The following is a 47,889-nucleotide window of genomic DNA, read 5'->3' as shown; positions in this document are numbered from 1 at the left end:
GCTCTCTTTAACGGAGACCGAGGAACCCACTTCGGTGGGGGAGGAAAAAGGGACGGGTGGGGGAGAGATCTCCCCCGCGCCCGTGTGGGCGGGAAAGGAGTCTCCGGACTCGTCAACCACCCACGGGGCGCGGAGCGCCCTATGCTGACCCGCGTGGAGCCTGTCACGCTGGATCAGATCAGAGCAGCCCGTAAGCTGCTGGACCCCGTCATGCGCCGGACGCCGGTGATCGCGTCCCGGGCACTGTCGGAACGATGCGGGCACGTCGTGTCGCTGAAGTGCGAAAATCTGCAACGCACAGGATCTTTCAAACCTCGTGGTGCGTACAACCGGATCGCGAACCTGGCGGTCGCGGAACGCGCGTGCGGGGTCGTGGCGGCCAGCGCAGGCAATCACGCGCAGGGTGTGGCCTGGGCCGCCACCGAACTGGGCATCCCGTCCACCGTCTTCATGCCCACCGGCGCACCCCTGCCGAAACTCGTGGCCACCAAGGCGTACGGCGCGACCGTCCACCTCACCGGCGACACGGTGGACGACGCGCTCGTCGCCGCGAAGGCGTACGCGGACGAGACCGGCGCCGTCCTCATCCATCCCTTCGACCACGTCGACATCGTCGCCGGGCAGGGGACCGTCGGGCTCGAGATCCTCGAGCAGGAACCCGACGTCGGCACGATCGTCGTCCCGACCGGCGGCGGTGGTCTGATCGCGGGCATCGCCGCCGCGGTGAAGGCGACGCGGCCCGACGTACGGATCGTCGGGGTCCAGGCCGAGCAGGCGGCGGCCTGGCCGCGGTCGCTGGCCGAGGGTCGCCCGATACCGCTGGAGACCATGTCGACCATGGCCGACGGTATCGCGGTCGGCCGCCCCGGCGACGTGCCGTTCGCCCACGTCGGTTCCCAGGTCGACGCCATCGTCACCGTCAGTGAGGACGCGCTGTCGCGGGCGCTGCTCCTGTGCCTCGAGCGCGCGAAGCTCATCGTGGAGCCCGCGGGCGCGGCGGCGGTGGCCGCGTTGATCAGCTGCTCCACGGACGAGCTGGGGCTCACCGGGAAGGTGTGCGCGGTGCTGTCCGGCGGCAACATCGACCCGTTGCTGCTCACCCACGTCGTCAACCACGGTCTCCGGGCGGCCGGCCGGTATCTCGGTGTGCACGTGACCATTCCGGACCGACCGGGTGGTCTGGTCAGCCTACTGGGCGTGATCAGCGGCAACGGCGCCAGCGTCGTCGACGTCGTCCACTCCCGCACCGGCGGCGCGCTCGCACTCGACGAGGTGGAGGTGTTCCTCACCGTCGAGACCCGCGGTCCCGGACACCGCCAGGATCTCCTCGAGGCCCTGCGCGACGCCCGCTACTCGGTCCGTTTGCAGGAGTAGGCCGGACCTAGCTCGGCCAGCCGCCCAGGGTGATCACCCGGAACTCCTGATCGACCAGCCGGGCAGGCAACTCCAGGTTGGTGAGCCAGTCGATCGCGCCGCCGCCCATCCCGACCGCCGCCGTGCTCGACGCGTGCGCGGTGGTGCAGGACGCCGCAACCACCGACACGGTCCGCCACAACGAGACAGAGTCGGGGTGCAGGGGTTTAACGGTGCTGGCGGTCGCGACGGCCGCACCGGACGGGATCGACACCTGGCAGGTGGGATCGCCCGGCAGATCCTGGACCTGGACCTGCCAGCCGCCCGGCGGTGTGGCCCCGGCCGTGGCGATGTCGCCGCCGAGCGCGACCAGCACGCCGCACCCGAGCAACTCCGCTGTCGTCGACGCACAGTGGTCGGCGGAACTCGCCCGCGCGGTGGCCGTGAGGTCGAGTTCCACCCCGGCGGGAAGTGTGACCTCGGTGCCGTCGACGGTGATCGACCGCCACGAATGGGGTGCGGGCGCCGACACCGTGGGGTCGAGGGCGCCGTCCGTGGTGCGGGCTGCGGCGAGGGCGTCGGTGAGGAACCGCGCGAACATCGGAGTCACCGTGTTCGGGCCCTCGTCGAGCGCGCGGATCTCGGCGTCGGCGCGGTCGCGGTTGACGGCGGCGTCGGCGGCCGCGAGGTAACCGCGGATCAGGTTCGACGCCGAGCTCAGGGCGTCGGGGTCGGTGACGACGATCCGTGCGTGCACACCCCAGGTGGACCATTCGGTTGCGCTGCGTGCGCTGGTCATGTGGTGGTTCTCCGGTGGCGGGATCTCAGGAACCGCTGGACACGGCGTCCGGTGCGCCGAATCCGGCCGAGACGAGGGGCGCTGCCACCGTCGAATCGGGGGTCGCGGGATCAGCGGCCGCCGCCATACCGCCACCGGCGACCAGTCCGGCGATTCCGGCTGCCGCCAACACGCGGCGAACGGGAAGCAGGCGGGAAATCCGTCGGTCTTCACTCATGCCGACCAGCTTCCCCGACGAACCTTAGAACAACCTGGGAAGAATCTGGCTCTCCGCGCCGAGTGCGCAGTCGTGCCCGACAGCCACCGTAGTGACGGAGTCGTCACTACGATCGGATCCGTGATCGCGGACCATGACGAACTGCTCGATGCCGCTCTGGGTGTGCTGCGGGAGCGCGGCCCCCTGTCCGACCGGGAGCTGGCAGTCGCGCTTGCGGACTCGGGTTGGGGAGGCGTCGACGACCTGATCGACTACGTGGTGGAGTTCGACGCGCCGCTTCTCGGAACTCTCCCCGACGACCGATGGGTGGCGCTCGACGTTCTGCTCGCGGGACGCCTCCTCACGCACCGCCTCACCGCGGAGGAGATCGCGGCCGATGTCGTGGCGCCAGACGATTTCGGCGCACTTCCGCGCCTCGCATCCGGGGACCCCGACGTCGACGGCTTCGAGGTCGTGTTCCTCGAGGACGAGGCCGACGAATTCGCCGCGAGAGGGGGCGTCGGCGCGAACTGGCCGGACGAGGAAGTGCTCATGTTTCCCCGCGGCACACTCGCGCGGTGTTCTCCCGGGGATCTGGTGGCGGTGACCGCCACGCACGACGGAGTGCGCCTCGACGTCGTCGGCGAGCCGGTCGCGGACGCTCCCGAACTTGCGCTGCGGCTCACTCGTCGGCTGAACGAGACTTCGGTGATCGACCTCGAGGAGGAGGTCTGCCATCTCCTGGTCGACGATCCGGCGGCGTTCACCGTGCCGGCGCTGCCGTTGGCGGAAATAGTCGAGGCAGCCGACCTCGACAGGTCCGGGCAACTCGTCGCCCGTCGCGGATTCGATTTCGAGGCCTACGGCCGGGACCTGATGATCGGCGTGTACGCCGACGAGCTCGGGGTGAACATGGACGCGGCGGTGGCCGTCGCCACGCTGGTATCGCTGGTCACCGCGCTCGAGGAAGACGAGGACCAGGACATCCAGGCGAGGTTCTTCGACAGGCCGGAGCGCTACGCAGCCCTCGCCGATCCGGCTGTCATGGAAGTCGCCGCTCAGGAGTTGTTCGACGTGGACGTCGACCCCGAGGTGCTCCTGCTCGCAGCGCAGCGGCTGCTCGTGTCGGGACCGCGCGAAGTGAAAGCCGCTGCCGCGTGGATCGCCGGCCGGGCCACCGAGATGCAGGGCTTCCCGAAACAGGCCGAAGAACACTACGAACACGCGCTCGTCCTGGACGGAGCATTCGATCTCGCTCTCTTCGACCTTGCCCGTTTCGCCTCGGACCGCGGCGATGCCGTCCGCGGGCTGTCGTTGCTGAACCGGATGGCCGCCGGGGATGCGGAGCCGCTGCACGCGGTGCTCGAATACTTTCAGCCGACGCCGCGGCCGGGGCTGGGCCGCAACCATCCCTGCTGGTGCGGGTCGGGAAGGAAGTACAAGACGTGCCACCTCGGCAAGGGCGACCATGCGTTGTCCGAGCGGGCCGGGTGGCTGTACCAGAAAGCGAAGTTGCACGCGCAGGAACTCGGCTGGCGCGATCAGATCATCGACTACGCCGAAATCCGTTCCGAGAACTGGCCCGGCGACGCGGCGCTGTTCGAGGCGCTGGAGGACCCTCTGGTCACCGACGTCGCACTGTTCGAGGGCGGTGCGTTCGCCGACTTCGTCGAGTGCCGCGGCGACTTGCTGCCCCCGGACGAGTTCGCGCTCGCGCGACAGTGGCAGGAGGTCGAACGGTCGCTGCACGAGGTGGAGGAGGTCCGGCCGGGTGCGGGTCTGACATTGCGGGACCTGCGCACCGGCGACCGGCGCGACATCAGGGAAGTCACCGCGAGCCACCAGTTGCATCCCGGGAATCTGATCTGTGCCCGCGTCGTCCCGGCGGGGGACACGTGGCAGATCTTCGGCGGAATCGAACCGATCTCGCAGGACCGCCGCGCGTCGCTCCTCCGGGCGTTGGACGACGACACCACGGATGGGGGTGACCTGGTCGCGATCCTCAGCGAACGATTCGTGCCGGTCAGTGGGTGATGGAGGGGACGGGATTCGTCGGGTGCCGTTCTCCCGCAGGTCACGGTAGGAAACGGATCAATCCCGCAGAATCGCCTCGCATCTGCTGTGCCCCGTCGTAACGTGAACTCACTCGGTTAGGTGCACCGAGGAGGAGGAGCGCACGTATGTCAGTTGATGCAGCGGCGATCATCGTGGCGATCACCACCGCAGCGGGGGCCATCGTTCAGGGAGCGGACATACCGCAGCCGGTGAAAGATCAAGCAGCAGAAGCAATTCAGGTGGTCGAGCAGGCCTCACCCGACGTTCAGAAACAAGTAAACGACGCATTGTCGACCCTCCCCGAACCGGCGCGCGTGCAGGCCGAGCAGATGGTGGCGCAGGCCTCGGACGTCGTGAAGCAGGCAACCGACCCCTACATTCCGCCGCCACCCGCCGTCGAGGCGGCGCCGCCGCCCGCCCCCGTACCGCCACCGGCCCTGCCGGACGCCCCGCTCGACCAGCCCCCCGTGATGAGTGCCCCCGACGTCGGAACCGCGATCGGGGGCCTCGCCGCTCTGCCGGGGGTACCGGCCCTCATCAGCGGGCTCGGATCGCTGATCCCGTCCGTTCCCGCCGGATTTCCCGGGGTCTCGCTCGCGCCCGTCGGCGCCATCGCCGTCTTCGCACCGTGGATCCGCAAGGCCGGAGCGCTGTGCGAGGGCATCAAGCCGCCGACACTGGCGGCCCTGTACTCGGTCGAGAACGGGTTCCGCTACGGCGCGACGTCACCGGTGTCCCGGGCGGGTGCCCGCGGTCCCGGCCAGTTCATGCCCGAAGCCTGGGCGCGGTACGGCAAGGACGCGGACGGCGACGGCAAGGTCGACATCAACGGCGTCGCCGATCCGATGATGGCGTCCGGTCAGATGCTGTGCGACCTGTTCGGTCAGATCGACGGGTGGAAGAAGGAGGGCGTCGTCAAGGGAGACACCCTCGACCTCACGATCGCCGCCTACAATGCCGGTGCGGGTGCTGTCCGGACCGCCGGAGGCATGCCCGCCGGCAAGTTCGACTACGAGCACGAAACGCAGCCGTACGTCGCACGCATCCGATCGCTCGAGGAGTCGTTTGCGCGGATGCTGTCGCCGTTCTTCTACGGTGCGGCCGCCGGCGACACGAGCCGCGTCGTGGAGGCGGCCATGCGGTTCATCGGCCTGCCCTACGTGTGGGGCGGCGGCAACATCAACGGTCCGTCCGGCGGCGGGTTCGACTGCTCGGGGCTGACCTCGTTCGCCGTGTACGCCGCCACCGGCGTCAAACTGCCCCGCACGTCGGAAACGCAGTGGAATGTCGGTGTGGAGGTGCCGCTGTCGGAAGCCAGGCCCGGGGATCTGCTGTTCGGAAACTGGCAGTCGGGTGGGCCGGGTCACGTGGCGATCTACGTCGGAAACGGGCAGATGCTGCACGCCCCGACGACGGGCGACGTGGTGCGCATCGGACCGGTGTTCGCCGACATGAAGGCCCGCCGGGTCTTCTGATCACATCCGCCGGGCCCGATGCAGAAAACTCCGGCCCGGGCACTGGGCCCGGACCGGAGTTTTCGGCGGTTGATCCGAGATCAGCTGTGGTACGGCTCCGCGCTGACGAGCGTCACCTTCATGCTGCTGCCGTTGGGCAGCGTGTATTCGCGGGTCTCGCCGACCTTCGCCTCGAGCAGTGCGCCACCCAGCGGGGAGTTGGGCGAGTACACCTCGAGCTTGTTGTCGCGTGCACCCTCTTCGCGGGTGGCGATCAGGAACGTCTCGGTGTCCTTCTCGTCGCCGTCGTAGTAGACCTTCACCACGGAACCGGGCAGTGCGACACCCGACTGGGTGGGGGCCTCGCCGACCTTCGCGCTGTTCAGGAGTTCCTGGAGCTGACGGATGCGCGCCTCCTGCTGACCCTGCTCTTCACGGGCCGCGTGGTAGCCACCGTTCTCCTTCAGATCGCCCTCTTCGCGACGCTCGTTGATCTCGGCGGCGATGACCGGACGATTGGCAATGAGCTGGTCGAGTTCGCTCTTGAGCCTGTCATGTGACTCCTGGGTCAGCCAGGTCACCTGGGTCTCGGTCATCTCGATCACTCCCTCGTAGTTGGAGCCGCCGGGCTCCCTCGACAGACCACTGCAACAGCAGTGATCAACGGCTCGGCGGATTCGACGGCCGGGGCCGTTCGTCGTCCGCCTTGCCGCCAATGCAGCAATACACGGTTCCAAACGGAACCGTGTACCAGGCGATTCTAGCACGATCGGGGAGCGCAAACCCCGAATAACCCGAACGGTCGCTCGGCTGCGGGGGTGTCAGCCGCCGGTCAGGTAGGCCGGAACGTCCAGGCTGCAGCCGTAGATGTCGCCCATTGCAGGGGGGCGCGACGTGTAGACGGGAGCGGTGACTTTCACCGTCTGGCTGTCGCCGCCGGCGATGTACACCTCGCGCCTGCCGGTCTCGGAACCGTCCTTGGAGCGGGATCGGACGATGCACACTGCGGCGCGCGACGGATCCTCCCGGGTGACGGTGAACGTGATGTCGAGCTGTGAATCACTCACCAGATCGAACGACGTGGCTTCACTGTCGATCTCGGAGACGGCGAACTTGTCGTATGCGACGAGCGCCACGATCACGCCGCCGACGACGACCGCCGCGGAGAGCGCCCACACGAGCCAGCGCTTCGGGCGCGCGGGCTTTGCCGCGGCTGTGTATCGGCCCGGGGGAAGCGTTCTCGTCATCTCTCAACTCTCGTACCGCTCCGGTTCCACGTAACTCACAGCACTCGAGCGGGGGCACGGCTGCAAGCGGAACTCTCGGGTGGAACTATAGAGGACGTGCGTCGGTGCGCCGTCAGCGATGGCGGACGCGAGAGCGCGCGACACGGACAAGCCGGCAACGGCTACTGGCGAAGTTGAGGTGAACGAATACGTGAGCGGATTCCGGCTCATGGCCGTCCATGCGCATCCCGACGACGAGTCGAGCAAGGGTGCCGCGACAACGGCCCGTTACGCCGCAGAGGGCAACGAAGTGAAGGTCGTGACGTTGACCGGTGGTGAACGTGGCGACATCCTCAACCCCGCGATGGACGTGCCCGGGGTGCGTGACCGCATCCACGAGGTGCGCATCGAGGAAATGGCCGAGGCCGCGCGGATCCTGGGAGTCCAGCACCAGTGGCTGGGATTCGTGGACTCCGGCCTCCCGGAGGGCGACCCGAAGCCGCCGCTGCCGGAGGGCTGCTTCGCGCTCGTTCCGCTCGAGGAGTCGACCGAGGCCCTGGTGCGCGCCATCCGTGAGTTCCGTCCGCACGTCTTGACCACGTACGACGAGAACGGCGGGTACCCGCACCCCGATCACATCCGCTGCCACGAGGTGTCGATGGCCGCCTACGAGGCCGCCGCCGACCCGGAGCAGTTTCCGGACGCCGGTGCGCCGTGGAAGGTGCAGAAGGTCTATTACTCGCACGGCTTCATCCGAAAACGTCTCCTGCAGTTCCAGGAGGAGTACGAGCGCCGCGGCGAGGAATTCCCGATGGCCGAGTGGCTCAAGAAGTGGAAGACCGAGCAGGGTGACCTGATGGCGCGCGTCACCACCCAGATCACGTGCGGCGACTATTTCCCGCAGCGTGACGACGCGTTGCGTGCCCACGCGACGCAGATCGACCCGAACGGCTCGTTCTTCGCGGTTCCGCTCGAGATCCAGCAGAAGATCTGGCCGACCGAGGAATTCGAGCTCGCCAAGACGCGGGTCACCACCTCCATCCCGGAGAGCGATCTGTTCGCGGGCATCCACGAGGACGGCCAGCAGTGAATGCGCTGACGGTGAACATCGTGGCCGGCGCGGCAGACATCCTGGCGCAGACGCCGAGCACCCCGTCCGGTCCCGAGTTCGGCAAGGCTTCGCCCATCGGCCTCGTCGTCATTCTCGCGCTGCTCGCGGGTGTGGTGCTGCTGGTGCGTTCGATGAACAAGAAGCTCAAGAACCTGCCCGAGACGTTCGAGCCGGAACATCCCGAACCGGACCAGGAAGTGGACGAGGGCACCGACCGCGGCGCGATCCACGGCGGCGGCGCGGGCAAGACCGAACCGCCGAAGCCCACGGACACCCCGCCGAACCTGCAGAAGTAGTCGAACAGGAGCTGGACATGGACCCACGCGAACGCAACACGCTCGGTGGGTCCACCAGCCCCTATCTGCGGCAGCACGCCGACAACCCGGTGCACTGGCAGCAGTGGGGTCCCGAGGCGACCGAGTGGGCGCGGGAGCGGGATGTCCCGATCCTGCTGTCGATCGGATACTCGGCGTGCCACTGGTGCCACGTGATGGCGCACGAGTCCTTCGAGGACGAGGCGGTGGCGTCGCTGATGAACGAGCATTTCGTGTGCGTCAAGGTCGATCGCGAGGAGCGTCCCGACCTCGACGCCGTGTACATGAACGCCACGGTCGCGATGACCGGCCAGGGCGGCTGGCCGATGACGTGTTTCCTCACCCCGGACGGGGCCCCGTTCTACTGCGGCACCTACTACCCGGCGGAGCCGCGTGGCGGGATGCCGTCGTTCACCCAGCTGCTGGGGGCCATCGCGGACACGTGGCGGGACCGCCGCGGCGATGTCGACGACGCGGCCGCTTCGGTGGTCGCGGAACTGCGGCGCGGAGCCGGCGGCATCCCCGAACGTGATGTCCGGGTGACCGCGGCACTGCTGGACGCGGCCGCCCGGACCGTGCTGGGGGACGAGAACGCCGAACGCGGCGGGTTCGGGGGAGCCCCCAAGTTCCCGCCGTCCGCCCTGATGGAAGGCCTGCTGCGCACGTACGAGCGGTCCGGTGACGCGGACGTGCTCGGCGTCGTGGCGCGGACGGCGTCGGCGATGGCGCGCGGCGGCATCTACGACCAGCTCGGCGGCGGTTTCGCTCGCTATTCGGTCGACGCCGCGTGGGTGGTGCCGCACTTCGAGAAGATGCTCTACGACAACGCCCAGCTGCTGCGCGCCTACGCGCACCTGGGTAGGCGGACGGGTTCGGACCTGGCCGTCCGCGTCACCGAGGAGACCGTCGAGTTCCTGCTGCGCGATCTGCGCACCGAGAACGGGTCGTTCGCGTCCGCCCTCGACGCCGACACCGAGGGCGTCGAGGGACTCACGTACGTGTGGACCCCCGATCAGCTCGTCGAGGTTCTCGGACCGGATGACGGGCAGTGGGCGGCCCGGGTGTTCGCGGTGACCGCGGACGGGACGTTCGAGGCGGGCACGTCGGTACTGCAACTCCCGCGCGACCCGGACGACTGGGACCGTTGGCGCCGGATCCGGGGCACCCTGCTCGCCCGGCGTGCGGCGCGGCCGCAGCCGGGCTGCGACGACAAGGTGGTCACCGCCTGGAACGGCCTCGCGATCACCGCGCTGGCGGAGGCGGGTGCCGGACTCGGCAGACCGGAATGGGTGGACGCCGCCGCCGAGTGCGCGCGTGCGGTGCTGGACGTGCACGTCGTGGACGGTCGGCTGCGGCGGGCGTCCCTGGGAACGTCGGTGGGCGAGCCGGCGGGGGTGCTCGAGGACTACGCCTGCCTGGCGACCGGGCTGCTCGCGTTGTATCAGGCGACCGGCGGCGCCGAATGGCTGGCGCGCGCGCAGTCGCTGCTGGACCGCGCACTGATCCATTTCGCCGACGACGAGCGTCCCGGGAGCTGGTTCGACACGGCCGACGACGCCGAAACCCTCGTGACCCGTCCCCGCGACCCGGTCGACGGTGCGACGCCGTCCGGGGCGTCGTGCCTGGCCGAGGCGCTGCTCACCGCGGCCGCGGTGGCCGACGCGGACGCCTCGGGCCGGTACGCGGCCGCGGCCGCCGCATCCCTCGACCGCGTCGCGCTGCTCCTCGAGCGCGCACCGCGATCGGCCGGGCACTGGCTCGCCGTGGCAGAAGCCTCGGTGCGCGGCCCGATCCAGGTGGCGGTGGCCACCGACGGCGATTCCGCCCTGCTGCGGGAGGCGCGCAGGCTCGCTCCCGGCGGCGCCGTCGTCATCGGCGGCGAACCGGATTCGTCCCCGCTGCTCGCCGACCGGCCGCTGGTCGGCGGCGCGTCGGCGGCGTACGTGTGTCGTGGGTTCGTGTGCGACCGCCCCGTGTCGACGGCCGAGGACCTCGCCGCCGCGTTGAGCCGGTAGTCGGGCCTAGCGGAACACCACCAGCCACACGGCGATGTAGTGGCACAACGCTGCGATGACGGTGGCGGCGTGGAAGAACTCGTGATGCCCGAACGTGGTGGGCCACGGATTGGGCCACTTGGTGGCGTAGAGGATCGCCCCGACCGAGTACAGGATGCCGCCGATCAGCAGCAGCAGCATCGGCAGGACGCCGACCTCGCGCGTCAGTTCGGGTGCCACCGGGACGATGGCCCAGCCGAGCAGCAGGTACAGCGGCACCCCGACCCAGCGCGGTGCCGTCGGCCACAGCATTTTCAGCGCGACCCCGGCGACTGCCCCCGCCCACACGACGATCAGCAGCGTCCGGCCCGTGTCGGGCGGCAGCCCCAGCACCGCGAACGGGGTGTAGCTGCCGGCGATGAACAGGAAGATCATCGAATGGTCCGCGCGCTTCATCCACGTGCGGGCGGAGACGGTGTTCCAGTGGATGCGGTGGTAGGTGGCGCTGACCCCGAACACGCCGCACACCGTGAGGCTGTAGACCGCGGTGGCGAGCGCTGCTTCCGCGGACACCTGCGTGCCCGACAGCGTGACGAGGACGAGGCCGGCGATCACGGAGACGCCGAAGGCCCACAGGTGGATCCACCCTCGCAGTCGGGGCTTGACGGGCAGTTCGTCGAGGCCGAAAGCGGTCACTGAACACCTCTTCTCGCTGTGCGTGGCGCTAACCTACGCAACCGTAGGTTAGCTTGTGGTGAGAGCGTACCCGTCGGTAGCAGGAAGTCGTGCGCTGTGTGACGGCCGTCGCGGATCACCTACGGCTGCGGCGTAGTCTTGCGTGTCATGGTGATCTCCAGGTGAGTGCGCGAGGACTGCTGTACAGCATCTACGAGCGTCGACTACTGAAGCGGCTCGACGGTCTACAGCACCCCCGGCACATAGCCGTGATGTGCGACGGCAACCGGCGGTGGGCCAGGGAGAACGGCTTCGAGGACGTCAGCCACGGCCACCGCATGGGCGCCCTCAAGATCTCCGAGATGCTCGGCTGGTGTGACGCCGCGGGCATCGAGATGGCCACCATCTACCTGCTGTCCACCGAGAACCTGCGCCGCGACCCCGAGGAACTCGACACCCTGCTCGAGATCATCACCGACGTCGTCGAAGAGATCTCCGGACCGGACAAGAACTGGAGCGTCAAGATCGTCGGCGCCCTCGACCTCCTGCCCGCCGAACAGTCCCGTCGACTGCGGGACGCGGCCGCCGGAACCGAGGGGCGCACCGGCACCCACGTCAACGTCGCGATCGGATACGGCGGGCGCCAGGAGATCGCCGACGCCGTGCAGTCGCTGCTCAGCGAGAAACTCCTCGCCGGACTGGCGGGCGACGAACTCGTGAAATCGATCACCGTCGACGGCATCGACGGCCACCTCTACACCTCCGGCCAGCCCGACCCTGACCTCGTCATCCGCACGTCCGGGGAACAGCGGCTGTCGGGGTTCCTGCTGTGGCAGAGCGCGTACTCCGAGATCTGGTTCACGGAGGCGTACTGGCCCGAGTTCCGCCGCGTCGACTTCCTCCGGGCCCTGCGCGACTACGCCGCACGGCACCGGCGCTTCGGCGTCTGACGTGAGCGGCGAAGCGTGCCGGAACACGCTTTGCCGCTCACCTACAGCTTGCGCAGGCGCAGCCGGTTGATCGAATGATTGGCATCCTTGCGGAGCACGAGCGTCGCGCGCGGCCGCGTCGGCAGGATGTTCTCCACCAGATTCGGCCGGTTGATGTTGTGCCAGATCTCCTGCGCGGCAGACGTCGCGTCCCGATCCGACAATCCGGCGTAGTGGTGGAAATGCGCGTCGGGATCGGAGAACGACGTCTTCCGCAGCGCGAGAAATCGCTGGATGTACCAGTTCTCGATGTCCTCGATCCGGGCATCGACGTAGATCGAGAAGTCGAACAGGTCCGACACCATCAGCCGCGGACCGGTCTGCAGCACGTTGAGCCCCTCGATGATGAGGATGTCCGGCTGCCGGATCAGGTGATACTGGCCGGGGATGATGTCGTACGAGATGTGCGAATAGACCGGCGCGGCTACCTCTTCGGCCCCCGACTTCACCTCGGTGACGAACCGCAGCAGCTTGCGGCGGTCGTAACTCTCGGGAAAGCCCTTGCGGTGCATGATCCCGCGGCGGTTCAGCTCGGCCGTCGGATACAGGAACCCGTCCGTCGTCACCAGATCGACGCGCGGGTGGTGCTCCCACCGCGCGAGGAGGGCCTGGAGGACACGGGCCGTGGTGGACTTGCCGACCGCCACGCTGCCCGCCACACCGATCACGAACGGCACCTGCTGGTCGGGATGCTTTTCGCCGAGGAACGTCGCGGTCGCGGCGAACAGTCGCTGCCGGGCCGCGACCTGGAGGTGGATGAGACGCGACAGCGGCAGGTAGACCTCCGCGACCTCCTCGAGGTCGATCTGCTCGCCGAGGCCCCGCAGTCCGAACAGCTCTTCCTCGGTGAGGACGAGCGGCGTCGACTTACGCAGTGTGCGCCACTGCTTCCGGTCGAATTCGACGTACGGACTGGACTCGCTCGTCCGCGCCATCAGTTCCGCTCACACTCGGGTGCACGGGGGAGTGAGCGGTCCATGCCCAGAATCTCTGCCGTCGTCGTCGCGCTGGCGAGTAGCGGTTGCATAGTCGGATTGTGCTTGGTGCCACAGGCTGCGCTGTCGGCGGGTCAGGCAGACGTGTCTGCGACTAAGGTCGGACGGCATGGAATCCGATTCGTTCGTTCGCGAATACTTGCTGCTCGGGCTGGGTTTCGACCGGCTGGAGGAAGGATTCGTCGACGCGTACACCGGCGATCCCGCGCTGCGCAGGCAGGTGGAGAACGCGCCGAAGCCCGATCCGCGGGACCTCGCCCGCACCGCGGCGAACCTGCGCGCGGAGTTGCCGTCGGCAGGACTGTCCGAGGAGCGGACCCGGTTCCTCGACGTCCACCTGCGCGCCCTCGAATGCTCGGGGCGCAAGTTCGCCGGTGACGACGTCGGCTTCGTCGACGAGGTCGAGGCATATTTCGACGTCCGCATCGAACGCGGCGACGAGGAGCAGTACCGGGAGGCGCACCGCAAGATGGACGCCGTGCTGCCCGGCCCGGGACCGCTGGCCGAGCGCATCCGGATCCACCGCGCGAAGGACGCGATTCCCGCCGACCGGTTGCAGGAATGCGTCGACGCCTTCTCGAGCGCCCTGCGCGACCTGGTGCGGCAGCACTACGCGCTGCCCGAGTCCGAGGTGGTGGAGTACGAGGTGGTGGGCGACAAGCCGTGGTCCGGGTTCAACTACTACCTCGGCGACTACCGCTCGAAGGTCGCGATCAACTCCGACCTCGAGCAGCACATGGCGAACCTGCCGCGGCTGATCGCGCACGAGTCGTACCCCGGCCACCACACCGAGCACTGCCGGAAGGAGGCCGGACTCGTCGGCGCCGGACAACTCGAGCAGACGCTGTTCGTCGTCAACACCCCGCAGTGCCTGATGGCCGAGGGCCTCGCCGACCTCGCGCTCGACGCGATCGTCGGGTCCGACTGGGGGCTGTGGGCGCAGGAAATCTACGCCGACCTCGGTCTGCGATTCGACGGTGAGCAGGCGCAACGCTTGTCCGGGGCGTCCGGACAGCTGCTCGGGGTGCGGCAGGACGCGGCGATGATGCTGCACGACGAGGGTCGCAGCCACGACGACGTCGCGGCGTTCCTGCAGCGGTGGAGCCTGTCGACCCCCGAGCGGGCACGGCAGTCGCTGCGCTTCCTGTCCTCCCCGCTGTGGCGGGCGTACACCAGCACCTACGTGGAGGGGTACCGCCTGCTCGGGGGCTGGCTGGCCGAGGTGCCCGTCGGCGCAGAACGGTCGGAACGGTTCCGCCGGCTGCTCGACGAGCCGCTCGTTCCCAGCGTCCTGCGTGCCGGTGAGGGATACCTCACCGCGGGCGGTTAGGAAGTCCTCACGGGTAGTTCGTAGACTGGGAGCATTCGTTTCCGCATCCAGCTTGGAGATTCCTCGATGACCGCTGTGCCCGGTACCGACGTCAACACGGCCCCCCTCGCCGAACTCGACCCCGAAGTCGCCCAGGCCATGGCAGGTGAGCTGGCCCGTCAGCGCGACACGCTGGAGATGATCGCCTCGGAGAACTTCGTTCCCCGCGCCGTGCTCCAGGCGCAGGGCAGCGTCCTCACCAACAAGTACGCCGAAGGGTACCCGGGACGCCGCTACTACGGCGGCTGCGAGCACGTCGACGTCGTCGAGGACCTCGCCCGCACCCGCGCCAAGGAACTGTTCGGCGCCGACTTCGCGAACGTCCAGCCGCACTCCGGCGCGCAGGCCAACGCAGCGGTCCTGATGGCCCTGATGAACCCGGGCGAGAAGCTCCTCGGGCTCGACCTCGCGCACGGCGGCCACCTCACGCACGGCATGAAGCTGAACTTCTCCGGCAAGCTCTACGACGTCGAGTCGTACGGGGTCAGCAAGGAAGACCACCGCATCGACATGGACGAGGTCCGCAAGATCGCCGTCGCCGCGCAGCCGAAGGTCATCGTCGCCGGCTGGTCCGCGTACCCGCGGCACGAGGACTTCGCCGCGTTCCGGTCCATCGCCGACGAGGTCGGCGCGTACCTGTGGGTCGACATGGCGCACTTCGCGGGCCTGGTCGCGGCCGGGCTGCACCCGTCGCCCGTGCCGTACGCCGACGTCGTGTCCAGCACCGTCCACAAGACGCTCGGCGGCCCCCGCTCCGGCCTGATCCTGGCCAAGCAGGAGTGGGCGAAGAAGCTCAACTCCGCCGTGTTCCCCGGCCAGCAGGGCGGGCCGCTGATGCACGCCATCGCCGCGAAGGCCGTCTCGCTGAAGATTGCGGGCACCGACGAGTTCAAGGACCGTCAGCAGCGCACCCTCACCGGTGCGAAGATCCTCGCCGAGCGCCTGACCGGCTCGGATGTCGTGGACAAGGGCGTCAGCGTCCTCACCGGCGGCACCGACGTGCACCTCGTGCTCGTCGACCTGCGCAACTCGCAGCTCGACGGCCAGCAGGGTGAAGACCTCCTCCACGAGGTCGGCATCACCGTCAACCGCAACGCCGTGCCGTTCGACCCGCGCCCGCCGATGGTCACGTCCGGCCTCCGGATCGGCACCGCGGCGCTCGCGTCCCGCGGATTCGGCGACGAGCAGTTCACCGAGGTCGCCGACATCATCGGCACCGCGCTCGCCGGTGCGTCCGACGTCGAGACGCTGAAGGCCCGCGTCTCCAAGCTCGCCGCCGACTTCCCGCTGTACGAGGGCCTCGAGGACTGGCGCCTGATCTAGGCGGCTCCGCCGCCCGTGCGTGGTTGACGACTGCACAGACTCGTTAACCGCGCACGGGCGCGAAGCGCCTTCTCCGTGTAACCAGTTGTTCACCGACACGCCCGCCGCTCGGTCAGCCGATCGGCGTGTTTGGCAGTACCGTCGGGGGTAACAGGCAGCGGGGAAGTTGCTTGTACGGGAGGTCCTGATCGTGGCTGACACACTCAGTGCGAGGGGGCCGGCGCCCGGCCCTCGTGTGGTGACACACCAGGGACGGACCGGTCCAGCGAACCGAGTTTGCGTGGGTGCCGCGCAGACCTAGGAGCCAACGTGACTGCTTCACGCTCCGTCTCAGCCCGCGCCGGACAGTCGTCCGTCGCCCCCAGGAAATCTTCGGATTCTGCAGTGCGTACGTTCGTACTCGACACCTCCGTACTGCTGTCCGACCCCTGGGCCGTCACCAGGTTCGCCGAGCACCGCGTGGTGCTTCCCCTCGTCGTGATCAGCGAGCTCGAAGGGAAGCGGCATCACCACGAGTTGGGATGGTTCGCAAGAGAATCGCTGCGCATGCTCGACGACCTCCGTCTCGAGTACGGTCGACTCGACCAGCCCGTGCCGATCGGCACGGACGGCGGCACCCTGCAGGTCGAGTTGAATCACACCGACCCGTCGGTTCTGCCGGTCGGATTCCGCACGGACAGCAACGATTCGAGGATCCTGGCCTGCGCACTGAACCTCGAGGCCGAGGGCGGTGACGTCGTCCTGGTCAGCAAGGACATCCCGCTGCGGGTGAAGGCCGGTGCGGTGGGCCTTCCTGCCGACGAATACCACGCCCACGACGTCGTTCCGTCGGGTTGGACGGGAATGACCGAGTTGGACGTGGCGTCCTCCTCGATCGACGAACTGTTCTCCGAAGGCGTCGTCGACCTGGAGGAGGCCCGGGAACTTCCGTGCCACACGGGTATCCGGCTGCTGGGTGGTTCGTCGAGTGCGCTGGGCCGGGTGAACGCCGACAAGCGGGTGCAGTTGGTGCGGGGGGAGCGGGAGGCGTTCGGCCTGCACGGACGTTCGGCCGAGCAGCGGATCGCTCTCGACATCCTGCTCGACGACAGCGTGGGCATCGTGTCGCTGGGCGGCAAGGCGGGCACCGGCAAGTCGGCGCTGGCGTTGACGGCGGGGCTGGAGGCGGTGCTGGAGCGTCGCACTCAGCGGAAAGTCGTTGTCTTCCGGCCGCTCTACGCGGTGGGCGGCCAGGAACTCGGCTATCTGCCGGGCAGTGAGAGCGAGAAGATGGGCCCGTGGGCCCAGGCGGTCTTCGACACTCTCGACGGACTGGCCAGCACCGAGGTGATGGACGAGGTGATCAGCCGCGGCATGCTGGAAGTGCTGCCGCTCACGCATATTCGCGGACGGTCGCTGCACGATTCGTTCGTGATCGTGGACGAGGCGCAGTCGCTGGAACGCAACGTGCTGCTCACGGTGCTGTCCCGGTTGGGCACCGGGTCCCGGGTGATCCTCACGCACGACGTCGCGCAGCGTGACAACCTGAGGGTCGGACGTCACGACGGCGTGGCTGCGGTGATCGAAAAGCTCAAGGGGCATCCGCTGTTCGCGCACATCACGTTGACCCGCAGCGAGCGTTCGCCGATCGCGGCGCTCGTGACGGAGATGCTGGAGGAGTTCGGGCCGACGCCGTAGGCGACTGCCCCGCAGTGTGATCCGCCCGATGTCGCATTATCCGTGCGGCATCGGGCGGTTACGTCAGAAGGCCTTCACGATGCCTTTGAGTGTGCCCCACAGGAAATCGCGGTTGCTGAAGTAGTCGCGCCAGACGGCGATCGTGCCGTCCCTCATCTCGAACGTGCCGCACACCCAGAATTCGCTGCGCAGCCGCTTGTAGATCAGGACGTCGGTGCGTTCGGTCAGCACGGCCGTTCCGTCGTCGGCGATGTGGTGCAGGCGCACGTCGAATCCGACACCGGGACGGCTCATTCCGCGGAGGATCCGCATGACGGAGCCGATGCCACGGATCTTCGGCAGCGACACGTTGTGCCACACGATGTCGTCGTGGAGATACTGCTGCGCGGCGTCCGGGTCGCCTGCGACGAGCGCGTCCAGGAATGCCCGGACCACCTGGACATCCGCAGTCTCCGTGCGATCCGTTCCCGTGGGCGCATGCGAATTCGTGCTCATGTGATCTTCTCCCCGTCGGTTGTGTCGGCTCAGCGGACGAATGTCCCCATGCCTTCGGTGTCGTAGTACTCGAGTGTGACGTCGTTACCGGCGAACGTGGCCTTCGAAATGGTTCCGGGCGGAGCGTTCTCCCCGCTCAGTGCGAAGGTGAAGGTGTCGCCGTCCCAGTGGGTCAGCGGGTACGTCTGCCCGGCGGGCCCGAGCCCGAGCGTCAGTGCGCCGTTGCTCTCGGTGACGACCGCGGGGCCCCAGTACGCGTTGTCGTACGTGCCCGCGTAGGCCGGCAGCGGCTGCTGTGGTGGCGCCGGGTTCGCGGGGGCCGTCTGGCCGACGAGGCTGCCCTCGGGATCGAGCATCGGCGAGATGGCCTGCCGGTACAACGATTTCCAGTCTTCGCGGATCTCGCCGTACTGGACGAGGTCGGCGAATTCGGCGGTGAGGGTTTCGGGAATTCCGATGGGCGAGCCGTTGGTCAGGGCGACGATCGCGACATCGGCGGACGGAATCGCGACGAAGTTCGTCGCCACCCCGAGCTGGAACGCGCCGGAGTGGCTGAGGGAGACCCGGCCGGCCGACGTGGTCGAAACGTTGAACCCGTAACCGTACGACCCCGGACGGCTGTCCATCGAACGCGGTGGGCTGGACACGATCTGAGGGCTGACCGCCGGTTGCAGCGCCTCGGGGGAGACGATCTCCTTGCCCTCGAACGTTCCGTCCGCCAGCAGCATCGCCAGCCATTTGCCCATGTCGTTGACGGACGAGCTCACCCCGCCGGCCGGGGACTGGGCGTCGGGGTTGCGTACCGCGTCGGCGACGTACTTGCCGTCGACGAGTTGGTGCGCGACGGCGCGGTCGCTGCGGGCCTCGTAGTCGGCGAACCGAGAACTCGTGGAGGACATCCCCAGCGGCCCGTAGATCGCCTGCTCGGAGAGCGTCGCCCAATCCGTCCCCGAGGCCGCAGCGACGGCCTCGGCGGCCGCGGTGAGCCCGAAATTGGTGTACTCGTAAGTGATCCGGAACGGGTTCAGCGGGTCGAGCCGGAGTTTGTCGAGCACCTGCTGCTGGTCGTAGCCCAGGTCCTCGAGGTGGTCGCCGGCGTGATCGGGCAAGCCCGACCGGTGTGAGTACAGATCGCCCACCGTCACGTGCTCGGTGACCCACGGATCGGCGAGGGCGAAGCCGGGCAGCTCGGACACCACGGGGGTGTCCCAGCCGACGACGCCGGCATCGACCTGACGGGCCACCACCGTCGACCCCACCGGCTTCGACATCGACGCCAGCTGGAACACGGTGTCGGCGTCCACCTTCTGATCGGTGCCCGCCTCGCGCACCCCGAATCCCTTTGCGTAGACGGTCTGACCACCGTGGACGACGGCGACCGCCATGCCCGGCAGTCCGGAACTCTCCATCAACTCGTTCGCCAGGTCGTCGAGGCGGCCCACGGCGTCGTCGATCCGGCCGTCGGGGATGTCGACACCCGAGACGGCGGCCGGGTTGGGCGGGCCGGAGGACTCCGATGTCGGGTTCGCGCCGGACGCGTCGGCGGAACCCGCGTCGTCCGCGTCGGAACCGCACCCGGTCACGAGTGACCCGCCGAGCGCGAGTGCCGAGAGAAGTATCGTCAGGTTCCGAAGTCTGCGCATGGGTGATCCTCTGCTCGGGCCCGGGGCTTACCGTCAGCCTAGCGATTGCAAGCCCATGACCTGGCTGTTTTCGTCACAACGCCGGCGTTGTTCACGTCGAATCCACCGGTGGTCGACCCGGCTCCGGGCCGCGGACGCTACGGTGTGCGGATGCCGATTGAAAAAAACGACTCGCAGCTGCTCAGTGAGCTGGCCCCGGTGGTGGACGAAAACCTCACACGCCACATCGCCGAGGCGGACGACTGGCAGCCGCACGATCTGGTTCCCTGGGACCAGGGCACGAACTTCGCGTTCATGGGTGGAACGGATTGGTCGGCAGATCAGTCGACCCTGAGCGACGTCGAGGCGCTCGCTCTGACGGTCGGCGTCCTGGTGGCCGACAACGTGCCCGCATACCACCGCGAGATCGCCAAGCACCTGGCCCTGGTGGGACCGTGGTGGCGCTGGGTCGGCCGCTGGACCGCGGAGGAGAACCGGCACTCCATCGTGCTCCGGAACTACCTGATGGTGACGCGTGCCGTCGATCCCGTCGCCCTCGAGCGCGCCCGGATGGACGAGATGGTTCGCGGTTACGCGATGCCGCCGATGCATCTGATCGAGATGCTCGCGAACTCCGCGTTCGAGGAGAAGGCCGCTGCCGTGCGGCATCACAACACCGCCGCACTCGGTGAGGACGCACTGGTGGCCGTGATCGCCGAGCGGCTGGCCTCGGACGACGAACTGCAGTCGCTGTTCTACCGGGACGTCGTCGAGGCCGCGTTCGAGCTGGTGCCCGACCAGACGATGCGTGCCATCGCCTCGCGGATCGCCGCGTTCGACGTGCCGAGCGTGGCACTGCCCGGCGGAACCGACAGCACCGCGGTGCTCGCCGAAGCCGGCATCTACGACCCCGCCCAGCAGGGGGAGAAGGTGTTCGCCCCGCTGCTCCGCTCGTGGAACATCGCCGGACGCACCGACCTCGGCACCGAAGGCGAGAAGGCCCGCGACGAGCTGTCCGCGCTGCTGTAGGCCGTAGATGTGAGAGGGCCCGCACTCGAATCGAGTGCGGGCCCTCTCACATCTGCTGGGTCAGTCCTTCACCTTCGCCATCGCCAGCACGTCGAGACGCTTGTCGAGTTCTTCCTCGGTCAGCTTCTCGCCGATCAGACCACGGTCGACCACGGTCTCCCGGATCGTCTTCTTCTCCTTCAGCGCCTGCTTGGCGACGGCCGCGGCCTCCTCGTACCCGATCGCGGAATTCAGCGGCGTCACGATGGACGGCGACGACTCCGCGAGGGTCCTGAGGTGCTCGGTGTTCGCGACGAGCCCCACCACGCACCGGTCGGCGAACAGCCGCGACACGTTGGCCAGCAACGTCAGCGATTCGAGCAGGTTCCGCGCCATCATCGGGATGTACACGTTGAGCTCGAAGGCGCCCGCCGCACCGCCCCAGGCGACCGCGGCGTCGTTGCCGACGACCTGTGCGGCGACCTGGGTGGCGGCCTCCGGGAGAACCGGGTTGACCTTGCCGGGCATGATCGAACTGCCGGGCTGCAGGTCGGGGAGCCGGATCTCGCCGAGCCCGGTGAGCGGACCCGACCCCATCCAGCGGATGTCGTTGGCGATCTTGGTCAGGGATACCGCGATCGTGCGCAGCGCGCCCGACGCCTCCACCAGCCCGTCACGCGCGGCCTGCGCTTCGAAGCTGTTCTTCGCTGGGGTCAGAGCGTCGACACCCGTCGCCTTGACCAGTTCGGCGACGACCTTCGGGCCGAATCCGTCGGGCGCGTTGAGCCCCGTCCCGACCGCGGTGCCGCCGATGGGCAGCTCACCGAGCCGCGGAAGGCAGGCCACCACCCGCTCCATCCCGGCCTCCATCTGACGGGCGTACCCGCCGAACTCCTGACCGAGCGTCACCGGGACGGCGTCCATGAGGTGGGTGCGGCCCGACTTCACGACGGTCTTCCACTCGGTGGACTTGTCGAGCAGGGCCAGGCGCAGGTGGTCGAGGGCGGGAAGCAGATCCTTCACCGCCGACTCGGTCGCCGCGACGTGCGTCGCGGTGGGGAAGGTGTCGTTGGACGACTGCGACATGTTCACGTCGTCGTTGGGGTGGACGACCACACCGTTCGCCGCGGCGATCGACGCGATCACCTCGTTGGCGTTCATGTTGGAACTGGTGCCCGAACCGGTCTGGAAGACGTCGATGGGGAACTGGTCGTCGTGCTTGCCCTCGGCGATCTCGCCCGCCGCGGCGATGATGGCATCCGCCTTCTCGGCGTCGAGGAGGCCGAGATCCTTGTTGACCTGCGCACAGGCCGCCTTCAGCAGACCCATCGCGCGTATCTGGGTGCGCTCGAGCCCTCGACCGCTGATCGGGAAGTTCTCGACGGCGCGCTGAGTTTGCGCGCGCCACAGCGCATCCACGGGCACCCGCACCTCGCCCATGGTGTCGTGTTCGATCCGGTACTGCTGCTCGTTGCTCTCGGTCATGCGTCAAACATGCCACTTTCGAGCGCGTCGTGGGGGTGCTCCCCGTGCGCCCTTCCGGTAGCTGCAGCAACCGGAAAGGCGCACGAGCCCGAAGGGCCTAGAACGTCGGCGGGACGGCGCCGTCCTCGCCGGTGAAGTCCACGGACGAGTACTCGCGCAGCTTCTCCAGACGGTGGTACGCGTCGATCATGCGGACGGTGCCCGACTTCGACCGCATCACGATCGACTGCGTCGAGGCGCCGCCACCGTAGTAGCGGACACCGCGGAGCAGGTCGCCGTCCGTGACGCCGGTGGCGCAGAAGAAGACGTTCTCACCCGACACCAGATCTTCGGTGGTCAGCACGCGGTCCAGGTCGTGGCCTGCGTCGATGGCCTTCTGGCGTTCGGCGTCGTCGGTCGGGGCCAGCCGGCCCTGCAGCGAACCACCCATACAGCGCATGGCGGCCGCGGCGATGATGCCCTCGGGCGTGCCACCGGTACCGAGCAGGATGTCGGTGCCCGACTCCGGACGCGCGGCGGCGATCGCACCCGCGACGTCGCCGTCGGAGATGAGGCGGATCCGGGCTCCGGTGTCCCGGACCTCTTCGATCAGCCGGGCGTGCCGGGGACGGTCGAGGATGCACACCGTGACGTCGGAGGGCGAGGCCTTGCGGACCTTCGCGACCCGCTTGATGTTCTCGGCGACGGGGGCTGTGATGTCGATGACATCGGCCGCGTCGGGTCCGACGGCGATCTTCTCCATGTAGAACACCGCGGACGGGTCGAACATCGCGCCGCGCTCGGCGACCGCGAGGACGGAAATGGCGTTCGGCATGCCCTTGGACATCAGGGTGGTGCCGTCCACCGGGTCGACGGCGAAGTCGCAGTCCGGCCCGTCGCCGTTGCCGACCTCTTCGCCGTTGAACAGCATCGGGGCTTCGTCCTTCTCGCCCTCGCCGATGACGACGACGCCGCGCATCGAGACCGAGCTCACGAGCTGGCGCATGGCGTCGACGGCGGCGCCGTCGCCACCCTCCTTGTCGCCACGGCCGACCCAGCGACCGGCAGCCATCGCACCAGCCTCGGTGACTCGGACCAATTCCAGAGCAAGATTTCGGTCCGGGGCCTCGCGGCGACTCGAAGTGGTGCTAGCCGTCATGGGCAGTGCCTCCTGGTGCAGTCACGGTCGACGTTGTACGCCGACGCTGTGTCGGTGGCCGTCGGCCGCCGATTGTCGGGTGGATCTTCGTGCTGATTCTCCCAGAAAGAAGTGTGACGTGCGCTGCTGGGGCGCGATTCGCGGGACCGAGAATCGTTGTTCCGGGACCGACCCTGGATACTGGTGGACGTGGCATCTGATAAACCCCGCATCCTGCACAACAACCGCGACATGGTGTGGTCGCTCGTACCCCTTGTCCTGTTCTGTGTGCTGATCGCGGGTATCGCCAGCCAGTGCACGTTCAGCCCGGGCGGACCCACGAGCGGCCCGATTCCCAGCTTCGACGTGGACGCGGCGCTGAAATACGACGCGCAGGACCTGCCGTTCCCGGTGCGCAAGCCGGAGACGCCGGAGGGCTGGACACCGAACTCGGGCAGCCGCAGCATCGTCAGCGGTGACGGCGGCGGCGATTCGAGCACCGTCGGATTCATCACCGAGGCCGGCCGCTACATCCAGCTGACACAGAGCAACGCCGTCGAGACGGTGCTCGTGCCGTTCGTCGCGGGTGGTCCGCGCACGGCGACGGGCACCGAGGACATCGCAGGTCACAGCTGGATCGTGTACGGCGGGGAGGGTGTCGAACCGATCTGGGTGTCCGACTTCGGCGACGTCCGGCTCCTGGTCACGGGCAGTGCGTCACCCGAGGCGTTCGAGCAGCTCACCGCCGCGGCGGCGGACGCCCCGATCCTCGCCGCCTGACGACGAGTGTCAACCCTCGTCCTCGGCACGGGCGAGGGCAGTCTCGACGCGCTTGCGTGCCCCCGCGAGGTGCTCCTCGCAGCGTGTGGCCAGCGCCTCGCCGCGCTCCCACAGTGCGAGTGACGCGTCGAGGTCGAGGCCGCCCTGTTCGAGCACCTTGACCACGTCGACGAGTTCGTCGCGCGCCGCCTCGTAACCGAGCTCCGCGATATCGGTGTCGTTTCCGGTGGGGTTGCTCATGTTCCTACTTGTCCTTTCCCATCACCGCGGCGCGGATTGCGCCGTCGGCGACTCGAACACGGATCTGGGTGCCCGGCGGGGCGTCGTCGACCGAACGCAGGACCTCCGGGTCGCCGTCCGGCACGATCCGCTGGACCACGGAGTAGCCGCGGGCCAGGGTCGCGGCGGGCCCGAGGGTCGTCAGCCGGGCCCGGAGATGCTCGATCGTGGTGTTCTCCGCGGCGATCACCCGGCTGATGTCACGCCGCCCGGCGTCCCGCAGCCGCTCGACCTCGTCCGACCGATGGTCGAGGGCGCGCACCGGGTCCGCGAGGACCGGTCTGCTGCGCAGCTGGGAGATCAGATGCGACTCGCGCTGCACCCAGTTGCGCAGGGCGGCCGCGCTCCGCGACCGCAGTTCGCCGACGAGTGCCTGCTCGGCGACGGCGTCCGGCACCACCCGCTTGGCGGCGTCCGTCGGCGTCGCGGCCCGCAGGTCGGCGACGTGGTCGCTGAGCGGACTGTCCGGTTCGTGGCCGATGGCGCTGACCACCGGGGTGCGGCACGCGACGATCGCGCGGCACAGTGTCTCGTCGGAGAACGGCAGCAGATCCTCCACGCTGCCTCCGCCGCGCGCGAGGATGATCACGTCGACGTGCGGGTCGGCGTCCAGTTCCTTCAACGCGTCGAGGATCTGCGGCACCGCGGTCGCGCCCTGCACCGGTGTGTTGCGCACCTCGAAACGCACGGCTGGCCAGCGGCGCTGCGCCACGCTGAGGACGTCGTGCTCGGCGGCGCTGGCGCGCCCGGTGATCAACCCGATGGTGCCGGGCAGGAACGGCAGCGGACGCTTCAGCCGAGGGTCGAACAGGCCCTCGGCGGCCAGCAGCGCGCGCAACCGCTCGATCCGGGCCAGGAGTTCGCCGATCCCGATCGCGCGGATCTCCGTGACCCGCAACGAGACCGAACCGCGGCCGGTGTAGAACGACAACTTGCCGAACATCACCACCCGGCTGCCCTCGGTGAGCGGGACGGGGGAGTTCTGCAGCAACTGCGGGGAGCAGGTCACTGACAGCGACATGTCGACGGACGGGTCGCGCAGCACCAGAAACGCCGTCCGGGTGCCCGGACGGGCGTTGATCTGGGTGATCTGTCCCTCCACCCAGACACTCCCGAGCCGGTCGATCCACTGTGCGACCTTGGCCGACACGGTGCGGACCGGCCAGGGCTGCTCGGCGGTGCTCGGTCCGGTACTGGCTGCGCGGGGCTGTGCGGAGGTCACTTGGCCTTGGCGGTGGTGATGCGGTTGGTCAGCATGGTCTGGAACGGCGCGCGGGCCAGGGTCGCGTTCTCGTAGTCCAGCAGCGTCGTCAGGTCCTCGACGGACAGGTTGCGCAGACGCGCCCGCAGCTGGGCGAGGGTCAGCGTGCCATAGTCGAGGACGACGGCGATCTCGGGTTCGGCCACGGCGGGCCGGGCGGCGGGCTTGCTGCTCGCCGTCTTCGTGGTGGCGGCGCCGTTGGTGGCGGCCGGTGCGGCTTTCGGGGTCGGGACCTTCTCGGGTGTTCGCTCGTCCTGCGGGCTCAGCGAGTACAGCGCGAACCGGCCCGGTCCGGTGGACCGCTCCTCGGTGGAGCCGTCGACGCCGGGCGCCGGATCGGTGTCCTCGTCGAAGACGGCCCACGCGGGCTGCTCGTCGTCGTGGGTCCAGTGGATGAGCGCGAACGCCTGGTCGCCCTTGATGGCCAGCGCCGTCATGGACTGCTGAACGCGCATCGTGGTCTGCAGCACCTGACTGACCGCGGTCATGGGCAGGGTCGCCGCGGTGGTCGGCAGTTTCCTGGCCTCTTCGACGGCCGTCACGGCGATTCCGGCGGCGACACGCGCCACGAACGGGGGACGAATCATTCCCACAGCCTGCCTGACAACGGCACGTTTGGGTAGCCGACGTGCCCACAGCGTCGACGACTTCGGTGCGACGATGCGCACACTACCCCGCCGAGGCCCCGCGAAAGTGTCGTCCGTCCGGGGTGACCCGTAGTCTGGAACCATGTCTTCGGCTGTTCCACTCAATGTGGGTATCACACGTTCGGCAGATTCGGGAGCGTCGCGTGCCGACGGCGGGAAGCGGGTACTGCTCGCAGAGCCCCGCGGCTACTGCGCCGGCGTCGACCGCGCCGTCGAGACGGTGGAGAAGGCGCTCGAGAAGCACGGCGCCCCCATCTACGTGCGCAAGGAGATCGTCCACAACCGGCACGTCGTCGAGACGCTGAGCGACCAGGGTGTGGTCTTCGTCGACGAGACGGACGAGGTTCCCGAGGGTGCGCTGCTCGTGTTCTCCGCGCACGGCGTGTCTCCCGCGGTCCACGAATCGGCCGCCGCACGCAATCTGCGCACCATCGACGCCACGTGCCCGCTGGTCACGAAGGTCCACCAGGAAGCCAAGCGGTTCGCCCGCGACGACTTCGACATCCTCCTCATCGGCCACGAGGGCCACGAGGAGGTGGAGGGCACGGCCGGCGAGGCCCCCGATCACGTGCAGCTCGTGGACGGCCCCGATTCCGTCGACGCCGTGACGGTCCGCGACGAATCGAAGGTCATCTGGTTGTCGCAGACCACGCTGAGTGTCGACGAGACGATGCAGACGGTCGCCCGCCTGCGGGAGCGTTTCCCGAGTCTGCAGGACCCGCCGAGCGACGACATCTGCTACGCCACCCAGAACCGTCAGGTGGCGGTCAAGGCGATGGCGCCGGAATGCGATCTCGTGATCGTCGTCGGATCCCGCAACTCCTCCAACTCGGTGCGTCTCGTCGAGGTCGCGCTGGGTGCGGGTGCGAAGGCGTCGTACCTCGTCGATTACGCCCGCGAAGTGGATCCGGCCTGGCTCGACGGCGTCCGGACGGTGGGGATCACCTCGGGTGCGTCCGTGCCGGAAATTCTGGTGCGCGGTGTGATCGATCTGCTCGACGAGCACGGATTCCACGACGTCCAGCCGGTCACCACGGCCAACGAGACGCTGGTCTTCGCGCTGCCGCGCGAGCTTCGCGCCGCGCGGACCTGATCGGTCCGCTACCGGCGCTGTCGCCGAGTCAGCGGGGCTGCTCCGTCTCGAACGGCGGCTCGTACCGATCGCGGTAGCGCACCTGCGGAATGGGGTGGGCGGGCACGTCGGGGTTGGGCCGCGGCATGGTCCGCGGCGGCACCGAACGCGGTGCCTGCGTGGTCCGTGGCGGTGCCGAACGGGGTGCCTGCGCTGCCCGGTCGACCATCGGTGGTGGGGGCGCCGTACGCCCGCCCGACGAGGACGATCGGCGGGGCGGCGGTGTGGCTGCCCGCCGCGACGACCGGGGGTGCTCCCGTGCGGCGTCCCTTGCGGTGTCCCTGTCCCGCGCCCGACGCGGCGGCGGGGACTGCTCCGACCCTTCGGCGGTGCGCCGGGGGCGGGCGGCGCGCGGCGTCCGCTGCTCCTTCTGCGCACGTCGACGCTCCGACGTCCGGGCGGGACCGGTCTTGCGCTGTTGCAGCAGGAAGAGACGGAGGCCACCGATCAGCAGCGTCACCACCGTGGCGGCGAGCATCACCGGGAATCGGTTGACCAGCGGATACGCCACGTTGATCGCCAGGTCTTTCAGTGCGGTGCTGTTCTCCTCCGCGATCAGGCTCTGCCCGAGCGGCACCGCCACGAACAGGATCAGCGGCGGCTGGACGATCGCGGTGAACAGCGCCCGGTTGCCGGCAGCCGCCACGGCGAGGACACAGCCGAGGAAGTAGAAGGTGGAGAACGCCGCCGTGAGTTCGGTGCCACGAGCCGCATCGACAGCGAATCCGACAAAACTGACTCCGACGGCCAGGAGAATGACACCCCACCAGGGGAGACCGGGGACCGTAGGGACAATCGACCGCCTGTCGAGCGGCACCCCAGAGCGAGCACGTTGGGTTGCAGACACACAACGACAGTAGCGGCAACTTGTCGAGTAGCTCCGTTGGCGTGACCGGTGGAGCCCGAGAGATCCTCGAGATTTGTGCATCGCGACCACGAATCGACCGCGCTGACCTCGGTGAGGTCGTCGTCGAACACGTCGAGGTCGTGGAGCTTGCGGGCGGTGACTGTGACCCGGGACTCGATGTGGCGATGTGGCTCATGGTGCACCCGCCCACCGACAGCCCGTTCGGCCGGACGCCACGCGGGCGAGGTGTTCGAGGTTGTCGGCACCGTGCTCTACGGTCTCGGGACATGAGGATCCTGCACACTTCGGACTGGCACATCGGACGCACGTTCCACGGGGTGGACCTGCTCACCGACCAGGCCCGTGTGCTCGACGCGATCGCCGCCCTCGTCGTCGAGCACGGTGTGGACGTCGTCGTCGTTCCCGGAGACGTGTACGACCGGTCGATCCCCAGCGCGGACGCCGTCACCGTGTGCAACCGCGGATTCGAGGCCGTCCGGGACGCGGGCGCGGTCATCGTCGCCACGTCCGGCAACCACGACTCCGCGGCACGGCTCGGCGCGGGTGCCGCGTTCTCCCGGGCGGGCGGGCTGCATCTCATGACGACGGTCGCCGGGATCGGCGCGCCCGTCGTGCTGGAGGACGCGCACGGTCCCGTCGCGTTCTACGGCATTCCCTATCTCGAGCCCGAGATCACCCGCGCGCAACTCGGCGTGCCGTCCGCGCGGTCGCACGCCGAGATCCTCGACGCCGCGATGGGTCGTGTCCGCACCGACCTCGACGCACGCCGCGAGGACGCACCACGTACCCGATCGGTGGTGCTGGCCCACGCGTTCGTGGTCGGGGCGGAGGCCACCGGGTCGGAGCGGTCCATTTCCGTCGGCGGCGTCGAGACCGTGTCGGCGTCGGCGTTCGGTGGGGTCGACTACGTCGCCCTCGGCCACCTCCACTCGCCGCAGACCCTCACCGAGAACATCCGGTACTCGGGTTCGCCGCTGCCGTACTCGTTCGGTGAGCGCACCCACGGCAAGGCCGTCTTCCTGGTGGACCTCGACGCCGACGGACTGCACTCCGTCGAGCGGGTCGATCTGCCGGTGGTCCGCGGCCTGAAGCAGCTGACCGGGACGGTGCAGCAGTTGCTCGAGGACGACGCGTTCCGCGACGCCGAGGACTGCTACGTGTCGGCGGTGCTCACCGACCCGGAACGTCCCGTCGACGCCATGCGCTCGCTGCAGTCCCGGTTCCCCTTCGCCGTCCACCTCGAGTGGCAACGCCCGGACGGTGCCGACGATCTGCGTTACCGCGACAAGGTGCACGGGCGCAGCGATCTGCAGATCACGCGCAGCTTCCTCACCGATGTGCGCAGCGAACCGTCGACCGGCGAGATCCGGCTGATGGAGGCCGCGCTCGGGTTCGCCGACCGGTCCGGTGAGGACACCGCCGAGGTCGTCGCGCTGGAACAGACGGCATGAGGCTGCATCGACTGGAGGTCGAGGCCTTCGGGCCGTTCGCAGGATCCGTGGAAGTCGATTTCGATCGGCTCGGTGCAGACGGGCTGTTTCTGCTGCACGGTCACACCGGGGCCGGGAAGACGACGGTCCTCGACGCGGTCGCGTTCGCGCTGTACGGCACCGTGCCCGGGGCGCGGAAGGACGGCAAGCGGCTCCTGTCCGACCATGCGCCCGCGGGATCCGTTCCGACGGTGACGCTCGAGGCGACGATCGCCGGCCGGCATCTGCGGCTCGTCCGCAGCCCGGAGTTCGAGCGACCCAAGCGTCGAGGGTCGGGGACGATCAAGGAGAACGCGAAGGCCACCCTGACCTGGCTCGACGGTCACGGCGAAAACCTGTCCCGGATCCCCGATATCGCCGACGAGGTCGGGCGGCTGATGGGCATGAGCGCCGACCAGTTCTTCCAGGTGGTGCTGCTGCCGCAGGGCGAGTTCGCGAAGTTCCTGCGCGCCGACACCGAGGAGCGCGGTCAGCTGCTGGAGCGGCTGTTCGACACCACCCGGTTCGGGACGGTGGAGGAGTGGTTCCTCGACCGCAGGCGCACCAGCGCCCACGAACTCGACGAACACCAGCGGGCCGTCGACGTGCTGCTCGCGCGGGTCGCGACCGCCGCCGGCCTCGAGGGCGGCGCCGATGCGGATCCGGTGTCCTGGGCCCACAAGCTCGAGGACGAGGCGCGTGAAACCCGCGACCTGGCAGCGGACGACCTGCAGAAGGCCAGGAGCCGCGCGAAGGTTGCCCGCGACGCGCTCACGGAGGCGCGCCGCGTCCTCGAACTGCAGAACCGCCGGCGGCGGGCCGAAACGGAACTCGACTCCCACACGACGGATGCCGACCACCGGGCCGAACTCGCCGCCGAACTGGCGGACGCGCGCCGGGCCGAACCGGTCGCGACGGTGGCGCGTGACGCCGACACCGCGCGGTCCGAGGCCGCCGTCACAGCGCGGAACGTCGAGGCGATCACCGACGGACTGCGCGCGAGGGTGGGTGGCGCCGACCTCGTTGCGGAGTTGTCCTGGCCGCCGACCACCGACGAACGCGAACACATCCGCGCCGGTATCCGCGCCTGGCGTGACGAGATCGTGCGCCTCGACGGGGCGCTCGCCGAATCCGTTGCCGCCGACCGCCTCGCCGTCGAGGTGGAGCGGCTGCGCGCCCGGCAGGCCGAACTCGCCGAGGCCGGTGACGCGCTGTCCCGGGAGCGCGACCAACTGCCACTCGCCCTGCGCGAAGCGGAGAAGGCGCTCGACTCGTCGGAGAAGGCCCGCGCCGCGCTGCCCGGCCTCGTCGACACCCGGGACCGGGCAGCCGACGCCGCCTCCGCGGCGGCGGACCTGCGCACCCGTCGCGTCGAGCGGGATCGGCTCCAACGCGCGGCGTTCGACGCCCGCGAGCAGCACCAGGCCGCGCGGGAACATTGGCTCGACCTGCTGCAACGCCGGATCGCGGGCATGGCCGCCGAGCTGGCGGGCACGCTCGAGGACGGTGTCCCGTGCCAGGTGTGTGGTTCACCCGAGCACCCGCAGCCAGCCGAACCATCCGAGCTGTCGGTCACGAAGGCCGACGAGGACACGGCACGCGCGGCGGAGCAGAAGGCCGCGGCGGCGTCGACGACCGCGACCGAGAAGCTGGGCGCGGCGGAGCGCGCGATCGACGTGCTCGTGCAGCGCGGCGGCGACGGTGACGCGGACGAACTCGCGCAGGCACTCTCGGCAGCGGAGACGGCGGTGGGGGAGGCGATCGCGCTCGGGGACCAGGTGGAACGCCGGTCCGCGACTCTCACCGAACTGCGGGACCGCGAGAGCCGGCTGCAGGAACGGTCGCGGGAGGTCGGAGCCGACGCCGCCACGGTGGCCGAGCGAATCGCGGCGAGCACAGCGCAGCTCGGGGACATCCGGGCCCGGGTGAACCGGGCGGCGGGCGACGACCCGAGCGTCGAGGACCGGCGCACCCGACTCGACGCCCTCGCCGAGGCGGCATCGGAACTGCTGGACGCGCGGGACGCCGGCGCCGGAGCCGAGTCCGCGGCCCGTGAACTCGCGGCCAAGGCCGGCGCGCTCGCCGGGGACGCCGGTTTCGGCAGCATCGACGACGCCGTGGCCGCGGTCCGGTCGGCCGCCCGCCGAAGTGAGATCGAGGCCGCCCTGACGGCGGCGAGGGATGCCGAAGTCGGGGCCCGCCGCGTCCTCGACGACCCCGAGGTCGCCGCTGTCGCCGACGCGGAACCCGTGGACTTGGCGGCCGTCCAGCAGGCGCACGACACGGCGGCGGAGGTCGTGGACGTCGCCGTCGCGGCGGCGTCCGACGCCGAGCGCCGACTGCTCGATCTGGAACGGTACGTCGGTCAGCTCGACAAGACCGCCGAGGCGATTGCGCCGATCCAGGCCGCACACGAGGAGCTGGCCGCGCTCGCCGAGGTGATCGCGGGCCGTGGCCAGAACGCGAGGAAGATGTCGCTGCGGTCGTATGTGCTGGCGGCCCGGCTGGAAGAGGTTGCGGTGTCGGCGTCTGCGCGGCTCGGCCGGATGTCGGCCGGGCGCTACGAGTTCGTCCACAGCGACGAGGCCGGTCCGCGCGGCCGCCGCGGCGGCCTGGGGCTCGACATCCGCGACGACTACACCGGGGTGGTGCGATCGGCCAAGACCCTCTCCGGCGGTGAGTCGTTCCTGGCGTCGCTGTCGTTGGCGCTCGGTCTCGCCGATGTGGTGGCGGCCGAGTCGGGTGGCGTCGTGCTCGACACGATGTTCATCGACGAGGGATTCGGCACCCTCGATGCGGACACTCTCGACTCGGTGATGGGCGTCCTCGACGAGCTGCGTGACGGCGGCCGGGTGGTGGGGATCGTCAGTCACGTCGACGAGATGCGTCAGAGAATCCCGAGCAGGCTGCACGTGATCCGCGGACGCACCGGCTCCACCGTGGAGGTGGTGGCCGGCTGACCGCCGGTCAGTCCGGCTTGGACGCGACGGCGGTCTCGTCGACGGTGACGCCCTCCCGTTCGGCGTCGTCGAGGTCTTCGTTCGCGGCGACGGCGTCGGGGATGTTGCTTTCGGCGCTGTGCTCGTCGATCTGCTCACCGATATAGCGCACCACCACGGCGGCGACGGCGGCGGCGGGCACCGCGAGGAAGGCTCCGACGATCCCGAACACGGAGCCACCGGCGGTGACGGCGAGCAGCACCACGACGGCGTGCAGTTTCATGCTCTTGCTCTGGAGTACCGGCTGCAGCACATTGCCCTCGATCTGCTGCACCACGAGGATGATGATCAGCACGATCACCGCAGTGGTCAGACCGTTGGCGACCAGCGCGACCAGCACGGCGAGTGCGCCGGCGACGAACGCACCGACGATCGGGATGAAGCCACCGATGAATGTCAGGATCGCGAGGACCGGTGCGAGCGGCACGCCGAGAATCACCAGTCCGGCGCCGATGAAGACGGCGTCGATGAGGCTGACCAGTGCCTGGGTGCGGATGAACCCGCCGAGTGTGTCCCACATGCGGCCCAGTACCTCTTCGAGGTGACGGCCCGCGCGGCCGCCGCTGACGGAATGCAGCCACGGGATGAACCGGGGGCCGTCCTTGATGAAGAAGAACGACAGCACCAGTACCAGGCCGAGCGTGATCAGCAGCGAGCTGGCGGTGCTGACACCGGTGAACACGCCGGACGCGATGACCGTTCCACTCTCCTGGACCTTCACGATGATCGTGTGGATGCCCTGGTCGATCTGATCGTCCTGCAGGTTGATCGGCGGACCCTTCAGCCAGTCCTGCACCTGGTTGATGCCCTGGGTGGCCTTGTTGGCCAGCTCGGGGGCCTGCCTGACGACAGACGGCACGATGCCGGCGATGATCCCGGCGACGACGGCGATGAACAGAACGAGCGTCGTCGCGGCGGCCGCCGCCGGGGGGATGCGCCGCTTCGTCATCGCCCGCGTCGGCGGCCACAGCACGGTGGACACCACGACGGCCAGCAGCACCGGGAGGACGATCACCCACAGCTTCTCGATGATCCATCCGAACAGCAACGCGCCCAGCGAGATTGCCACGAGGACCAGCGACCACTTGGCCAGCCACATCGCACCCACCCCGATGAGGTGTCCGCGGTCCGGTTTCGTGACCGCGCTCCCGGACGGTGCCGGGGCTTGCTTCTCCGTCACAGATGGTCCTCCCTGCCGTGTCTGCTCAGCCGATCAGTACTGACAGTACTGGGGAACGCCGGGACGGCACGGTGAGGTCAGCAGCAGCGGGCGCCCGGGTTGGCGTCGGCGTCCGCGTAGCGCGCTCGCCAGTACTCCCGCTCGCTCGGCACCTCGGCGTCCGGATGGTGGCGGCGAAGGTGCTCGACGTACCTGCTGTAGTCGTGGTCGCCCATCAGCGCCCCCGTCCACCACCAGGCGGTCCGGACGGCCCCCGCAACCCTATTCATCATGATGGTGCGCCCTGTCCGTGTGGGTGTGGGCCGCGCCCGGTGCGCGGACCGCGCCGGAGGCGATGAGTTCGTTCCATTCCTTGTCGAGTTCCTTCTCGGCGGCGGTGGTGACGAACCCGGCCGGCGCGAAGATCTTCGACGGTTCCTCGGGTGCCTCGGTGGTCGGCAGTCCACCGGCCCGGAACGCCTTGAGGCACACGAGCGCTCCGGCCACCACGACGACGAGGACGAGGCCGGCGAACACGATCGACAGGGTGCCCTGGATGAACGTGTTGCGGATGACGGCGTCGATGGCCTCGGGGGTCTTGGCGGATCCGAAGCTCGTCTTGCCCGCTTCCTTCGCCTCCTTGAACGCGGCGTGCTGGGACCAGTAGCCGACGGAGGTGTTGCCGGAGAAGATCTTCTGCCACGACGCGGTCATGGTGACGATCAGGTCCCACACGAGGGGGACACCGGGAATCCAGGCCCACTTGAACAGGCCCTTCTTCATGACGATGGCGAGGACCACCGTCAGCGCGATCGCGGCGAGCAACTGGTTCGCGATGCCGAACAGCGGGAACAGGGTGTTGATGCCGCCGAGCGGGTCGGTGACGCCCATCAGGAGGATGGCACCCCACAGTCCGACGACGGCGAGCGAGCACACCCACGCGCCGATCCGCCACGACGGATCCTTGAACTTGCGGGCAGGTCCGCCGAAGTTGCCGAGCGAGTCCGACAGCATGAATCGGGCGACCCGGGTGCCGGCGTCGACGGTGGTGAGGATGAACAGCGCCTCGAACATGATCGCGAAGTGATACCAGAACGATTTGAGGGCAGCGCCGCCGAGGAACTGGCTGAGCACCTCCGACATGCCGAACGCGAGCGTCGGGGCACCGCCGGTGCGCGAGATGATCGACTCCTCGTCGACGCCCGCCGCGGCCTGCGCGAGGGTGTCCGCGGAGATGTTCGGGCTGGAGAGTCCGAGGCTGTTCACATACGTCGCGGCCGTCTCGGGGGTTCCGCCGGTGAGGGTGGCCGGCGCGTTGAGCGCGAAGTACAGGTGCTGGTCGATGATGCACGCGGTGACGAGCGCCATGATCGCGACGAACGACTCGGTGAGCATGCCGCCGTAGCCGATCAGACGCATCTGCTTTTCCTTCGCCAGCAGTTTGGGCGTCGTGCCGGAGGAGATGAGGGCGTGGAAGCCGGACAGCGCGCCGCACGCGATCGTGATGAACAGGAACGGGAACAGCGAACCCGCGAAGGCGGGGCCGTTGCCCTGGATCGCGAACGTCGTGACGTCGGGCATCTTGATGGCGGGCTGCGCGACCAGGATGCCGATGGCCAGCAGGACGATCGTGCCGATCTTCATGAACGTCGACAGGTAGTCGCGCGGGGCGAGGAGCAGCCACACGGGCAGGACGGAGGCGGCGAAACCGTAGGCGATCATCAGCCAGGCGATGGTCACCTTCGACAGCGTGAACCAGTCGGCGCCCCATCCGGTGTCGGCCACCCAGCCGCCGGAGACGATGGCGAGGAGCAGCAGCACGACGCCGATCAGCGACACCTCCGCGACCTTGCCCGGGCGCAGGTACCGCAGGTAGACGCCCATGAAGAGGGCGATCGGGATGGTCATGGCGATCGAGAAGACACCCCACGGGCTTTCCGCGAGCGCGTTGACGACGACGAGGGCGAGCACCGCGATGAGGATGATCATGATGACGAAGACGCCGATCATGGCGGCGATGCCACCGACGACGCCGAGTTCGTCGCGGGCCATCTGGCCGAGGCTGCGGCCGCGGCGTTTAGTCGAGATCCACAGGACGAGGAAGTCCTGGACGGCTCCGGCGAAGACGACGCCGATGATGATCCACAGCGTGCCGGGCAGGTAACCCATCTGGGCGGCGAGGACGGGGCCGACGAGGGGCCCTGCGCCGGCGATGGCGGCGAAGTGGTGCCCGAACAGCACCCGCCGATCCGTCGGCATGTAGTCCTTCCCGTTCTCGAGGATCTCGGCGGGGGTCGCCCGGTCGTCGCGGGGTTGGACGAGTTTGCGCTCGATGAACCGCGCGTAGAAGCGGTAGGCGATGAGGTAGGTGCAGACGGCGGCCACGACGAACCAGACGGCGTTGATGTTCTCGCCGCGAACGAACGCGATCATCACCCAGGCGATGCCGCCGAGAAGACCGAGGACGGCGAACGTGATCCGCGCCGCCGGTGAGATCGGGGTGCGGTCCACGACGCCGACCGGCGGCAGATCCGGATCCGTTCTCAGGTACTCGACCTCGGATTCGGGGGCGGCTCTCAGGGCCATCGCGAACTCCTTCCCGGCGTCCCCGTCGTCATTGTGTGCCAGGGGCGACGCCGTCGACAGGTGCCACATCTTTTGTGGCCCCCGTCACCCTATTGCGCCGACGTTCAGTTCGACGAAAAAACGACGTCAGAAGCGCGTCGAGTCGGCATCGATCCAGTCGGTGAGCCAATCCGACGGCGGGTCCTCGAGCAACTCGCCGGGCATCAGCCACTCGTACAGTTCCGCGTAGGTGCGGGTGGTGACGCCGTCGATCCGCCGATTGAGCATCGCCGGTGTCAGTTGGTCGAAGCTGTCGAGACCCATCGACGCCACCATCTGCCGGGCGCCTGCCACCGTCGACTTCTGGAACCGGAACACCCTGGCCGCCTTGTCGGGGACGTCGAGTGCGCGGGTCCGCGCCGGGTCCTGGGTGGTGACCCCGACGGGGCAGCGGTTGGTGTGGCACATCTGCGCCTGGATGCACCCGACGGCGAACATCATCGCGCGGGCCGCCAGGGTGAAATCGGCGCCCTGGATGATCCGTTTGACGATGTCGGATGCGCTGGCGACCTTGCCGGACGCGCCGATCTTGACACGGTCCCGCAGGCCGGTGCCGGTGAGCGCGTTGTGCACCAGCATCAGCCCCTCGGTGAGCGGCATGCCCATGTTGTCCTCGAATTCCACTGGACCCGCACCGGTTCCGCCCTCGGAGCCGTCGACGATCACGAAGTCCGGGGTGACGTCGCGTTCGAGCATCGCCTTGCAGATTCCGAGGAACTCGATGCGCGATCCGACGCACAGTTTGAACCCGACGGGTTTGCCGCCGGAGAGCTTCCGGAGGGTGACGATGAAGTCGATGAGCTCGTTCGGGGTGGAGAACGCGGTGTGCGCGGGCGGGGAGATCACCGTTTTTCCGACCGGCACGCCGCGCGTCTCGGCGATCTCCCGCGACACCTTCGCTCCGGGCAGCACCCCGCCCAGTCCGGGCTTCGCGCCCTGCGACAGTTTGATGGAGATCGCCTTCACCTGGTCGAGTGCCGCGTGTTCGGCGAACTTGGCGGGGTCGAACCCGCCGTCCTCCGTCCGGCAGCCGAAGTAGCCGGACACGATCTCCCAGATCAGGTCGCCGCCGTGCTTGCGGTGGTAGGGGCTGATCGCGCCCTCGCCGGTGTCGTGTGCGAACCCGCCCCGCGCGGCCCCGGCGTTGAGGGCTTCGATGGCGTTGGCCGAGAGCGAGCCGAAGCTCATCGCCGACACGTTGAGAAGCGCTATGTCGTACGGCTGTTCGCAGTCCGGTCCGCCGAGGCGGACCGTCGGCGGTTCGGGCGGGGCCATCCGTGCGCGCAGCGAATGGACCATGAACTCGTAGCCGACGGCGTGGACGTCCCGTTCGGTGCCGAACGGCTCCTCGGCGAGCGTGCCCTTGGCGCGCTCGTAGACGAGGTCGCGGGTGTCGCGGTCGAAGGGTGTTCCATCCGTGGACGATTCGATGAAGTACTGCTGGATCTCGGGGCGGATCTTCTCGAGCAGGAACCGCGCATGTCCCAGCACCGGGTAGTTCCGCAGAACGCTGTGCCGCCGTTGCAGCAGGTCCCACGTTCCCAGGGCGGCAGTCGCGAGCAGGAGGAGGGCGGCGAACCACCATCCCGTGGCCACAGCGACGGTCAGGGCGAGAGCGCCCAGGCCGAGGATCCCTATCGCGAGGACGATCAACCATCGGGTCACGTGCTGAGACTAGAACCTCACGTGAGTGCCGACGCGTACTCCGGCGCACTTTCCCACTCACATGGGGAGACGGGTGGGATAGTGGAGGCACGAGGTCAGCTGCCACGACAGGGGGATGTCATGACGGAGTCACCGATCAATCCGGAATCGTCGAGCAATCCGGTGCCGCCGAAGCAGGGCGACACGGGTGCCTATGGCTACCAGTACCCGACGCAGCAGCAACAGCCGCAGTCGCAGCCCTACCCGGGACAGTACGGGCCGCCGCCGCTGCCTCCGTCGAACGCCGGGTGGGCGGTGGCCGCCGTCCTCTTCTTCTGGCCGCTCGCGTTCGCCGCGTTCAACCACGTTCACGACGTCTACCCGAAGTGGGCGATGGGCGACTACCAGGGCGCCCAGTACGCGTCCGACCGCGCCAAGTCGCTCGGCAAGATCGCCCTGTGGATCTGGGTGGCGCTGATCGTCGTCTTCGTCATCGGGTACGCGATCCTGATCATCGCCCTCGTCGCGAACAGCAATACCAACAGCTGGTGAGGGCGTGGTCGTTGATCCGGCGCCGACGCCGTAGAATCCAACGACCGTGAGCCTTACCCTCGGAATCGTCGGACTGCCCAACGTCGGCAAGTCCACCTTGTTCAACGCGCTGACCAACAACGACGTGCTGGCCGCGAACTACCCGTTCGCGACCATCGAACCCAACGTCGGCCTGGTCGAACTGCCCGACCCGCGGCTGTCCGAGCTCGCCCGGATCTTCGGTTCCGAGCGCATTCTGCCCGCCACGGTGTCGTTCGTCGACATCGCCGGCATCGTCAAGGGCGCCTCCGAGGGCGCCGGCCTCGGCAACAAGTTCCTCGCCAACATCCGCGAGGCCGACGCCATCTGCCAGGTGGTTCGTGTGTTCCACGACGACGACGTCGTGCACGTCGACGGCCGCGTCGACCCGGCATCCGACATCGAGGTGATCGAGACCGAGCTCGTCATCGCCGACATGCAGACGCTGGAGAAGGCCCTGCCGCGCCTGGAGAAGGAAGCGAAGAAGAACAAGGAGCTCAAGCCCATCCACGAGGAGGCGCTGAAGGCGCAGGAAGTCCTCGACTCCGGCAAGACCCTGTTCAGCGCGAAGGACAAGCTGGACTTCGCGCTGCTGCGCGAGCTGAGCCTGCTCACCACCAAGCCGTTCCTGTACGTGTTCAACGCCGACGAGGCCGTGCTCACCGACGAAGCGAAGGTCGCCGAACTGCGCGCCTCCGTCGCCCCCGCCGACGCCGTGTTCCTCGACGCCAAGGTCGAGCAGGAACTCCTCGAACTGGACGAAGAGGACCGGCAGGAGATGCTCGACTCCATCGGCCAGTCCGAGCCCGGCCTGCACGCCCTCGCCCGCACCGGCTTCCACACCCTCGGCCTGCAGACCTACCTCACCGCAGGTCCCAAGGAATCCCGCGCCTGGACCATCCACAAGGGCGACACGGCCCCGCAGGCCGCCGGCGTCATCCACACCGACTTCGAGCGCGGCTTCATCAAGGCCGAAATCGTCTCCTTCGACGACCTCGTTGCCGCCGGATCCATGGCCGCCGCCAAGGCCGCAGGCAAGGTCCGCATGGAGGGCAAGGACTACACGATGGCCGACGGCGACGTGGTGGAGTTCCGCTTCAACGTCTGACCGCCTCTCCCCGCACGAGGAGTGCGACGACTCCTGCGCCGACGAGGGAGATCAGCCCGGTGGTGACGGCGGCGTAGTTCCATCCGGTCACCATGCCGTCGATGGTGCCTGCGGGGTCGAGGGCGATGATGCTGACGACGGTGACGCCGATGGAGGAGCCGAGGTAGCGGGCGGTGTTGTTGGCGCCGCTGCCGAGTCCGCCCTGGTCGGCGGGGACGCTGGCGACGGCTTGGCGGCCGAGTCCGGCGTTGAGCAGGCCGCTGGCGATGCCGGCGAGCAGTAGGCCTGGGACGAGGCGCAGCGGGGACGAGGCGGGGGACAGGCCCGTCATCGTGAGCATGGCGACGCCGACGCCGGCGAGTCCGATGACGAGTTGCGGGGTCCCGGCGAGTCGCGCCGGGAGTTTCCGCGCCAGCAGTGCCGCCGCGACGCTCGTGCCCGACCACAGTGCGATCACCCCGGCTGCGGTGAGGGTGCTGACGTGCATCGTCTTGACCAGGAACGTGCAGGCGAACGACATCAGGCCGATGATGCCTTCCCCGGTGGCGAGGGCGGCGATGGTGGCGGCGAGGAAGTCGCGCCTGCGGAACAGGGCGAGGTCGAGCATCGGGAACGGGCGCCGCCGCTCGACGCCGACGAACGCGAGGGTGAACGCGGCGGCGCCGACACCGCAGATGACGGTGGCGGGAGTGTTGCCCTGCCTGCCCTCGACGAGTGCGACGAGGACCAGCACCATCGCGGCGCAGAGTGTGACCGCACCCGGGACGTCGATCCGCTTCGGGACGGCGGACCGTGACTCCGCCAGCGCGCGCGTCGCGACCTGTCCGATCGCGAGCGACGCGACCGCGAGTGCCCAGTACAGGCCGCGCCACCATCCGGCGAGGTCGAGGAGTCCTGCGAGCACGGGACCGACCGCGATGCCTGCGCCGACGCTCGCGCCCCAGATCCCGCTCGCCGTCGCGCGTGCCGTCGGAGTGGCGAAGGCGTGGGCGACGGCGCCGAGGCTGGCCGCGATGAGCGCTGCGCCTGCCACCCCTTGGATCAGTCGCCCGACGATGAACAGGACGGGTTCCTGACTGACCGCACCGACCACCGCGCCCAGCGCGAGAAGCCAAGCGCCCCAGTGGAACACCCGACGCCGGCCGTAGTCGTCGGCGAGTGCGCCCGCGGTCAGCAGGACCGCGGCCAGGCCGACGCTCATCGAACTGAGAATCCACGTCTGCGCCGCGGGGCCTGCCGACAGCGCCGCGGCGACGGTGGGCATGTTGCCGAGTGGGGCGCAGAACGCGATCAGGGCGACGAACGTGCCGAGCGACGCGACGGACAGCGTCGTTCCCGGGCGGGGTGCGAGCGTGCGGGCGGGTGGGGCAACCGCAGTTGGTCTGTTCACAAGACTGAACTTAGAACTATTTTGGTCTGGTGACAAGACCGAGTTGGGTTAGCATGGGGGAATGGCACTGGGAACCGGGTACTCGCAGCAGAACTGCAACCTCGCCCGCGCGCTCGAAGTGGTGGGCGAGCGGTGGACGATGCTCGTGCTGCGCGATTGCTTCTACGGCGTCCGCCGCTTCAGTGATCTGCTCGCCCATCTCGACATCTCCCGCGCGGTCCTGACGGATCGGCTGGGCGCTCTCGTCGACGCCGGTGTCCTCGTCCGCGTCGCCGACGGTGGCCATCCCGAATACGAGCTCACCGAGGCCGGAAAGGCGCTGTGGCCGAGCATCTATGCGCTCTCTCAATGGGGCGAACAGTACGTGTCGCCCGGCAGTTACCCCGGCCGGGTGTTCTCACACGCCGAATGCGGGACACAACTCGACCGATTCGGCCGGTGCCCCGACTGCGGCACGATCCCGGGACCGGAAGACCTCGTGGTCGCCCCCGGGCCGGGGGAGGCAGTCCACCCTCGCAGCGACGCCGTCGCCGTGGCCCTGCGGGAACCCCGCAGAATGCTCACCCCGCTGCGGTCACGCGGCGATGCCTGACCGTCACGCGGCGACGCGCAGGGGCGGTTCGAACGTCGCCCGAACCTGCAGCCACTGGGCGAGGATCTGACATCCGGTGAGCCCGCTCGCGTCGAGTGGTTCGCTGGCGTAGGCGATGTGCCGCCCGCCCCGCGCGTTGACGACGCGCACACCGCGCCAGGCGAGGCGCGGCGGCAAGTAGCCGAGCACCTCGATCATCGCGGTCCGCAGCCGGCGGAGGTCGGTGCGCCACTGCCGTGGGCTGATCCGTGTCTTTCCCGCATTCTGGAAGCTGTTGCTGCGGATCAGTTCCCACGTCTGCGCGAGCCACGTCCGCAGCGCGCGGAACGACATCCACCGGGTGAGGTCCGCGATGTCGCGGACATAGCTGTCCTCGCTGGCATTGCAGATCATGTCGTCCGGGTGTGCGATCCACTGGACCGGGACCGACTCGGGGATCGGGGCGCCGACGCCCGCGACTCCGCGCCCGCGGCATCCCGGTACCACTCCCGCCGGTTGTTCGGGGTCGGAGACGAGACCCACGGCGGCGAGGTTGCCTGCGTGCCGTGGGCCGGTGGCGATCTGCCCGAGCACCTCACGGATCACCGTGCATCCCTGCGAGTACCCGATCAGCATGACCGGACCGGGAACGTCGTCCATCGCGTCGATCAACCGGCGGACGCCGACCTCGGTGCTCTGCCGGTAGCTGAGTCCGCCCGCGGCGACCGGCCCGTACGACGCCGGATAGCCCACCCACCGACACGCGAACCGGTCGTCGAGGGCATCGGTGACCTCACGCAATAGCCCGGAGACGTGGCGCCGGTGGTCATCGGGGTGCGACTCTCCGGTACCACCGACGGCGAGAACGGTCACCTGGGGCATGACGTCCATCATGCCGACGGACGATAAGGATTCGATCGGTCGACCCTGAGAAGTTCCTGGCAATCGACAGCCGACGGTTGTCACCCGATGGCCAGCGCGATCAGCGCCACCAGCGGTGGCCCGCTCTGTGACAGTGCGCCGACGACGCCGTCGCCGCGCTGCCGGCTCAGCGCCATGCGATCCGACGCGGCCAGGGCGATGCCCGCGAGGAACATGAAGAGGCAGGTGTAGACGACGAGTGTGCGACCCGGCGTGTCCTGACCGGCCCACCACAGGATGACGCCGGCGATGACGCCGGAGGCGAGGAACAGGTTGTAGAAGCCGACGTTGAACGCCCACAGGTGGGCGGCGTGCACGTCGCTGCCGGGTATGCGGAAGATGCCCTCGTGCACCGACGGCTTACGGAACAGGAACGATTCCCACACGAACGCCAGCAGATGCACGCCTGCGGCGATCAGAGTGGCGAACTGCGCGACGAGGATCACGGCGCACCCGCCCCGGTCGCGAGTTCGACGCCGTACCGTTCGGTGACGTCGTGCAGCAGTCGGGCCACTACCTCCGGCGAGTGCCCGCCACGGCCGACCACGTCGAGTTCACCGAAGAGGCGGCCGTGGGACGCCCCGGCGGCGACGAGGAGGAAGTCGGCGGACTCGGAGAGGACCGTGAACGTATTCCTCGTTCCCGCCTCGATGGCGACCGTTTCCCCCGCCGCGAGTTCGTACCCGATGTCCCCGGCCTGGACGAGTATCCGGCCGCGCAGCATGTGGTAGGACTTCGACCACGGCTCGGCGTGCAGTGGACCGTCCGGTGCGCTCCGGGACGCTTCGACGAGGAAGACTTCGTATGTTCCGCCGGTGTGATCGCCACCGACCAGGACCGTGATGTCGGCGTCCGGCGCGGTGAACCGCCTGCCGTCGCCTGCTCTGATTACGTGAACGTGGGTGGACATACTGCGACGGTAGGACCGGTGCACCGCTCTACCCATCCCAGGAATGTGGGATGGTGGTGTGCCGGTGACCAGCGCATACTGTGTTCATGCTGGAGGTCCGGGCGGAAAAGCTGCGCCGGGAGGTGCTCGCGTTCGCGGGATCGGGCGCCGGCGTCACGCAGCTGCACGAGCGCGCCATCGAACTGGTCGGGGAGACGGTGCGCACCGACCTGACGTGCTGGGCGATGCTCGACCCGGAGACACTCGCGATCAGTTCGATGACCAGCGGCCGCAACCGGATACCGCAGCAGTACGAACCGCTGCTCGCCGAATCCGAGTACAACGGCGACGATCCGGCCACATTCGCCGAACTCGCCCGCAGCAGCCGGACCGTCGCGCGGGCCTCGGACCTACCCGCGGACGAGGTCGCGCACAGCCTCCGCCACGGCGCGGTGTGGGCGCCGCTGGGGCTCCGCAGCGAGGTCCGGATCGTGTTCCGCGTCGACGGTGTGTGCTGGGGCGCAGCCGGATTCGTGCGGTCCGGGCCGGATTTCACCGACCGTGAGCTCGAGTTCCTCACACTCGTGGCTCCCGGCCTGGCGGTCGCGACGAGGGCTGCGTCCGTGCACGCCCCGGCAATAACTGGTCACGGCGACCAGGGTCCGGCAGTGGTGGTCACCGACGCCGCCGGCGATCCGATTGCGCTCACGGCCGCGGCCCGCTGCTGGCAGGACCGCTTCGACGAGGTCGCCCCGGGCCGGTTGACCGTGGTGTTGCGGGCCGCGACGTTCGGGGCACGGTCGAGCGGTTCGGGGATCTTCAAGGCGCGTGTGCGCGACGCGGAGGGCGGCTGGATTCTGGTGCGCGCCACGGCCTTGATCGGCGGCGACGAACCGCAGACGGTGGTCACCGTCGAACCCGCCGCCGGCGGTGAGCTCACCGGGTTGTTACTCGCAGCGTATGCGGTGACCGCACGCGAGCGTGACGTGTGCGCCGACGTGCTGGCCGGCTACACGACGTCCGAGATCGCACGCCGTCGCGGCATCACCGCGAACACCGTCCAGGACCACCTGAAATCGGTGTACGCGAAGGCTGGGGTCCGCAGCCGTGCGGAACTCGCCGCGCGGCTGCGGGCCGGTCGTGAGAGCTAGCGGCGGCTCACGAACCGGTGGTGCCCGTCGCCAGTGACGAACACGCTTCCTGCGCCGCCGCCCACGTCGCGCTGTCGACCCCGGGAGGAGCGCTCGACGCGTCCGGCGCGCCGCCCTGGGGTGGGGCCGAACCGTCGCCGCCTTCCGGCGGTGCCATTTCGCCGCTGGGCGGCGCCACCCCGCCCGGTGCCCCGCCGCCGGCCTGGTCGGGCGGTGCGGGCACGCCGTTATCCTCGAGGCAGGCCTGGAGTTCGTCGCTCATCGCCGCGGGGGCGGAGCCGCCCTGCACGGCGCTGCCGGCAGTGCCGGTCGACGAAGTGCCGGACGAAGACTCGCCCGAACTACACGCGACGACGGAACATGCGAGACCTACTGCCATCGCCGCTCCACCGATGCCGCGAACCAATTGTGAACGCATGATCGATGCCCTTCCTCTGTGAGTGAGACACCACTACACCGCGGGAAGCTGGGAGAACGCTGCGTACACGCTGGAAGGGCACTGTCAGCGCGGTTCGGGCCGCTCCTGGTAGCACTTGAAACTCAGTGCGAGACGGCCACGCCCGTGCGTCATCGAGCGCAGGGCGACCGGATAGTCGGTGACCTCGCTCGTCGGCACCGACGCGATGACGGTGACCTCGCCGTCCCCTGCCGGTTCGGTGCCCTCGATCTGGCCGCGTCGCCGGCCGAGATCCGCCATCACGTCACCCTGCAGCGTCGAGGGCACGGTGACCTCGACGTGGTCGACGGGTTCGAGGACGAGAGTGCCCACCTTGTCGATGGCCGCACGGAGGGCGAGCGCCCCCGCCATCCGGAAGCTGAAATCGTCGGAGTCGACGGAGTGATGCTTGCCGTCGAGGACGGTGGCACGCAGGTCGACGAGCGGAAACCCGTGCCTGCCTCCGCGTCCCATCGATTCGGCGATCCCCTTGCCGACCGCGGGAATGAGGGACTTGGGTATCACTCCGCCGCGGGTCTCGTCGACGAACACGTAGCCCTCGTCGCGGGGGAGCGGCTCGAAGCGGACCGTCGCCACCCCGAACTGGCCGTGGCCGCCGCTCTGCTTCTTGTGCCGGCCCTCCGTCTCCACGGTGCCGAGCAACGTCTCGCGGTACGCGATCTTCACCGGTTCGGTCAAGAGGGTGATGCCGTACCGCCGCTTCAACCGGGTCAGCGCCACCTGCACGTGCACGTCGCCGGCACCCCGGACCACCGTCTGGTGGGTTTCGCTGTCGCGCGTGACCTCCAACGTCGGGTCGTCGCTGACGAGTTCGGCCAGGGCAGTCGCGAGTTTGTCCTCGTCGCCGGCGCTCTCGGCGGCCACCGCGATCCCGTAGACGGGTCGGCGGTGCACGATCGGGGGCACGGTGAGCGGTGAGCCGATCGGCGCGAGGGTGTCGCCCGTCGAGACGTCGGTGAGTTTGATGGCGCCGACGATGTCGCCGGCCTCCGCGCTGTCGATCGGGGTGTGCTTGCTGCCGAGGACGCGCAGAAGGTTGTGCAGGCGCTCCTTCGCGCCGGTGCGCTGGTTGACGAGAACATCGTCCGCGTGCACGCAGCCGGAGAGGATCTTCAGCAACGCCACCTGCCCGACGTATTCGTCGGTCTGCGTCTTGAAGACGTACGCGAGCGGGTCGCCGGACGGATCGCACCGCACCTCGGCGACCCGGTCGCTGTCACCGCGGACCTCGATGCCCGGGACCTCCGACGGTGCCGGCGCGATCCGGCACACGAAGTCGAGCAACCGGTCGACGGCGATCGCATCGACGGCCGACCCGCACAGCACCGGCCACAGCGAACCCGCGGCGAAACCCGCGCGGAGCGCGTGCTCGAGTTCGGGAACGGAGATCTCTTCGCCGTCGAGATACTTCGAGAGCAGGTCGTCCTCGATCTCGACCACGTCCTCCACGAGATGCTCGTGCTGTTCGTGTTCGCGGTCGGCGATGTCGGCGGGCAGTTCGTCGCTCGTGTTCGCGGACCCGCTGTCGTAGAGGATGACGTGCTCGGTGAGGAGGTCGGCGACCCCCGTGAACGCGGACGCCTCGCCGACGGGCAGGTCGACCGGTTCGACGCCGGACCCGAAATGGTCGCGGATCCCGGCCAAGACCACGTCGAACGACGCCCGCTCCTTGTCCATCTTGTTCACGAACAGGATGCGCGGGATGGCTCGCTCGGTGGCCGCCTGCCACAGCAGTTCGTCGTTCACCTGCAGACCGCTGACCCCGTCGATCACGAACACGGCGACGTCGGCGACCCGGAGCGCCGTCATCGCGTCGCCGGCGAAATCGGCGTAGCCCGGCGGGTCGAGAAGGTTGATCCGGTAGTCGTTCCAGGAGAACGAGGCGAGGCCGAGCGTCAGCGACTGGGTGCGGTCGTGTTCCTCCGGCTGGGTGTCGAGCACGGTGTTGCCGCTCTCGACACGCCCGGGCCGCGTGACGACACCGGCGCGGAAGAGCATCGCCTCCGCGAGAGTCGTCTTCCCGTTGCCCTGATGCCCCACCAGGGCGATATTGCGGATCAGATCCGTCTCGGTCGTCACTGCTACCCCCACCATGTCGTACGGGTCGCTCCCGACGATACCGCGCGCGCGACCGGTGGCGAGGCGTTATCTTCCACGTGAGAGGTGGTCGCGACCTCGGTCCGCCACACCCGACACCGAATGGAGACCGCATGGCTTCGGCCGAGTTCCTCGTCGAACGTTCCACCGTCATCGATGCGAGCCCCGACGTCGTTCAGCCCCTCCTCGACGACTTCCGGAAGTGGCAGGCGTGGTCGCCGTGGGAGGACGTCGATCCCGACTTGAAGCGCACGTACTCCGGCCCGGATTCGGGAGTGGGCGCCTCCTACGCCTGGGAGGGCAACCGCAAGGCGGGTTCGGGACAAATGGTGATCACCGAGTCGGTCCCCGGCTCGAAGGTCGTGCTCGACCTGACCTTCCTCAAACCGTTCAAGGCGGAGAACGTCACGACGTTCCTCCTCGAACCGAACGGCGCGGGCACGACCGTCCGGTGGCAGATGACCGGGAAGAACAACCTCTTCTTCAGGATCGTGGGAGTCGTCTTCCCGATGGACAAGATGGTGGGTAAGGATTTCGAGAAGGGGCTCGCACAGTTGAAGGCGGCGGCCGAGCAGCGTCAGTAGTCTTTTCCCGTCGCCAGTTCGAGGTCGGTCA

At 68.8% G+C, this 47,889-nt stretch carries 45 protein-coding genes (1 of these 45 only partly in view); 20 read left to right on the top strand and 25 right to left on the bottom strand.

Annotated features, from left to right (window positions below; translation table 11 throughout):
- Positions 1-141 precede the first annotated feature (141 nt).
- Complete coding sequence (gene ilvA / locus ACFU5V_RS30325) at positions 142-1,374, top strand: threonine ammonia-lyase (protein ID WP_378703523.1); 1,233 nt, start codon at positions 142-144, stop codon at positions 1,372-1,374.
- Positions 1,375-1,381: 7 nt separating this feature from the next.
- Here ilvA and ACFU5V_RS30320 read toward each other — a convergent pair whose 3' ends face one another.
- The gene (locus ACFU5V_RS30320) at positions 1,382-2,152 is read right to left on the bottom strand and encodes an FAD:protein FMN transferase (protein ID WP_378437143.1); all 771 of its coding nucleotides are present in this window, start codon (positions 2,150-2,152) and stop codon (positions 1,382-1,384) included.
- 25 nt (positions 2,153-2,177) lie between these two features.
- Positions 2,178-2,369, bottom strand: a complete 192-nt coding sequence (locus tag ACFU5V_RS30315; RefSeq protein WP_009479096.1) for a hypothetical protein — start codon at positions 2,367-2,369, stop codon at positions 2,178-2,180.
- A 120-nt stretch (positions 2,370-2,489) separates the two neighbouring features.
- On the opposite strand from ACFU5V_RS30315, the gene ACFU5V_RS30310 reads away from it, so the two are divergent.
- Both ACFU5V_RS30310 and ACFU5V_RS30305 read left to right on the top strand, forming a co-directional pair.
- On the top strand, positions 2,490-4,382 hold the full coding sequence (locus ACFU5V_RS30310; RefSeq protein WP_378437146.1) for a YecA family protein: 1,893 nt from the start codon (positions 2,490-2,492) through the stop codon (positions 4,380-4,382).
- A gap of 146 nt (positions 4,383-4,528) precedes the next feature.
- The gene (locus tag ACFU5V_RS30305; RefSeq protein ID WP_378437148.1) at positions 4,529-5,878 is read left to right on the top strand and encodes an NlpC/P60 family protein; all 1,350 of its coding nucleotides are present in this window, start codon (positions 4,529-4,531) and stop codon (positions 5,876-5,878) included.
- An 80-nt stretch (positions 5,879-5,958) separates the two neighbouring features.
- On the opposite strand, the gene greA is transcribed toward ACFU5V_RS30305, so the two are convergent.
- Positions 5,959-6,453 carry a transcription elongation factor GreA gene (greA, locus tag ACFU5V_RS30300; RefSeq protein ID WP_005238978.1) on the bottom strand — a complete coding sequence of 165 codons (495 nt, stop codon included), beginning with the start codon at positions 6,451-6,453 and terminating at the stop codon, positions 5,959-5,961.
- Positions 6,454-6,678: 225 nt separating this feature from the next.
- A complete protein-coding gene (locus ACFU5V_RS30295; protein ID WP_378437150.1) occupies positions 6,679-7,104 on the bottom strand; it encodes a DUF4307 domain-containing protein in 426 nt (141 codons plus the stop codon).
- 190 nt (positions 7,105-7,294) lie between these two features.
- Here ACFU5V_RS30295 and mca point away from each other — a divergent pair, with 190 nt between their 5' ends.
- The 3 genes from mca to ACFU5V_RS30280 are packed head-to-tail and all read left to right on the top strand — an operon-like array spanning position 7,295 to position 10,523.
- On the top strand, positions 7,295-8,173 hold the full coding sequence (gene mca, locus ACFU5V_RS30290; RefSeq protein WP_378437152.1) for a mycothiol conjugate amidase Mca: 879 nt from the start codon (positions 7,295-7,297) through the stop codon (positions 8,171-8,173).
- On the top strand, positions 8,170-8,490 hold the full coding sequence (locus ACFU5V_RS30285; RefSeq protein WP_072940693.1) for a hypothetical protein: 321 nt from the start codon (positions 8,170-8,172) through the stop codon (positions 8,488-8,490). The genes mca and ACFU5V_RS30285 overlap by 4 nt, the downstream gene beginning before the upstream one ends.
- Before the next feature lie 17 nt (positions 8,491-8,507).
- Complete coding sequence (locus ACFU5V_RS30280; RefSeq protein ID WP_378703522.1) at positions 8,508-10,523, top strand: thioredoxin domain-containing protein; 2,016 nt, start codon at positions 8,508-8,510, stop codon at positions 10,521-10,523.
- A gap of 6 nt (positions 10,524-10,529) precedes the next feature.
- On the opposite strand, the gene ACFU5V_RS30275 is transcribed toward ACFU5V_RS30280, so the two are convergent.
- Entirely contained in the window at positions 10,530-11,198 is a 669-nt protein-coding gene (locus ACFU5V_RS30275) for a hemolysin III family protein (RefSeq protein ID WP_378703520.1), read from the bottom strand.
- Between the two features lie 161 nt (positions 11,199-11,359).
- On the opposite strand from ACFU5V_RS30275, the gene ACFU5V_RS30270 reads away from it, so the two are divergent.
- Positions 11,360-12,127, top strand: a complete 768-nt coding sequence (locus ACFU5V_RS30270) for an isoprenyl transferase (RefSeq protein ID WP_015889657.1) — start codon at positions 11,360-11,362, stop codon at positions 12,125-12,127.
- A gap of 41 nt (positions 12,128-12,168) precedes the next feature.
- Here the strand turns inward: ACFU5V_RS30270 and coaA are convergent, their stop codons facing one another.
- Positions 12,169-13,101, bottom strand: coding sequence for a type I pantothenate kinase (gene coaA, locus ACFU5V_RS30265; RefSeq protein ID WP_378439676.1), 933 nt, complete (start codon positions 13,099-13,101; stop codon positions 12,169-12,171).
- A 169-nt stretch (positions 13,102-13,270) separates the two neighbouring features.
- On the opposite strand from coaA, the gene ACFU5V_RS30260 reads away from it, so the two are divergent.
- The 3 genes from ACFU5V_RS30260 to ACFU5V_RS30250 all read left to right on the top strand — a co-directional run bounded on the left by ACFU5V_RS30260 (position 13,271) and on the right by ACFU5V_RS30250 (position 17,530).
- Entirely contained in the window at positions 13,271-14,491 is a 1,221-nt protein-coding gene (locus tag ACFU5V_RS30260) for a DUF885 domain-containing protein (protein WP_378439674.1), read from the top strand.
- Between the two features lie 66 nt (positions 14,492-14,557).
- A complete protein-coding gene (gene glyA, locus ACFU5V_RS30255) occupies positions 14,558-15,853 on the top strand; it encodes a serine hydroxymethyltransferase (RefSeq protein WP_095861124.1) in 1,296 nt (431 codons plus the stop codon).
- Between the two features lie 309 nt (positions 15,854-16,162).
- Positions 16,163-17,530: a PhoH family protein gene (locus tag ACFU5V_RS30250; protein WP_072940675.1), complete on the top strand. Its 1,368-nt coding sequence runs from the start codon at positions 16,163-16,165 to the stop codon at positions 17,528-17,530.
- A 63-nt stretch (positions 17,531-17,593) separates the two neighbouring features.
- On the opposite strand, the gene ACFU5V_RS30245 is transcribed toward ACFU5V_RS30250, so the two are convergent.
- Positions 17,594-18,025, bottom strand: a complete 432-nt coding sequence (locus ACFU5V_RS30245) for a limonene-1,2-epoxide hydrolase family protein (protein WP_378703519.1) — start codon at positions 18,023-18,025, stop codon at positions 17,594-17,596.
- A 29-nt stretch (positions 18,026-18,054) separates the two neighbouring features.
- Positions 18,055-19,668 carry a serine hydrolase gene (locus tag ACFU5V_RS30240; protein ID WP_378703517.1) on the bottom strand — a complete coding sequence of 538 codons (1,614 nt, stop codon included), beginning with the start codon at positions 19,666-19,668 and terminating at the stop codon, positions 18,055-18,057.
- Positions 19,669-19,818: 150 nt separating this feature from the next.
- Here ACFU5V_RS30240 and ACFU5V_RS30235 point away from each other — a divergent pair, with 150 nt between their 5' ends.
- Positions 19,819-20,676 (top strand): acyl-ACP desaturase, encoded by an 858-nt coding sequence (locus ACFU5V_RS30235; protein ID WP_378703516.1) that lies wholly within the window; start codon positions 19,819-19,821, stop codon positions 20,674-20,676.
- A 60-nt stretch (positions 20,677-20,736) separates the two neighbouring features.
- Here the strand turns inward: ACFU5V_RS30235 and ACFU5V_RS30230 are convergent, their stop codons facing one another.
- Positions 20,737-22,140 carry a class II fumarate hydratase gene (locus ACFU5V_RS30230; RefSeq protein ID WP_378434322.1) on the bottom strand — a complete coding sequence of 468 codons (1,404 nt, stop codon included), beginning with the start codon at positions 22,138-22,140 and terminating at the stop codon, positions 20,737-20,739.
- Between the two features lie 97 nt (positions 22,141-22,237).
- Entirely contained in the window at positions 22,238-23,278 is a 1,041-nt protein-coding gene (gene glpX / locus ACFU5V_RS30225) for a class II fructose-bisphosphatase (RefSeq protein ID WP_037231517.1), read from the bottom strand.
- A 189-nt stretch (positions 23,279-23,467) separates the two neighbouring features.
- Between glpX and ACFU5V_RS30220 the strand changes: the two genes are divergently transcribed.
- Positions 23,468-24,037, top strand: coding sequence for a DUF4245 domain-containing protein (locus ACFU5V_RS30220; protein WP_378434319.1), 570 nt, complete (start codon positions 23,468-23,470; stop codon positions 24,035-24,037).
- A 9-nt stretch (positions 24,038-24,046) separates the two neighbouring features.
- Here ACFU5V_RS30220 and ACFU5V_RS30215 read toward each other — a convergent pair whose 3' ends face one another.
- Genes ACFU5V_RS30215 through ACFU5V_RS30205 form a run of 3 tightly spaced genes read right to left on the bottom strand, consistent with a single transcriptional unit; the run spans position 24,047 to position 26,164 of the window.
- On the bottom strand, positions 24,047-24,277 hold the full coding sequence (locus ACFU5V_RS30215) for an exodeoxyribonuclease VII small subunit (protein ID WP_378434317.1): 231 nt from the start codon (positions 24,275-24,277) through the stop codon (positions 24,047-24,049).
- A 4-nt stretch (positions 24,278-24,281) separates the two neighbouring features.
- Positions 24,282-25,538 carry an exodeoxyribonuclease VII large subunit gene (gene xseA / locus ACFU5V_RS30210; RefSeq protein WP_378703514.1) on the bottom strand — a complete coding sequence of 419 codons (1,257 nt, stop codon included), beginning with the start codon at positions 25,536-25,538 and terminating at the stop codon, positions 24,282-24,284.
- The gene (locus ACFU5V_RS30205) at positions 25,535-26,164 is read right to left on the bottom strand and encodes a lipid droplet-associated protein (protein ID WP_378434313.1); all 630 of its coding nucleotides are present in this window, start codon (positions 26,162-26,164) and stop codon (positions 25,535-25,537) included. The genes xseA and ACFU5V_RS30205 overlap by 4 nt, the downstream gene beginning before the upstream one ends.
- 142 nt (positions 26,165-26,306) lie before the next feature.
- Between ACFU5V_RS30205 and ACFU5V_RS30200 the strand changes: the two genes are divergently transcribed.
- The gene (locus ACFU5V_RS30200; RefSeq protein WP_072940657.1) at positions 26,307-27,317 is read left to right on the top strand and encodes a 4-hydroxy-3-methylbut-2-enyl diphosphate reductase; all 1,011 of its coding nucleotides are present in this window, start codon (positions 26,307-26,309) and stop codon (positions 27,315-27,317) included.
- Between the two features lie 28 nt (positions 27,318-27,345).
- Here the strand turns inward: ACFU5V_RS30200 and ACFU5V_RS30195 are convergent, their stop codons facing one another.
- On the bottom strand, positions 27,346-28,203 hold the full coding sequence (locus tag ACFU5V_RS30195; protein ID WP_378703513.1) for a DUF6542 domain-containing protein: 858 nt from the start codon (positions 28,201-28,203) through the stop codon (positions 27,346-27,348).
- Between the two features lie 287 nt (positions 28,204-28,490).
- On the opposite strand from ACFU5V_RS30195, the gene ACFU5V_RS30190 reads away from it, so the two are divergent.
- The gene (locus ACFU5V_RS30190; RefSeq protein ID WP_378703511.1) at positions 28,491-29,675 is read left to right on the top strand and encodes an exonuclease SbcCD subunit D; all 1,185 of its coding nucleotides are present in this window, start codon (positions 28,491-28,493) and stop codon (positions 29,673-29,675) included.
- Positions 29,672-32,653 carry an AAA family ATPase gene (locus ACFU5V_RS30185; RefSeq protein ID WP_378703510.1) on the top strand — a complete coding sequence of 994 codons (2,982 nt, stop codon included), beginning with the start codon at positions 29,672-29,674 and terminating at the stop codon, positions 32,651-32,653. Before ACFU5V_RS30190 ends, ACFU5V_RS30185 begins: the two co-directional genes overlap by 4 nt.
- A 7-nt stretch (positions 32,654-32,660) precedes the next feature.
- On the opposite strand, the gene ACFU5V_RS30180 is transcribed toward ACFU5V_RS30185, so the two are convergent.
- From ACFU5V_RS30180 to ACFU5V_RS30165, 4 genes are all read right to left on the bottom strand, one after another.
- Entirely contained in the window at positions 32,661-33,872 is a 1,212-nt protein-coding gene (locus tag ACFU5V_RS30180) for an AI-2E family transporter (RefSeq protein WP_378703509.1), read from the bottom strand.
- A gap of 77 nt (positions 33,873-33,949) precedes the next feature.
- Positions 33,950-34,141: a YbdD/YjiX family protein gene (locus tag ACFU5V_RS30175; RefSeq protein ID WP_378434324.1), complete on the bottom strand. Its 192-nt coding sequence runs from the start codon at positions 34,139-34,141 to the stop codon at positions 33,950-33,952.
- Positions 34,134-36,437 (bottom strand): carbon starvation CstA family protein, encoded by a 2,304-nt coding sequence (locus ACFU5V_RS30170; protein WP_378434302.1) that lies wholly within the window; start codon positions 36,435-36,437, stop codon positions 34,134-34,136. Before ACFU5V_RS30170 ends, ACFU5V_RS30175 begins: the two co-directional genes overlap by 8 nt.
- Positions 36,438-36,563: 126 nt before the next feature.
- Positions 36,564-38,141, bottom strand: coding sequence for an FMN-binding glutamate synthase family protein (locus ACFU5V_RS30165; protein ID WP_378703508.1), 1,578 nt, complete (start codon positions 38,139-38,141; stop codon positions 36,564-36,566).
- A 120-nt stretch (positions 38,142-38,261) separates the two neighbouring features.
- On the opposite strand from ACFU5V_RS30165, the gene ACFU5V_RS30160 reads away from it, so the two are divergent.
- The gene (locus tag ACFU5V_RS30160; protein ID WP_378434298.1) at positions 38,262-38,672 is read left to right on the top strand and encodes a CD225/dispanin family protein; all 411 of its coding nucleotides are present in this window, start codon (positions 38,262-38,264) and stop codon (positions 38,670-38,672) included.
- 46 nt (positions 38,673-38,718) lie between these two features.
- Entirely contained in the window at positions 38,719-39,798 is a 1,080-nt protein-coding gene (ychF, locus tag ACFU5V_RS30155; RefSeq protein ID WP_087556498.1) for a redox-regulated ATPase YchF, read from the top strand.
- Here the strand turns inward: ychF and ACFU5V_RS30150 are convergent.
- Entirely contained in the window at positions 39,788-41,188 is a 1,401-nt protein-coding gene (locus ACFU5V_RS30150) for an MFS transporter (RefSeq protein WP_378703506.1), read from the bottom strand. The genes ychF and ACFU5V_RS30150 overlap by 11 nt on opposite strands.
- Positions 41,189-41,249: 61 nt before the next feature.
- Here ACFU5V_RS30150 and ACFU5V_RS30145 point away from each other — a divergent pair, with 61 nt between their 5' ends.
- A complete protein-coding gene (locus ACFU5V_RS30145; protein WP_378703505.1) occupies positions 41,250-41,780 on the top strand; it encodes a winged helix-turn-helix transcriptional regulator in 531 nt (176 codons plus the stop codon).
- A 3-nt stretch (positions 41,781-41,783) separates the two neighbouring features.
- Here the strand turns inward: ACFU5V_RS30145 and ACFU5V_RS30140 are convergent, their stop codons facing one another.
- The 3 genes from ACFU5V_RS30140 to ACFU5V_RS30130 all read right to left on the bottom strand — a co-directional run bounded on the left by ACFU5V_RS30140 (position 41,784) and on the right by ACFU5V_RS30130 (position 43,590).
- The gene (locus tag ACFU5V_RS30140) at positions 41,784-42,653 is read right to left on the bottom strand and encodes a cutinase family protein (protein WP_378703504.1); all 870 of its coding nucleotides are present in this window, start codon (positions 42,651-42,653) and stop codon (positions 41,784-41,786) included.
- Positions 42,654-42,721: 68 nt separating this feature from the next.
- Complete coding sequence (locus ACFU5V_RS30135; RefSeq protein WP_378703503.1) at positions 42,722-43,126, bottom strand: DUF1304 domain-containing protein; 405 nt, start codon at positions 43,124-43,126, stop codon at positions 42,722-42,724.
- A complete protein-coding gene (locus ACFU5V_RS30130; protein ID WP_378434287.1) occupies positions 43,123-43,590 on the bottom strand; it encodes a hypothetical protein in 468 nt (155 codons plus the stop codon). Before ACFU5V_RS30130 ends, ACFU5V_RS30135 begins: the two co-directional genes overlap by 4 nt.
- A gap of 86 nt (positions 43,591-43,676) precedes the next feature.
- On the opposite strand from ACFU5V_RS30130, the gene ACFU5V_RS30125 reads away from it, so the two are divergent.
- Positions 43,677-44,720: a LuxR C-terminal-related transcriptional regulator gene (locus ACFU5V_RS30125; RefSeq protein WP_378703502.1), complete on the top strand. Its 1,044-nt coding sequence runs from the start codon at positions 43,677-43,679 to the stop codon at positions 44,718-44,720.
- A 7-nt stretch (positions 44,721-44,727) separates the two neighbouring features.
- Here ACFU5V_RS30125 and ACFU5V_RS30120 read toward each other — a convergent pair whose 3' ends face one another.
- Both ACFU5V_RS30120 and ACFU5V_RS30115 read right to left on the bottom strand, forming a co-directional pair.
- Positions 44,728-45,099, bottom strand: coding sequence for a hypothetical protein (locus ACFU5V_RS30120; RefSeq protein ID WP_378703501.1), 372 nt, complete (start codon positions 45,097-45,099; stop codon positions 44,728-44,730).
- Positions 45,100-45,222: 123 nt separating this feature from the next.
- Positions 45,223-47,256, bottom strand: coding sequence for an elongation factor G (locus tag ACFU5V_RS30115; protein ID WP_378703500.1), 2,034 nt, complete (start codon positions 47,254-47,256; stop codon positions 45,223-45,225).
- 131 nt (positions 47,257-47,387) lie between these two features.
- Between ACFU5V_RS30115 and ACFU5V_RS30110 the strand changes: the two genes are divergently transcribed.
- Positions 47,388-47,858 (top strand): SRPBCC family protein, encoded by a 471-nt coding sequence (locus ACFU5V_RS30110; protein ID WP_072940624.1) that lies wholly within the window; start codon positions 47,388-47,390, stop codon positions 47,856-47,858.
- Here the strand turns inward: ACFU5V_RS30110 and ACFU5V_RS30105 are convergent.
- Positions 47,852-47,889, bottom strand: partial view of an alkaline phosphatase D family protein gene (locus ACFU5V_RS30105; RefSeq protein ID WP_378703499.1) — the 3' end only. It continues 1,618 nt past the right edge of the window; 38 of the gene's 1,656 nt are visible here — the last part of the coding sequence; the start codon falls outside the window, past its right edge; its stop codon occupies positions 47,852-47,854. The genes ACFU5V_RS30110 and ACFU5V_RS30105 overlap by 7 nt on opposite strands.

Origin of the sequence: Rhodococcus sp. NPDC057529 (genome assembly GCF_042802055.1) — a bacterium.
Lineage (GTDB): Bacteria > Actinomycetota > Actinomycetes > Mycobacteriales > Mycobacteriaceae > Rhodococcus_F.
This window is presented reverse-complemented; position numbering and strand designations above follow the sequence as displayed.

Bases quoted from the DNA above. Each gene is read 5' to 3' on its own strand.
- ilvA (WP_378703523.1), top strand. From the start codon at position 142: ATGCTGACCCGCGTGGAGCCTGTCACGCTGGATCAGATCAGAGCAGCC.
- ACFU5V_RS30320 (WP_378437143.1), bottom strand. From the start codon at position 2,152: ATGACCAGCGCACGCAGCGCAACCGAATGGTCCACCTGGGGTGTGCAC.
- ACFU5V_RS30315 (WP_009479096.1), bottom strand. From the start codon at position 2,369: ATGAGTGAAGACCGACGGATTTCCCGCCTGCTTCCCGTTCGCCGCGTG.
- ACFU5V_RS30305 (WP_378437148.1), top strand. From the start codon at position 4,529: ATGTCAGTTGATGCAGCGGCGATCATCGTGGCGATCACCACCGCAGCG.
- greA (WP_005238978.1), bottom strand. From the start codon at position 6,453: ATGACCGAGACCCAGGTGACCTGGCTGACCCAGGAGTCACATGACAGG.
- ACFU5V_RS30295 (WP_378437150.1), bottom strand. From the start codon at position 7,104: ATGACGAGAACGCTTCCCCCGGGCCGATACACAGCCGCGGCAAAGCCC.
- ACFU5V_RS30280 (WP_378703522.1), top strand. From the start codon at position 8,508: ATGGACCCACGCGAACGCAACACGCTCGGTGGGTCCACCAGCCCCTAT.
- coaA (WP_378439676.1), bottom strand. From the start codon at position 13,101: ATGGCGCGGACGAGCGAGTCCAGTCCGTACGTCGAATTCGACCGGAAG.
- ACFU5V_RS30260 (WP_378439674.1), top strand. From the start codon at position 13,271: ATGGAATCCGATTCGTTCGTTCGCGAATACTTGCTGCTCGGGCTGGGT.
- glyA (WP_095861124.1), top strand. From the start codon at position 14,558: ATGACCGCTGTGCCCGGTACCGACGTCAACACGGCCCCCCTCGCCGAA.
- ACFU5V_RS30245 (WP_378703519.1), bottom strand. From the start codon at position 18,025: ATGAGCACGAATTCGCATGCGCCCACGGGAACGGATCGCACGGAGACT.
- ACFU5V_RS30240 (WP_378703517.1), bottom strand. From the start codon at position 19,668: ATGCGCAGACTTCGGAACCTGACGATACTTCTCTCGGCACTCGCGCTC.
- ACFU5V_RS30235 (WP_378703516.1), top strand. From the start codon at position 19,819: ATGCCGATTGAAAAAAACGACTCGCAGCTGCTCAGTGAGCTGGCCCCG.
- ACFU5V_RS30230 (WP_378434322.1), bottom strand. From the start codon at position 22,140: ATGACCGAGAGCAACGAGCAGCAGTACCGGATCGAACACGACACCATG.
- glpX (WP_037231517.1), bottom strand. From the start codon at position 23,278: ATGACGGCTAGCACCACTTCGAGTCGCCGCGAGGCCCCGGACCGAAAT.
- ACFU5V_RS30215 (WP_378434317.1), bottom strand. From the start codon at position 24,277: ATGAGCAACCCCACCGGAAACGACACCGATATCGCGGAGCTCGGTTAC.
- ACFU5V_RS30205 (WP_378434313.1), bottom strand. From the start codon at position 26,164: ATGATTCGTCCCCCGTTCGTGGCGCGTGTCGCCGCCGGAATCGCCGTG.
- ACFU5V_RS30200 (WP_072940657.1), top strand. From the start codon at position 26,307: ATGTCTTCGGCTGTTCCACTCAATGTGGGTATCACACGTTCGGCAGAT.
- ACFU5V_RS30190 (WP_378703511.1), top strand. From the start codon at position 28,491: ATGAGGATCCTGCACACTTCGGACTGGCACATCGGACGCACGTTCCAC.
- ACFU5V_RS30185 (WP_378703510.1), top strand. From the start codon at position 29,672: ATGAGGCTGCATCGACTGGAGGTCGAGGCCTTCGGGCCGTTCGCAGGA.
- ACFU5V_RS30175 (WP_378434324.1), bottom strand. From the start codon at position 34,141: ATGAATAGGGTTGCGGGGGCCGTCCGGACCGCCTGGTGGTGGACGGGG.
- ACFU5V_RS30170 (WP_378434302.1), bottom strand. From the start codon at position 36,437: ATGGCCCTGAGAGCCGCCCCCGAATCCGAGGTCGAGTACCTGAGAACG.
- ACFU5V_RS30160 (WP_378434298.1), top strand. From the start codon at position 38,262: ATGACGGAGTCACCGATCAATCCGGAATCGTCGAGCAATCCGGTGCCG.
- ACFU5V_RS30145 (WP_378703505.1), top strand. From the start codon at position 41,250: ATGGCACTGGGAACCGGGTACTCGCAGCAGAACTGCAACCTCGCCCGC.
- ACFU5V_RS30140 (WP_378703504.1), bottom strand. From the start codon at position 42,653: ATGATGGACGTCATGCCCCAGGTGACCGTTCTCGCCGTCGGTGGTACC.
- ACFU5V_RS30130 (WP_378434287.1), bottom strand. From the start codon at position 43,590: ATGTCCACCCACGTTCACGTAATCAGAGCAGGCGACGGCAGGCGGTTC.
- ACFU5V_RS30125 (WP_378703502.1), top strand. From the start codon at position 43,677: ATGCTGGAGGTCCGGGCGGAAAAGCTGCGCCGGGAGGTGCTCGCGTTC.
- ACFU5V_RS30120 (WP_378703501.1), bottom strand. From the start codon at position 45,099: ATGGCAGTAGGTCTCGCATGTTCCGTCGTCGCGTGTAGTTCGGGCGAG.
- ACFU5V_RS30110 (WP_072940624.1), top strand. From the start codon at position 47,388: ATGGCTTCGGCCGAGTTCCTCGTCGAACGTTCCACCGTCATCGATGCG.